We start from the raw sequence: 55,294 nt of genomic DNA, 5'->3' as shown, positions 1-55,294 counted from the left end.
GGCCGGGACAGACGTGGAAGTCTCCCTCCAGCTCGCCCAGCCGCTTGAGGGAGGCCATGATCTCCTCGTAGCTGCCCCCCCGCAGGTCGGTGCGGCCGCAGGAGCCGCAGAACAGGGTGTCGCCGGTAAAGAGCACATCCCCTACCTTCAAGGTAACAGAGCCCTTGGAGTGGCCGGGGGTGTGGAGCACCTCAATGGTAAGAGAGCCCAGGGAGAGGGTGTCCCCCTCGTCGTAGTTGTTGAGATCCTTTACCTGGGCGGCCAGGGGGAAGAGCTGGGAGCCCGCCCCGTTGGCGTCGGCCTGGTGGATGTAGACCTGCACACCGGGCAGCGCCTTTACCAGGTCGGGCACGGCGGTGGTGTGGTCGTAGTGGCCGTGGGTGAGGAGGATGTACTTCACCTCGCCCTCCGCCTTCTTTACCTGGTGGAGGATGCGCTCCCAGTCGTCGCCGGGATCAATGATGGCCATCAGGCCGCTCTCCTCATCCTGGAGAAAATAGCAGTTGGTGCCGATGGGGCCCACCTGCATGACAGATACCTTCATGGGTCGTTCCTCCTTATCCCTGTTCCGTATCGAAGAGAATGGTGACGGGGCCGTCGTTCACCGAAGCCACCTTCATATCCGCGCCAAACTCCCCGTGCTCCACCCGGAAGCCCTTCTGGCGGCACTGGTCCAGAAAGCGCTCATAGAGGGGGATAGCCACATCGGGCTTGGCGGCCCCGGTAAAGCCGGGGCGGCGGCTCTTGGTGTCGGCGTAGAGGGTAAACTGGCTGATGACCAGCAAGGACCCGCCCACCTGTTCCAGATTCAAGTTCATTTTGCCGTTTTCGTCCTCAAAGACCCGCAGATTGCAGATCTTTTCGGCCAGCTTATCGCAAACGGCCTCATTATCCTGGGGACCGACCCCCAGCAGGACCAGATAGCCCTGATCAATGGCGCCCCGCACGGTTCCGTCGATGGTGACGGAGGCGGAGGACACCCGGGTAACAACAGCTCGCATAACATTCGACTCCGTTTAACTGAATTCTATCTATTTTATCTGGTTGCCAAGATGATCAGAGAAACCATTCCGCCCAAAATCACACTCAGAGATACCGAAGCCCATACACCGGGCCACAGGGCGGGGTTTTTCTCTATGTCATCCGGCGCTTGGACTGCCTTTTTGATGGCCGAAATCAGGCTGAAAATAAATACAAACGACCAAATAGGCCAGCTCCAGACAAACAGAACGCCTAAAATCTCAAGCACCATGACCCCCTCCTAACTCATCATTTGCCAGACGCTCTGGCCACATGATACACGCCCTGGATGTTGTTGAGTTTGTTGATGACGGTGGCCAATTCCTCTTTGTCCTTGACCTCCACCACGATATTGATGCTGGCGTGGCCGTCAGGCAGAGACCGGGCGGTGAGGGCATTCACCTTCACCTTGGCCGCCGACAGGGCCATGGCCACATCCAGGGTCAGGCCGTCCCGATCCTTGGAGGAAAGCTCCAGGGCGGTCTTGTAGTTGGGCAGGCTGCTCTCCACCCAGGACACCTTCACCCAGCGGTCGGCCTCCTCGGGCTTGCGCTTTTCGGGTGCGGCATTGGGGCAGTCGGAGCGGTGGACGGACACGCCGTAACCCCGGGTGATAAAGCCGATGACCGGGTCGCCGGGGACGGGGGTACAGCACTTGGCAAACTTCACCAGGCAGTTGCCCAGTCCCTCCACGATGATGCCCGAGTCGGAGTGCTTGGGCTTGACCTGGCCGGAGGTGGGCGTCTGGGCGGTGGAACCGGGGACAATGACGCTCTCGGCGGTGGTCTTGGCGGCAGCCGCCGCCTTTTCCGCCTGGAGACGGCCCAGACGGGCCAGTTCGTCCTTGATGCGGGCCACGCTCTTCACCGCTGTGGTGCCGCCGTAGCCAATGGAGGCATACAGCTCATCCAGAGTGCCGAAGCGCACCTTGTGGAGGATGTGGGGCAGCACGTCCTCGGCGGTGATGGCCGTCATGGGGATTTTCATATGCTTGAGCTCCGCCTCAAAGAGGGCGCGGCCGGTGGCGATGTTCTCCTCCCGGCGCTCCCGCTTGAACCACTGACGGATCTTGTTGCGGGCCTCGTTGCTCTTGGCGATCTTCAGCCAGTCCCGGCTGGGGCCTTTGGCGTTCTTGGAGGTGATGACCTCCACGATGTCGCCGTTTTTCAGGGGGGTGTCGTAGGGCACCATGCGGCCGTTGACCTTGGCGCCCACCATGCCGTTGCCCACGGCGGAGTGGATGTTGTAGGCAAAGTCGATGGGGGTGGCTCCGGCGGGCAGGCTCTTCACGTCGCCGTTGGGGGTGAAGACGAACACCTCGTCGGCAAACATATCCACCTTCAGGGTGCGGACAAACTCCTCCGCGTCGGTGTCCTGCTGGCTCTCCAGCAGCTTGCGCACCCACTCAAAGTCCTGCTCAGAGCCCAGCTTCTTGTTGGCCATGCCCTGCTTATACTTCCAGTGGGCGGCGATGCCGTATTCGGCGGTCTGGTGCATCTGCCAGGTACGGATCTGCACCTCAAAGGGGATGCCCTCCCGGCCGATGACGGTGGTGTGCAGGGACTGGTACATGTTGGGCTTGGGGGTGCCGATGTAGTCCTTGAAGCGACCCAGCACCGGCTTGAACATATCGTGGATGCAGCCCAGCACGTTATAACACTCCGGGATGTCGTCCACGATGACCCGGAAGGCGTACAGATCGAAAATCTCATCCAGGGTCTTGTTCTGGGCAAACATCTTGCGGTAGATGGAGTAGGTGTGTTTCACCCGGCCGTACACCTTGCATCGGATGCCCTCCTGCTCCAGCCGCTGCTGGATGCGCAGCTGGATGGAGGCCAGAAACTCCTCGTGGGCGGCGGAGCGCTTGGCCATCTCCTCCTCGATCTCCTTGTACCCCACCGGGTCCAGGTAACGAAGAGACAGGTCCTCCAGCTCCCATTTGAGCTTCTGCATACCTAAGCGGTGGGCCAGAGGGGCGTAGATCTCCATGGTCTCCAGGCTCTTCTCCCGCTGCTTCTTGGGAGACTGGTACTCCATGGTGCGCATGTTGTGAAGGCGGTCGCAGATCTTGATGAGGATCACCCGGATGTCCTGGGCCATGGCCATGAGCATCTTGCGCAGATTCTCCATCTGCTCCTCTTCCTTGGAGACATACTGCACCCTCGTCAGCTTGGTGACGCCCTCCACCAGCGCGGCCACCGGCGCGCCGAACTTTTTGGCGATCTCGTCGTGGGTGGCGTTGGTGTCCTCGATGCAGTCGTGGAGCAGGGCCGCGATGACGCTGTCCACATCCAGCCCCAGGTCGGCCACAATGTCGGCCACGGCCAGGGGGTGGATGATATAGGGCTCGCCGCTCTTGCGCAGCTGGCCGTGGTGCTCGGCGTCGGCATAGGTAAAGGCGGCAAACAGCCGCTGAGTATCCAGATTCGGAGTATATGCGCTGACTTTATCTTCCAGCGCATGATAGCGTTCCAAAATGGGGTCCATCGAATCACCTCGACAATCGAAAGTAACAGGGGCAGGCCCCGGCTCTACTCCTGCAGAGCCGCCCGCAGACGGCGCAGGATCTCCGAAGCCTCCAGGTCCACTTTATGCTCCAGCCGGTGCAGGGTGATGTGCACTCGGCCCGACTGGACCTTCAGCGAGATCAGTCCCCGCTCCTGCATCACCTCCAGGCAGATGCGGGTGTGGTTGGGCCGCTCCCGCCGGCCGCTGGAGTGGGCCACGCTGCGGGTCATGCGGGCCAGGGTGTCCTCCAGGCAGTCGCCCGGGCCGCTCTGGTGCTCCAGATAGCGCCACAGACAGACAAACTCCGCCCGGTCGGGCAGCAGGGACTGGGCCTCGTCGGGGGAAAGCAGCTCGCCCCGGCGGTATTTATCGTAAATGCAGCGCTCCATCTGCGCCCGGGTGAGAGCAGGGTGGAGATCCACCACCTGCAGCTGCACCGAGCGCACGCCGCGAAATTCATTGATCTGGGGATAAAACGCCACGTCCACCCGGCAGCCGGGAGTCACGCCCAGCTGGGCGGCGTCGGCGGAGAAGAAGATGGCGTCCAGCACGCTCCCCCTGGCCTCCAGCCGCAGCTTCAAATGCCGGCCGCGGCCCACCTGGACGGCAGACTGGACATGGGCCCCGGTAATGACCAGCACCGGGCGGGGATTTCCGGTCCCGCAGGGCTCCAAAGCGTCCAGCGCTTCCACCGAGGCCACATCCAGCTGCTGAGGCTGGACGATGCCGTCGGTCTCCAGTACCGAGGGAGGCTCCTGCCCCGCCTGCTGCTCCAGCACCCCCTGCCGGAGCAGCTGGGCCAGAGCGGGAATGTTCTCCTCCCGCACCATAAAGCCCGCCGCCAAAGCGTGGCCGCCAAAGCTCTCCAGCAGGTCGCCGCAGGTCATGAGCAGTTCAAACAGGTTGATCCCGCCCCAGGAGCGGCAGGATCCCTTGCCCATCCCCTGGTCCAGACAGATCATAAAGGTGGGGCAGGTATACTTCTCGCTCAGGCGGGAGGCCACGATGCCCACCACCCCCTGGTGCCACTCCGGGTCGGCCAGGACAATGGCCCCCTGCTGGGGCTGGTGGTCCAGGCGCTGGATGCACTCCTGAAAAATCTCTCCCTCAATGTTCTGCCGCTCCCGGTTGAGCTGGCACAGCTCCTGGGCCAGCTCCTGAGCCCGCTGGGGGGAGTGGGTCAGCAGCAGTTCCCCGGCCAGAGCCGCCTTGCCCATGCGTCCGGCAGCGTTGATGCGGGGAGCCAGAGTATAGCCGATGGACACCGAGGTGAGAGGCCGCTCCCCCAGCCCAGCCTCCTGGATGAGTTGGGCCAGACCCAGCCGCTTGGGGTGGGCCAGAGCGGCCAATCCGGTCTGGACGATGGTGCGGTTCTCCCCTGTCATGGGCATCACGTCGGCCACCGTGCCCACGGCGGCCAGATCGGCATAGTCTTCAAATACCTGCCGCGCCCGCTCCGGCCCGGCTACCGCCATGGCCAGCTTCAATGCCACGCCCACACCGGCCAGTCCCTTGAAGGGGTAGAGACAGTCGGAACGGTGGGGGTCCACCACCGCTACGGCGGCGGGCAGCGGGTCTTTGCACTCGTGGTGGTCGGTAACCACCACGTCCACACCAAGTCCGGCGGCAAAGGCCACCTCCTCCACGGCAGTGATGCCGCAGTCCACCGTGACAATGAGGGTCACCCCCTGGTCGGCCAGGGTGTGGATGGCCTCCAGGTTGAGGCCGTACCCCTCCTCCAAACGGTCGGGGATGTAGGGGGTCACCTGTCCCCCCATGCGCCGCAGGCAGTCGGTAAGCAGGCAGGTGGAGGTAATGCCGTCCACATCGTAGTCCCCGTAGACCGCCAGGTGCTCCCCTGTCTCCAGCGCCCGGCGCACCCGCGCCGCCGCCCGGTCCATGTCCCGCAGCAGCATGGGGTCCAGCACCGGTTCCGCTCCAGGGGTGAGCAGCCGCCGGGCCTGGTCAGGCTGGGTGATGCCCCGGGCGGCCAGGATGGCCGCCAGCAGGGCAGGGATGCCCGCCGCCTCCAGATTTTGGCGCACCCTGGGGCTGCCCGAGGGCATACTCCACTCTTTGTACTTCACCGGCAGTCACCTCCTCCCAGCTTGCCGCAAGCATACTGCGGCAGTATCACTACTTATTATACCATATTTTTGTGCAAAGACACAAGTGGAAAAGCACACCCCGCCCATGGGCGCCCTGGCTCTTGTCCGGTGAAAAAAAACGTGATAAAATACGGGAGTTATTTTGGGGTTTCCCCCGCTCTGCGGAGAGAAAAGAGACGAACTTATGACCTATTACGACGCTGGACAATATGATATCGCCGTGATCGGCGCGGGCCACGCGGGCATTGAAGCGGCTTTGGCCGCCGCCCGCATGGGCCTGCGCACGGTGTGTTTTACCATTAACCTTGACGCGGTGGGCAACATGCCCTGCAACCCCGCCATCGGCGGCACAGGCAAGGGCCACCTGGTGCGGGAGCTGGACGCCCTGGGAGGCGAGATGGGTAGGGCCGCCGACAAGGCCTGCATCCAGTACCGCATCCTCAACCGGGGCAAAGGCCCGGCGGTGTGGTCCCTGCGTGCTCAGGCCGACCGGCGGGAGTACCAGAAGATCATGAAGCACACCCTGGAGCGCCAGGAGAACCTGTGGGTCAAGCAGGCCGAGGTGGTGGCCATCCGTACCGAAAACGGGGCCGTTTCCGCCGTGGTCACCCACACCGGGGCAGTGTTCGCCGTGAAGGCGGCCATTATTGCTACCGGCACCTACCTGGGCGGCCGCACCATTGTGGGCGAGGTCGTGCGGGACTCCGGCCCGGACGGCCTGGCTGCCGCCCTGCCCCTCACCCAGTCACTGCTGGAGCTGGGGGTGTCCATCCGCCGCTTCAAGACGGGCACGCCCCCCCGGGTGAATGCCCGCAGCGTGGACTTCTCCCAGATGGAGCTTCAGGAGGGGGACCCGGACGCCCAGCCCTTCTCCTTCACCACCCGGGAGCACCCCCAGAACCGGGCAGTGTGCTACCTCACCTACACCAACGAGAAGACCCACGACATCATCCGGGCCAATCTGGATCGTTCCCCCCTCTACGACGGCACCATCGAAGGGGTAGGCCCCCGGTACTGCCCCTCCATTGAGACGAAAATCGTCCGCTTCCCCGACAAGGAGCGCCACCAGCTCTTTGTTGAGCCCATGGGCCTGGACACCGAGGAGCTGTACATCCAGGGCTTCTCTTCCTCCCTGCCCGAACAGGTGCAGATTGAGATGCTCCATACCATCCCCGGCCTGGAGCAGGCCGAGATGACCCGTCCCGCCTATGCCATCGAGTACGACTGCATTGACCCCACCCAGCTGCTGGCCACTCTGGAGGTCAAGACCGTCCCCGGCCTGTACGGCGCGGGACAGTTTAACGGCTCCTCCGGCTATGAGGAGGCCGCCGTCCAGGGTTTTGTGGCGGGCGTGAACGCCGCTCGGAAAATTCAGGGCAAGGAGCCCTTTATTCTGGGCCGGGACCAGGGGTACATTGGGGTACTCATTGACGACCTGGTCACCAAGGGCACCAACGAACCCTACCGCATGATGACCTCCCGCACCGAGTACCGCCTGCTTCACCGCCAGGACAACGCCGACCAGCGGCTCACCCCCCTGGGCTATGAGCTGGGCCTGGTCCCCAAGGAGCAGCTGGAGGCGGTGCAGGCCAAATACGCCGCCGTGGACCGGGAGTGCAAGCGCCTGGAGCACACCGGCGTGGCCCCCTCCCCCGCTCTGGACGCCTTTTTGGCGGACCGGAACCAAGCCCCCGTGCAGAACGGAGCGCGGCTTGCCGACCTGCTCCGCCGTCCCCCGGTGAGCTATGAGTCCCTGGCTCCCTTTGATCCCGACCGCCCGGACCTCTCCCCGGAGATCACCCAGGCGGTGGAGATCGCCGTCAAGTATCAGGGCTACATCCAGCGCCAGCTACGCCAGGTGGAGGAAATGAAGAAGCTGGAGAGCTGGCCCCTGCCCGCCGACACGGACTATGAGGCCATCCAGGGTCTGCGTTTGGAGGCCCGGCAGAAATTGCAGCAGATCCGCCCCCGGAACCTGGGACAGGCCAGCCGGGTGTCCGGCGTGTCCCCGGCGGACGTGGCGGTGCTGATGGTCTATTTGAAACAGCGCACCGACGGGCGCGCGTGACCGTCTCAGGAGGAGACCGATATGAAACTGACCCAAGTCAAAGGCAACACCTGGGTGCTGGAGGGGTTTGAGCTCATCCCCCTCTACCGCCTGGACAACAACAAGTGCATCCTGCTGGACACCGGATTGGAGCAGGAGCGGGAGGACATCGAGAACACCCTGCTGGAGGCAGGGCTCACTCCCGCAGGCATCCTCTGCTCCCACGCCCACATCGACCACGCGGGAAATAACCGCTATTTTCAGGAGAAGTACCGCATTCCCGTGGCTCTCACCGCCCGGGAGGCGGGCATGTGCGCCAGCATTTTGTCCCTGAAGTGCTACTTTCTGCTCCTGCCCCCCGACATGGTGGAGCGGGAGTCCTCCAACCTGGTCCACACTCCCGACGTGATTATCCCTGACCAGGACGGCCCCTTCTCCTTTGCCGGAGCGGAGTTTACCATCCTCCACACCCCCGGTCACTCGGTGGGCCACGTGTGCACCGTCACCCCCGACAACGTGTGCTATGCCGGTGACGCCCTGCTCTCCCAGGAGATGCTCACCTCCAAGCTGCCCTACTGCCTGTCCCACCAGATGGGGATTGAGAGCCGGGAGAAGCTGCGGAGCTTTTCCTGGGACTACCTCATTATGGCCCACCGGGGAGTCTGCCCCGGCACAGAGCTTGACAAACTCATCGACCAGAACCAGGAGCTGGCCCAGCTTCGCTCCCGGGAGGTCTATGACCAGGTCACCCGGCCCATGACGGCCAGCGAGGTATGTCAGGCGGTGTGTCAGTATCATAAGCTGCTCACCGGAAAACCTCGCCGCGCCCTGCGCTTTGAGCGCAACATCCGCTTCTTCCTGGAGTTTCTGGTAGACCGGGGCGACCTGGTCATGGAGACGCAAAACGGCACGGTGATCTTCCGCCGGCCTTGAACCAAATGTTCCCATTTTTTAAGAAAAGGGGCGCACTTTTTAAAAAGTGTGCCCCTTTTCTTCCTTTTTTGTATATTTTGTGGATTGGCAAGCCGGTTTATACTGTTGTAAAATACAACTGTTGATACTGGCAACAAAGGAGGAATTGGGTTGCAGGACAACAAGGACGTTTTTCGACGGATTGAGCGGCAGTATTACCGGGACCGGATGGGGACGCTGGGCCTGTCCACCGTGGAGGGAATGCTTCTGCGCTGGCTGGGCAAACAGGGCCAGACCCGCCAGGAAGATCTGGTGGTACAGCTGGTTCTGGACAAGGGGGCGGTGGCCCGCGCTTTGGCCCGGCTGGAGGAGCTGGGCCTGGTGGAGCGGGCGGTGAGCGACCGCTGCCGCCGGGAAAAGCTGGTCTCCCCCACCCTGGAGGGACTGATGCTGGCGGGCGCCATCCAGCAGTCAGTGGAGGAGTGGAACGCCGTCTGTTTCCAGGGATTTTCTCCACAGGAGCGGGCTTTGTTTACTGATCTGTTTACCCGCATCACCCAGAATGCTATGGAATACAAACAAGGAGAGAAGGAGCATGGTTAAAAATCTGACGGAAGGAAAGCCGCTGCCGCTGCTGTTCTTTTTTGCCCTGCCCATGGTGGCAGGCAACCTGTTTCAGCAGCTGTACAACATGGTGGACACGGCAGTGGTGGGAAAATTTGTGGGCGAGGACGCGGTGGCGGCCGTAGGCTCCTCCTTCCCCATCGTGTTTTTGTCGGTAGCCGTGGCCTCGGGACTGTCCATGGGCTGCAACGTGGTGGTGTCCCAGCTGTTTGGCGCGGGGCGTATCCATGAGATGAAATCCACCATCTCCACCGCCATCATCTCCCTGAGCGTGCTGGGTCTCATCATTATGGGCCTTGGCACCGTGTTTGCCGGTCCTCTGCTCCATCTGCTGGGCACCGACCCGGACATTATGGCCGACTCGGAGCTGTACTTACAGATCTACTTTGGCGGAGCGGTATTCCTCTTCCTTTACAACACCCTCAACGGCATCTACAACGCCCAGGGTGACAGTAAAACCCCACTGATTTTTCTGATCATCTCCAGCCTGACCAACATTGTGCTGGATCTGCTGTTTGTCATCCAGTTTGACATGCGGGTGGCCGGCGTTGCCTGGGCCACCCTGATTGCCCAGGGCATGTGCGCGGTGGCCTCCCTCATCGTCATGTACCGGCGGATGAAGCGTCTGCCCTGCGAGGAGGGCCGGGAAAATGAGAAAGTTCCCCTGTTTCACATGACCGCCGTGCGGCGTATCGCCCAGATCGGCCTGCCCTCCATGCTCCAGCAGTCTCTGGTCTCCCTGTCTATGATGATGATGCAGGGGTTGGTCAACTCCTACGGCAAGGTGCTGGTGGCCGGCTATACCGCCGCCACCAAGATCGACACCCTGGCCATGCTGCCCAACATGAACTTCTCCAACGCCATGTCCAGCTATACCGCCCAGAACATCGGCGCGGGCAAGTACGACCGGGTGAAAGAGGGTCTGAAGGCCTGCCTGTTTATGGTGGTGGTCTTCTCCCTAGCCATTACCATCATCATCTTCCTCTTCGGCAGCCAGCTGCTCTCCCTGTTCCTGGACCCGGGAGATACCTCCGGCGCACTGGGCTACGGCCTTGCTTATATGCACACCGTGTCGGTGTTTTACATCCTCATGGGCCTGCTCTTCGTGCCCAACGGCATGCTCCGGGGCGCGGGCGATATGGGCGCCTTCACCTTCAGCTCCATGGCCAACCTGTTCTCCCGTGTGGCCATCGCCTACGGCCTGGCCTGCCTCACCCCTCTGGGTGCCAACTCCATCTGGTGGTCCATTCCCGCCGGCTGGGCCATCGGCGCTGCAGTCTCCCTGCTGCGAGTCAAGAGCGGCAAGTGGATGCGCAAAGCGGTGGCCGACCGCTGATGTTTCTAAAAAAGTCCGCCGTCCCACACGGACGGCGGACTTTTTTGCTCATTTAGGGCATTTCAAGGGTAATATGGAAGGAGAGCGTGCCCGCTCCAGGCTTTTCCTGAAGCAGGATGGAGTAGTCCCCAAAATAGGATGAAGCCTGATACCCCTGGCACTGGCTCACCTCCACGGTCACCGTTATGCCGCCGGGACCCTCAACTTGGTTTTCTGCCCCCGCCCCCTGGAAAGGGATGCTCAGCAGGGCATCACAGGCACCCCCGGCCTGGCGCTGTCTCTCCCCCTCCTGGAGCGGGTTGCGGGCCTCTCCGCTGGGGTCCGCTGCCAGAAGCAGCGGCTCCAGCACCTCATTCATCACCCACCCCACATGAACCAGTTCATCATAGGGGTCCCCCTTGGGGGAAAAATCCAGCTGCATGGCGGCCACTGTCCCATCTGCATTGGTTTCAAAACGGACGGAAGACCACTCTCCAAATTCTTCCTCCCGCAGTTCTCTCCACTCCCGGTTCTGGTAGACAGCCGGCACGGTCTCCCAGCTTCCGTCGGGGGTCAGAGCGCTGGCGTGCTGGTCAAAGTCGGAGAGCTGGCGTTCATAGAAATTGTAGTTCTCCACTACCTGGATAGGGGTCAACGGCGCGTCTGGATGGGGCGGCACCTGGCTCCACAGCAGGCTCACACCGGACAGGGCCGTCATAGCAGCCCAGCAGACCGCCCAGGCCACCCAGCGGCCCCGGCGAATGGGCTGGGCCATGCAGCGGTTCTCCTTCTCCCAGGGCAGTGGTTTCCCGTCGGTGCAGTCCACAAAGCACATCCAACTGCGCCACTCCCGGTACAGAGGGATACACAGCCCCTGTCCCCGCCACAGCACCAAAAACAGCCGCTCCACCGCCTGGTCCCAAGCGAGTTTCCGGCCGTCCAGCCGCCGCACCCGAAGGCCCAGCAGCCACTTGCCCGGGGTGTATCCCCAGGTACATAGAAGGATTGGTTCTACTAACAGTAACAGTACCCAAGACAGGCCCACGCTGACGGCTGTTTGGAGCTGGTCCCGAAACCAAAGGGTGGGCATATACCAGTGCAGCACCTGAAATTGCAGGACCTGCCACACCAGGGTCATCAACATCAGGTCCAGATACCGGGCCCAAAACCGCCGCCAGGGGTGAGGCCCCCGCAGGCCGTCCTCCCGGGCCGGATCCACCCTTCGTGTAGGGGGCAGCTCGGTCTGGGACAGCTCCTCCAGCCAGGGGCCTGGCTCCAGAGAGTCATAGTCGGCTTGAGCCTGGCTCAGCTCCCGGCACACCCGGGCATACCGCTCTAGGTCCGCCCGGTCCCCCTCCAGCACCTCCGCCTGGCGCTCCATGGCCTGGGCCAGAGAGAGGCTCCCCTCCTTCAGCGCCCGGATGGCCTCCAGGTCCAAACTCAGCTGCCGCAGCAGCTTCACTTTCTCCAGGGTCCGGGCGTCCTCCTCTGAGTAGTCGCGGTAGTTGTTCTCCCGGCGCTCCGGGGTAATGAGTCCCTGCTGTTCATAAAAGCAGATGGCTGTGCGAGGCAGCCCGCTGCGCTTCTCCAGCTCCTTGATGGTCATGCCGCCACCTCCTTCTGTCTGGAGCGTAAGCTATCCACCTGGTATACAGTCAAGAGGAAAATTCAAATTTCAAAAAGTTTTCCCCATTTTGGCGGCTAACGGTGGAAAACTTTCGGTAAAAACCGCTCCCCCACTGTGCCGCAGGTCAGTGGGGGAGGATTGGGGTTTCTAGCTTTCGGCAAGAGCCTGATGTAAAAAGGTGACCAGCTGGGCTCGGGTACAAGTGTCATAAGGCGCAAAGTCGTCCACATTCTGACTGGCGGTAACACCCTTTTCCCAGGCCCAAGCCACGGCGCTCTGGTACTCCGCCCGCTGCTGGAGATACTCCTCCAGGCACAGACCCTGTTCATGGATCACCTTGGCAGTCTCCACGCCCACATAGCGGTAGTGCCAGGGCTCGTAGATGATGCCTGTAATCTCTGATTTATCCTCCGGATAGCGCAGGATAAATCCGTACTCCCAGCAGTGCTCCATCAGCCACTTCTGGGTGGGCATGGAGGCCTGCTTCTCGTTGAGCTTGGGGTAGCCGGCGTCGATGATATCCACAGCCAAACCCGCCTGGTGCTCGCTGGTACCGGGCACGGCGGTCTCCTGAGCCGCCTCCCTCTCCGCATCCGCCCGGGACAGTCCAAACCCCATCCACTTGGCCACCGCCTTGGTAAACAGCTGCTCCTGCTTCTCCGGGGTGCGGTAGGCCGAGCAGACCACCGGCCGGTTTCCCGCCCACCAGCAGTGGGCCATCATTTGATTCATGGCATCCACACACCGCTCATCCACCGAGTAATCGCTCCCCTCGATCTGGGCCAGTGCGATAGAAAAATCCTGGGGCACAGGGTTCCAGGGGTTGACCAGAAGCAGATTCCACTCCGTTTCGCTCTGGCTTTCCTGCTGGGCAGTCGGCTTTCCCGCCAGCTTCCATAGCATGGTGACGATGGTTCCCCGGCTGCACAGCCCATCGCCGCCAAACTCGGTGCCCGACACCAGTCCCGCCTCTGCGGCCCACACCGCCGCCTTTTCATAGTAGCAGCCGGCAGGCACGTCGGAGAAGGAATTTTGGCCCACAGGCTCCGGCGACCCCACGCTTCGCCACAGCATGGTCACCACCTGGGCGGTGGTACACTGGGCATCCGGGGAGAACATTCCCTCGCCGGTGCCGCTGGCCATTCCCCGCTCCACCGCCCAACGGACCCACGGGGCGTAGTAGGCGTCCTCCGGCACATCCAAAAATAGTCCCACCGTCTCCTGTTCCGGGCCGCTCTGGCCGGGATTTTGGGTATCCGGCACCGGGGCCGCTCCGGCCTCCAGAGTCAATGCGCCTGCCAGCAGCACACCCGCCATCCATCTTCTCATCCTTTTCCCTCCCTCGCCTCCGGCGGATAGAACAGCGCCCCCGTCCCTGTTCGGGCGGGGGCACTGAATTTGGTTTTTCGTTTTACTCGGCAGAGATCATATAGTAGTACACAGGCTGTCCGCCGGGCAGCAGGCTGACCTCGGCGTTGGGGCAAGCGGCAGTGATGAGGTCGGCCGCCTTCTGGGCCTGCTCCTCGTTCACGTCCTCACCGTAGAACACGGAGATAAACTCCGCATCCTGCATCTCCTCCGACTGGGCCAGCTTGTTCAGCAGCGCGTCCAGATCCTGGTCGGTACCGAAGAGCTGGTGCTCCAGCAGAGCCAGGTAGTCTCCCTGCTGAATAGCAAAGCCGCCAAAGTCGGAATTGCGGGCGGCGTAGGTGATCTCGGCGGTACGCACCCGGCCGAAGGCCTCGGTCATGGCCTCGGTCATGGCGTCCTCGTCCATGTCCGGGTCCACCGCCAGCATGGCCGCGATGCCCTGGGGCACGGTCTTGGTGGGCAGGACCACTACCTTCTTGTCCTCACACAGCCGCTGACACTGCTGGGCGGCCATGATGATGTTCTTGTTGTTGGGCAGCACGAAGACGATCTCCGCGGGAGTCTTGTCGATCTCCTTGAGGATATCCTCGGTGGAGGGGTTCATGGTCTGACCGCCGGAGATGACGCCGTCCACGCCCAGATCCTTGAACACGGACTCCAGGCCCGCGCCGGCGCACACCGCAACATAGCCGTACTTCTTCTCGGGCGCGGCCTTCACCGGCTCACTCTGGGCACAGCCCGCCTCCAGCTCGGCCTCGATGGCCTCCAGGTCATCGGTGCTCTGGACATGCTTGCCCGCGGCCAGATCGTCGGCCTGGGTGCGCATGTTCTCGATCTTGGCCAGCTCCAGGGTGCCGTACTTCTGGGCCTCGGTGAGAGCCTCGCCGGGAATATTGGTATGGACATGGACCTTGAAGGCCTCGTCATCCTCGCCGATGACCAGGCTGTCGCCGATGCTGTTGAGGTACTTGCGGAAGGGGTCCAGGTCCACATTCTCGGTGTGCTTACGCACGATGAACACGGTATCAAAGGCAAAGGTGATGTCCTCGGCAGCCATAGCCGCAAAGTCGGCCTTGTCTGCGGGGGCGCTCTCCTCCTCCTGCTCGCTCTGGGGCATGGGCACGCCCCGGATCTCGTCCAGCATACCCTGGAGGATCACCAGGAAACCCTTGCCGCCGGCATCCACCACGCCCGCCTTTTTCAGGACGGGGTTCTGGTTGATGGTGTTGTCCAGGGCGATCTGGCCCTCTTCAATGGCGGCCTGGAGCACGCTCTCCAGGCAGTTATCCTCCCGGGCAGCGCCAGCGGCACGGGCGGCCGCCATGCGGGACACGGTGAGGATGGTGCCCTCGGCGGGCTTCATAACGGCCTTGTAGGCGGCGGCCACGCCGAAGTCCAGAGCGATGGCCAGGTCCCGGCCGTCAATGGTCTCGCACTCCTTGATGCCCTTGGCAAAGCCGCGGAACAGCAGGGACAGGATGACGCCCGAGTTGCCGCGGGCGCCCCGCAGCAGCGCGGAAGCGGCCGCCTTGGCGGCCAGGCCCACGGTGGCATACTGGTTCTTTTTCAGCTCGATGGCCGCGGCGCCGATGGTCAGGCTCATATTGGTGCCGGTATCGCCGTCGGGCACGGGGAACACGTTGAGGTCGTTGATCTGCTGCTTTTCAGCGTTGATAGAGGCGGCTGCGTGGATGACCATCTGCTGAAAGGCCGCCGCGTCAATGGTTTGTGTCATATCGGCAAAATTCCTTTCTACAAATGTCCTTAAAAGCGCATGGAGTCCACACAGACATCCACAGACTTTACTTCCACGCCGGTGGTCTTGCTGACCACATAGCGCACTTCGCTCATAATGGAGCGGCAGACCGCCATCAGATTCACTCCGTTTTCCACGATGATGTGCAGTTCGATGGAGACGGTACCGTCCTCATTATAATATACCTTTACGCCTTTAGCCATGGACTCCCGCTTGAGCAGGTGAACCAGGCCGTCGGTCTTGGAGCGCACCGCCATGCCCTTAACGCCATAGCAGTTGGTGGCGGCGCTGCCGGTGACAGCGGTGAACACCTCGCTGCTGATGCGGATCTCGCCCAGATCGTTTTGCAGTTTCATAGGTTGGATACCTTCCTTTCGCTGAGGATAGGATTTCACACTGATATAGTCTATATTGTAGTCTATTTTCCTTGGAATTACAAGTAGAATTTGCTGGCTTGCCCCGCCGGTGCGCCTCTCCCTGTTCCGACGTGATTTTTCCAGTATATGGAATATAATGGCTTCCACACACGGCCCGGCGACCGGGTCTTTTACAAAGGAGGAAAGGCTATGGCGGCCAGGGAATCGGTGAAAACCAAACTCAACAGACTGCGCTGGCACTCAAAACAGGGGGAGCCGGTGCCGGTGAACGCCTCGGCGCTGCTGCGCTGGAGCGAGGCAGGCATCCATTTTTTGCTCGCCTCGGTACTGACGGGAGCGGCAGTATTTGAAGAATACGCCCCTTGGGGGGTCGCTCTGGTGGGGGCAGCGGGCTCCGGTACCTGCGGGGCGGCCGCCCTGCTGGGAGCCTTTGGCGGGTATCTTATTCAGCTGGGCTTTGCCGACGGCCTTCGCTATGCCGCCGCGGCCATCCTCACCTTTGCGGTGAGCTTTGCGTTTTATGATGTACAGGCTCTCCGCCGCCCCTGGGCCATGCCCCTGCTGGCCGCCCTGCTCAACGGCTGCACCGGGTTTGTCTACCTCTCCCAGGAGGGCTGGCGCACGGTGGACGTCATCTACTTTGCCACGGAGCTCATCTTGTGCGCCGCGGCGGGCTGGTGTTACCGGCAGCTCCTGGCACCCATGCGTGCCGGACGCACCGACACCCTCTCCACCCCCGCCCGCACCGCCAGCCTGCTGTTTCTGTTCTGCTCGGTGCTGCTGGCCCTGGCGCCGGTCTGCCTCTACCGGGACATCTCCCTGGGCCGGTGTCTGGCGGTGACCGCGGTCTTGGCGGTGGCCTGGCAGGGAGGCTGCGCCGCCGGGACAGTGCTGGGCATCTCGGCGGGATTGGCCCTGGATCTGGCCGCCAATGGGGTGCCCATGTATGCCATGGCTCTGGGGCTGGCGGGATTGGCGGCGGGTGCCTTTTCCGGCGGGCGGAAGCTCCGCTCCGCGCTGGCTTACGTATTAGTCAACGGGGCCTCGGTCCTGTGGACCTGGGACAAAGGACTGCCCATCTCTATTTTATACGAGGCGTTTTTAGGTTCGGTGGTATTTCTCCTGCTGCCGCAGGTGCCCCTGAAAAAGCTGGGCCGGTGGCTCACCCCCGCCGTGCCCGCCGATCCGGACCAGGCCGCCCAGCAGCGCACCCGCCGCCGTCTGGAGGACACCGCCCACGCCTTCCGCACCCTCTACGAGACCATGCGCTCCTCCTTTCGGCCGCCCCGGAATGACAACGATGTGGCCACCGTCTTTGACCGGGCGGCCTGTCAGGTGTGCCGCACCTGCTCCCTGCGCAGCCAGTGCTGGGAGCGGGGCTATGTGACTACCTTCAACGCCCTCAACGACGCCACCCAGGCCATGGTGGAGCGGGGCCAGGGGGAGCCCGGGGACTTCCCTGCCCACTTTTCCAGCCGGTGCATCCACTTTCCCGAGTTTTTGGCGGCGGTCAACCGGGAGCTCACCGCTCTCCTTTACCGCCGCCAGTACAACAGCCGCATCCAGGAGAGCCGCTGGGCGGTGTGCCGGCAGTATGCCCAGCTCTCCAGCGTGCTGGAGCAGGCCGCCGCCCAGTTAGGAGAGGAATTAATTCCCGATCCGGTGACCCAGCGCAAGCTCCAGGGCCGACTGGCTCTGCTGGACGACCAGAGCCAGGGCAGCGCCTTCCGGGATGGGCGGGGACTTCTCCGCCTGGAAGTGGTAGGTCCTGCCGCCGCCCAGCTGGCCCAGCCCCAGCATTTGGGCTCTCTCATTCAGCTGCTGGGATTGCCTCTCCGGGTGGAGGAGCAGGAGGAGGAGCGTCTGGTCCTCATCCAACAGGAGCCTCTCATGGCGGTGGCCGGAGTGGCGGCCCGGAAAAAGGACGGAGAGACAGTCAGCGGCGATGGCGGCACCTACTTCAAGCGGGAGGATGGAACGTTATATGTTTTACTGTGTGATGGAATGGGCAGCGGTCTGGCTGCCAATCGGGAGAGCAGTTTGGCACTGCGGCTGTTGGAACAGTTCTTGCAGGCGGGGGTGGACACGGAGCACGCGCTTACCACACTGAATTCCGCTCTGGCCCTCCGGGGGGAGGAGACGGGGGGCTTTACCACGGTGGACCTGCTCCAGCTGGACCTGTTCACCGGCGACGGAGTCATCTTCAAGCTGGGAGCCGCGCCCACCTACGTGAAAAAGGGCGAGACGGTCCGCCGCATCACCGCCGCCTCCCTCCCGGCAGGGCTGGAGCAAGGGAGCGCCGCCGTGCCCGACCGCACCCCCATCCACCTCTCCCCGGGGGACTGCGTGCTGATGATCAGCGACGGGGTGGCAGGACCTCAGGACGACCAGTGGCTGCGGGACCGCTTCCTGCAATTCAAAGGCGACAGTCCAAAAGAGCTGGCCCGGGACCTCATTGCCAACAGTCCCCAACAGGCCACCGACGACCGCACCGCCATGGTGGTCCGCATTTCTTCTCGTCAGCTTTCTTGAAAGAAATCTCCTACTTTTTTCGAGAAAAAAGTAGGCAAAAAAGCTTCCTGCGAAGCTCCGCTTTCTTGAAAGAAAGCTTGGCAAAGAACTTTCTGCGAAACTTCGTTTCGCCTCTGTACCCATAAGAAACAGTTCCGTAGGAGTGACGCTCTGCGCCGCTCCTGCGTTTTTATTTTCCCGCTTCTTTCTGCCCGGCCTTGACTCCAACCGCTCGCTCCATTGATTTGCAGGATATCCTGCATTAGGAAAACAGATTCCACAGAAAAGTCGCATTTAGACTGTTATATGTGATGTACAGGTGAAAACGCCAAAAAACTTTCCTGTTAAATTGTTGTTAATCTTGCAAAATTATTCTTTACAACCGGGGAAACAAAGCGTTAAAATGACCGCCTGTGAAGGAAGTGATCGAGTATGAACCTGCAACAAATGATTGCGGTGGGCGTATTCCTGTTGGTGATGGCCGCCATCATCTCGGAAAAAGTACACCGCAGCGTGGCTGCGCTGGCCGGAGCGGTGGTCCTGCTGCTGACCCACGTACTTACCATTGAAACCGCCGCCGACTATGTGGATCTGAATACCATCGGCGTGCTGGTGGGCATGATGCTCTTTGTGGCCGTGGTCAAGAGTTCCGGCCTGTTTGAGTACATTGCCATCTGGTCGGCCAAGCTGACCCGGGGCCAGCCCATGGCTATCCTGGCGGTATTCGCGGTCATCACCGCGGTGCTCTCCGCCTTTTTGGATAACGTCACCACGGTGCTGCTGATCGGCCCCATGACCATTGCCATTACCCAGATCCTGGAGGTCAATCCGGTGCCTTTTCTGCTCTCTCAGATCATGGCCTCCAACATCGGCGGTACCGCTACCCTCATCGGTGACCCGCCCAACATCATGATCGGCAGCGCCGCCGGTCTGAGCTTTGCCGACTTTATTGTCAACACCGGTCCGGTGGTACTGATCATTCTGGCTGTGGTGGTAGCCATCTTTTTCCTCATGTATCGGGGGAACCTCCACGTGGAGTCGGAGAACATGGAAAAAGTTCTCACCCTGGATGAAAAACTGACCATAAAAGATGCTTCCCTTCTGCGGAAAAGTGTTATAATGATCGTACTGGTGGTGGTGGGATTCATCTTCCATGCCCAGCTGGGCATCGAGTCGGCCACCGTGGCACTCACCGCGGCAGGTGTGATGCTGCTCATCGGCGGTCAGGACGCAGAAGACGTGATTCTGGGCGTGGAGTGGTCCACCATCTTGTTCTTCATCGGCCTGTTTGTGGTGGTAGGCGGCCTGAACAGCACCGGCGTCATCGCCATGCTGGCCAACGGCATGCTGGAGCTGGTGGGCGACAATGAGGTGCTGGCCATTGTGTTGGTTTTGTGGGCCTCCGCCCTCATTTCCGCCTTCCTGGACAACATCCCCTTTGTGGCCACCCTCATCCCCATGATCCAGACCATGCAGCAGGGCGGCATGGATGTGCTGCCCCTGTGGTGGGCCCTGTCTCTGGGCGCCTGCCTGGGCGGCAACGGCAGCCTCATCGGCGCCAGCGCCAACGTGGTTCTGGCCGGAGTCAGTGCCAAGAACGGATACCCCATCACCTTTATGAGCTACCTGAAAAAGGGCTTCCCCTTGATGCTGCTGTCGGTAGCCATTTGTACCGTCTATCTGCTGATTCGATTTGCGTGATGGAAAGGGAGGAAGGGTTATGAACCAAAATACCGTAAGTGGTGATATCGTAGATTTAAAGCTCAGTCAGCTGGGCGCCACCCAGATCACCAAGCTGCGCAGCCACATGTACATCGTGGACTTTACTCTGGAAAACGGCATGGAGATCTCCTACGTCTTTAATATCACCAAGCACGACAAGTACTTCCTGCAGCGTATGCGCCCCTACGCCATGGTGCAGGGCAAGTATGCCGACACCAAGGAGATCACCAAGTTTATCAAAGAGGACCTGCGCCGTTTCCGCACCGCGGAGCACAGCAGCAACTTTGAGGAGTTTGTGGACGTCTCCCGCAAGGGTGTGGAGCTCTCCCACGAGCTGGAGAGCCTGTTCCTCCACTACAACGTGGACAAGGCCACCCTGGACGAAATGCAGGGCACCCTCACCCGTATGATGCTTCACCTGGAGCAGCTGAAAAAGCAGCTTCCCCCTGTGGAGCCCGAACCCTGCAAGAAAAAAACCTCGGAATCCTGAGCCGCACCGCCGGCTTCGTTCCCCGCGTAAGAGCCAGATGTTCCGTAAGCCGGACCGCCTGAGACAGGCGGCCCGGCTTTTCCATCTTTAAAAAACAGAAAGGAAGGAAAAGTTTTCTTAAAAAACGTCCTCCTTTCTGCGAACTATGCTATAATGACATAGAAAAGAGCGAATCCACCCCAAACCGACCCCAATATTCGCGGCATTTGCCGCCCTATGAGAAGGAATGAGGCGTATATGACCAATCAGGAACTGAACACCCATCAGATCAAGGTAATCGGCCACTGCAACCCGGATACAGACTCCATCTGTTCCGCCATTGCATACAGCCGGCTGAAAAATATGATCGACCCCGACCACCCCTGCAAACCCTGCCGGGCCGGTCTTCTCAACCGGGAGACCGAGTTTGTCCTCAATTATTTTAACGTACCCGCGCCGCAGCTCTACACCGACGTGCGCTCCCAAATCCGGGACGTGGACATCCGCCGCATGGCGGGCGTGGACGGCGAGATGAGCCTGCGCAGCGCCTGGGTCACCATGCGTGACCAGGAGATCGACACCCTGTGTGTGGTGGACGAGGAGCAAAATCTGAAAGGCGTCATCACCGTAAAAGACGTGGCCACCGCCAACATGGACGTGCTGGACACCTACATCCTGGCCGAGGCCAAAACCAGCTATCAGAACATCATTGACACCCTGGGCGCCACCGTGGTGGTAGGCGACGTGGAGGGCAAGCGGGTCGAGGGCAGCATTATTATCGGCTCGGGCAGCCCCGAACAGATGGAGAAGGCCATCTCCAAGGGTGACATCGTCATTGTGGGCAACCGCATTGAAAGCCAGCTCACCGCCCTGGAGATGGACGCAGGCTGTCTGGTGGTGTGCATGGACAGCAAGATCTCCCGCACCATCTGCATGCTGGCCGAGGAAAAGGGCTGCATCATCCTCAGCACCACCTGCAACACCTATGTGGCCGGGCAGATGATCCGCCAGGCCGCCCCCATCCGCCACTACATGGTGCAGAAAAACCTGCTCTACTTTAACCTGAACACCTCGGTGGAGGCGGCCACCAAGCGCATGGCCTCGGTACGTTTCCGCTACTTCCCCATTCTGGACGACGAGGGCAAGTATGTGGGCGTGGTCTCCCGCCGAAACATGATGAACCTGCGGAAAAAGCAGATCATTCTGGTGGACCACAACGAGAAGAGCCAGGCCGTGGACGGCATTGACCAGGCCGAGGTGCTGGAGATCATCGACCACCACCGCATCGGCTCCATGGAGACCGAGGGTCCGGTCTATTTCCGCAATGTCCCGGTGGGCTGCACCTGCACCATTATCTATCAGATGTACCTGGAAAATGCGGCGGAGATCGACCCCACCACTGCCGGACTCATGCTCTCCGCCATCCTCTCCGACACCCTGATGTTCCGCAGCCCCACCTGTACCCCCATGGACGAGCGGGCCGCCCGGGCGCTGGCCGAGATTGCCGGTGTGGATCTGGAGAAGTACGCCGACGCCATGTTTGAGGCGGGCGGCGACATCACCGGCAAGACCGCCGAGGAGGTCTTCCGGGGCGACTACAAGATTTTCACCAGCGGCGAGGTGCGCTTCGGCGTAGGCCAGGGCAGCTACATGAGCCAGAAAAACCGTCTGGCCAGCGAAAAGCTGCTGGGTCCCTACCTGCCCATCGCCCTGGAGAAGCAGGGGCTGGACTTCATCTTCTACATGTTCACCGATGTACGCTCGGCCAGCACCGACCTGCTCATGGCGGGCAAGGGCGCCCAGCGCCTGGTGGAGCACGCCTTCGGCGTGGAGGTCAAGGACGGCATGGCGGTCCTGCCCCAGGTCGTCAGCCGAAAAAAGCAGATGGTCCCCGCCCTGATTAGCGCGGTGAAGCAGGCCATGGAGGAATCCGACCAGCAGAGCGCCGCAGGCTGAATGCATCGGGATTTCCAATACAAATTGGAGTTTTATTGCCATACATAACAAAGCGGAGAGGACATAGTCCTCTCCGCTTTCTTTTCGTATGGTCAGGCCATCAGATTGCGCAGGACGCCCCAGGCCAGAAAGTAAATAAGCAGGGCCCAGAAAACCCGCTCCTCTCCCCGGCTGGGCAGCTTTTGGCCGGTACGCACATAGCGCACCGCCATGCGCGCCGCCAGCAAAAGCAGCACCGGCAGGGCCAGCAGCAGGGCCGCATTGGCCCGCCAGGCTGCCGCCACATCCAGGCGCAGCAGGGCCAGACACATCCGGGTCACCCCGCAGCCGGGACACAGAAGGCCGGTCAGCTTCCAGACCGGGCAATACAGTCCCCGGCCGATGACAAGGATCAGAGCGGTGTAGGCCACTCCCAATCCCACCAGGGCTGCGCCCCCAATGGCCAGCTTTTTCAGGCGTTCTTTCACAGGGGCTGTACAGGGGTATAGTGGTTCAGCTCACTCTGGATGATGGCGCAGGTAACGATGCTCAGACCGAAAATATTCAGCACCAGAAACAGAATGGGGAAGGAACCGGCCGGTATATTGTTGCGCATCCGCGCCCGGTCCAGCTTGTCACCCATCTTGTAGCCCCAGTAGATGCTATAAATGCCGCAGGTGACGAGGCTGAGCAGAAATGCTACGATACCGGAGGTATCATACTCCTGGGTCACTTCGTTTACCTCATCGGTGAGGCTGACGAACCAATAGATGCCGTAAATACCACATGTAATAATGGACAGTACAATACTTAAGGGAATACTGCGAGGTCGAACCATGGTTGGCCCCTCCTTCTCTGTATCGAAATGGTTTGGATCGAAACCATCATACTATATTCTATGATCCGGCGCAAGGTTAAAAAAGCGGCCGTCCTTCGGGCGGCCGCAAAGAAATATCGATTACAGACGGGACAGGCCGTAGCTGTTGGACAGGGCGTCGATTTTAAGACCCTGGGCACACATGGCGCAGTCCTTGGGGGAGTAGGTGGCATATCCGGGAATATCCTCGGGGGTAAAGAGGCTGTAAATGGGGATGTCGTCCACCGCATCCAGGGTGCTGAAGCCCGAGGCGATGCCCTGCACCTTGCCGCCGTAGTACTGCACGCACTCCACCGCCCGGCGTACGCTTTTGCCGGAGTTGACGGTGGAAATGAGGATCAGCACATCCTTGCCGGTGACCATGGGAGACAGGTTGTCACGGAAGATCAGCTGGCCGTTGGAGTCGTACTCGGGGGTGATAACATTGATGTTTTTATCACTGTTGACGGCAAAACGGTCATTCTTGGTGAGATGACGGGCCAGGAAGGCACCCAGCACCTCGCTGCCGTCCAGACAGACAATGGTGTCCACACCCTTGTCGTAGGCGTAGCGCTGAGCCAGCGTCATGGCGGCCTCCCGGGCCATGGTGTGTTCGTGCTTCATGCGGGTGATGTCGATGTAGTGGGAATTGTGAGAGTGACGGGTGGCAAAGTGGCCTGCAATCACGGATACCTCTACCTTGGGGTTCAGTTTGGACCGGATATTCATAGTGTCGCCTCCAATTCATCAAAGTCGCCAAAAAGCTGTGTACATATTATACTATTCCTTGTGCGAAAAAGCAAGCCGCAATCCCACATTTCTCCATCTCCACACCAGGCTTAGGGGTTGTAAATCCGGGGAAAACGCGGTATAATGACACATTATATTACCGTCTTGCGCCCCTTTCCGGCGCAGACGCGGAGAAATGGAGAGAACAACTATGGATCGCACCACCATTGCCGCCATTTTTGCGGATCAGGAGGCGCTGGGCGGCCAGACGGTCACCGTCTGCGGCTGGGCCCGCACCATCCGAGACATGAAGACCTTTGGCTTTATCGAGCTCAATGACGGCTCCTGCTTTAAGAATCTTCAGATCGTCATGGACGCCAACGTGCTGGACAATTATAAGGAGATCGCCGGCCAGAACGTAGGCGCCGCCCTGATCGTCACCGGCACTGTGGTGCTCACCCCCGGCGCCAAGCAGCCCCTGGAGGTAAAGGCCGACACCATCGCTGTGGAGGGTCCCTCCGCCCCCGACTATCCCCTGCAGAAGAAGCGCCACAGCGTGGAGTTCCTGCGCACCATCCAGCACCTGCGTCCCCGGACCAACCTGTTCTCCGCCGCCTTCCGGGTACGCTCCGCCACGGCCCACGCCATCCACTGCTTCTTCCAGGATCAGGGCTTTGTCTACGTCCACACCCCCATCATCACCGCCAGCGACTGCGAGGGCGCCGGTGAGATGTTCCAGGTGACCACTCTGGACCTGGAGAACGTGCCCAAGAACGAGGACGGCACCGTGGACTACTCCAAGGACTTCTTCGGCAAGCGAGCCAACCTCACCGTGTCCGGCCAGCTCAACTGTGAGAACTTCGCCATGGCCTTCGGCAACGTATACACCTTCGGCCCCACCTTCCGCGCCGAGAAGTCCAACACCCAGCGCCACGCCGCCGAGTTCTGGATGATCGAGCCCGAGATGGCCTTTGCCGACCTGAACGACTACATGGACAACGCCGAGGCCATGATCAAGTATGTCATCCGCTATGTGCTAGACAAGTGCCCCGATGAGATCAACTTCTTCAACTCCTTCGTGGATAAGGGCCTCAAGGAGCGCCTGGAGCACGTGGCCTCCTCCGATTTCGCCCGGGTGAGCTACACCGACGCGGTGAAGATTCTGGAGGAAAACAACGACAAGTTTGACTTCAAGGTCTACTGGGGCTGCGATCTGCAGACTGAGCACGAGCGTTACCTCACCGAGCAGGTGTACAAGCGCCCTGTGTTTGTCACCGACTACCCCAAGGAGATCAAGGCCTTCTATATGCGCCAGAACGACGACGGCAAGACCGTGGCCGCCGCCGACTGCCTGGTGCCCGGCATCGGCGAGCTCATCGGCGGCTCTCAGCGTGAGGAGCGCCTGGAGCTGCTGGAGAACCGTATCCAGGAGCTGGGCATGGATCCCAAGGACTACTGGTGGTACTGCGACCTGCGGCGCTACGGCTCCTGCCGCCACGCTGGCTACGGCCTGGGCTTCGAGCGTATGGTGATGTACCTCACCGGCGTGAACAACATCCGCGACGTGGAGCTGCATCCCAGAACCTGGGGCAACGCCGAATTCTAATAAAACATATCAAGGCCCCTGGCATGCTGCTGTTTCTTGCAGCTCCACGTCGGGGGCTTTTTTATGTGTATTGTATTTTGCATCATCAATAAAAATCCCGGAAATCGATCGATTTCCGGGATTTTTGGCACGCCAGAAGGGAATCGAACCCCCAGCCTCGCCCTTAGGAGGGGCGCGCTCTATCCTATTGAGCTACTGGCGCATATTCAGTTTGGCGATACAGCCCCTCTATTGTAGCCCACCGCCGGAAAACTGTCAACGGGAAAGCTGTCCCGCTCCGTTTGTCCTGTGCTGACGGCCATTCGTCCAAAATCGGTAGACGGAGAAGAAGCTCTCGTCTATACTAAAGCCAAGAAAGGGGGCGAAGGGATGCAGGTGGAAGTGAAACTGGACCCGGAGCGCAAGGAGATCGGGATCGTGGTGCTGGCGCCCGCTCCCTCGCCGGAGCTGGACGAGCTGGTGCGGCGGCTGGAGTCGGAACAGCTCTCCCCCCTGCGGGGCTGGCAGGAGGACACCATGACCCTGCTGCCCCAGAGCCAGGTAGTGCGCTGCTACGCCCAGGACAAGCGGGTATATGCCACGGTGGACGGCGGGGCGGTCTATCTGCTGCGGGAGCGGCTGTATGAGCTGGAAGAGCAGCTGGACCGGGGAAAATTTGTGCGCATCTCCAACGGAGAGATCATCAATCTGGACAAGGTAACGGCGGTGGATCTGTCCCTCACCGGCACCATCCGTATGCCCCTGGGAGAGGCAGGATACGCCTATGTATCCCGGCGATATGTGAAGAAAATCAAAGAGGCCTTACGGCTGGAGAGGAGGCGGACACGATGAAACAAGAGACACGGATGCTTCTGGTGCACATCCTTTTGGGTAGTGCACTGGGACTGTTGGTGGGGATCATCTGGATTCCCTACGTGATACACAGCCGGGAGAGCTCATTTCTGGCGGTATTGGCCTGTGTAGGACTGGGCGCCATGGCGGGACTGGCCACCCAGCCCTTTGCGGACAGCGGCCGTGCGCTGCTGCTCCATTCTATGGGCCATTTTGTATGCACCGCCGCCTTTTTTGCCCTGTTGGTAGTAGAGCTGAACATGGCCAAGGACATACGCGGCGTGCTGTTCTGGGAAAGCCTGCTGCTTTTGCTGTACCTGCTCATCTGGCTGGGCCACTGGACGGGGTGGTATTTGGAGGTAGCTCAGCTGCGGGAGCTGCTGGGCCTGGACCCTGGCCCCACTCCCCTCAAGTGGCGGGAGACGCTGCCCTATCTGCCCTTTGTCCTTTTGCTGTGCACCGCCCTTCCGCTGGGGCTGCGCGGGATCGAGCGGGCGGCGGGAGTTGACTTCCCCGCCCTCACCGGGCTCGTATATCCCTACCTCATTTTGCCAGTAGCCAGTCTGTGCGTGGGGCTGTCCCTGGGCAAGCGCCAGGGGGTATGTCCCCTGTTCCCCATTGCCTGCTTTGTGTGCTATCTGCCTATGGTATACCTGCTGTTTAACGAAAGCGCCCTGTTTCATTGCTTTATGACCGCCATTCCCGCTCTGGCAGGCAATATTCTGGGTGCGCTGTGGCGTGAAAGCCACACAAAACGCAACACTGGGAAGGAGGACCTTCCATGAAGAAGGAAGTGCGCCTGTACAACGTGCTCTTTCCCGTGTGGCTTCTCTGGCTTTTCCCCAGATCTTTTTGATCGTCGCCCCCGCCAACCTGCTGGTGGACTGCCTAGTGCTCACCCTGGCTCTGATGGGCCTGAAGCACAAAAACAAGTGGGCAGTGGTAAAAAAACTGGGGTTGAAATTCTGGTGGTGGGGCTTTGTCGCCGATTTTATTGGGATGGTACTCCTGCTGCCAGGGGTCTTACTCCCCTTCTTTTTCCCTCATGCGTCCTGGGCTGACGACATAAGCGCTTCCATTTGTGCCAACGCCTTCCTTCACCCCGTAGCGTTTCTTTGGATGCTGGCGGGTGTAGCCCTGGCCGGGGTGTGCATCTATCGTTTTGACAAGCGGGCCATGAAGGAGTGCGAGCTGCTCACCCAGCGGGAAAAGCATGTGGTAGCTCTCACCATGGCCATCGTCACCGCCCCCTGGCTGTTCTTTATCCCCCTGTACTGGTACTGAGGCAGAAGGCTTTATCCACATAGAAAAATCCGGACCTGGTTTTAAAAACCAGGTCCGGATTTTTTATTTCAGGATGGCGTCCAGCTTTTCCCGCAGACGGTGGGCCGCCTGCTCGGGGTCCTGGGCCTTGACGATGGCCCGCACCACCGCGCCGCCCTGAGCGCCGCTGCCGGTGAGGATGTCCACGTTGCTCTCATCCAGGCCGCCGATGCCCACCACGCCGATGGGCACCGCCTTGACGATATCCTTTAAGGTGTCTATGGAGGTGAGGACGGTGTTCACCTTGGTCTCGGTGGGAAACAGCGCTCCCACGCCCAGGTAGTCCGCCCCCTGCTCATAGGCCTCCAGAGCCTGGGGCACCGTCTTGGCGGTAGCACCCACGATCTTGTCCGGACCCATGAGCTGCCGGGCCGCCCAAACAGGCAGGTCGGTCTGGCCCACGTGGATGCCCGCCGCGCCGCAGGCCAGGGCTACGTCCACCCGGTCGTCGATGATGAGGGGCACCCCCGCGGGGTCGGTGATCTCCTTCACCGCCTGGGCCAGGCGCAGGTACTCCCGGCCGCCCCGGTTCTTCTCCCGCAGCTGCAGGAGGGTCACGCCGCCCCGGCAGGCCTTCTCCACCATGTCCAAAAACCGCTTCTCATCGTAGTAGCCGCTGTCCGTCACCAAGTACAGCTTCAAATCCACAGGGTTCATATGTTTCATCCTTTCTCAAAGGGGCGTACCGCCGCCTCATGGTCCAATTCTTCCGGGATGAGGGTATAGGCCGCGTCCAACAGAGCGGCGCGCAGACTTCCCGGCCCACGGGCCTCTCGGGCTGCCCGCTCTCCGCAGATGCCCAGCATGGCGGCGGCGGCCACCGCCGCTTCCTCCGGCTCCCCTACTGCCAAAAAGGCGGCGGTGAGCACGTTGAGCATGCACCCCGTCCCGGTAAGGCGGCTCATTATGCTGTGGCCGTTGCGGATCTCCCAGCGCCGCCCGTCGGGAGCAAACACCCCGTCTACCGGCCCCGAGGCCAGCAGCACCGCTCCCTGGCGGCGGCTGAACTCCCGCAGGGCGGAAAGGGTCTGCCCCTCCAGCCGGTCGCTGCCGTCCGCGTCCACCCCAGACATGCCCTGGCGGGCGCCGGAGAGGCACAACAGCTCCGACAGGTTCCCCTTGGCCACCTGAGGCTGAATCTTGGCAAGGTAGTCCTGGGCATAACGCCGGCGCAGGCTACTGCACCCCACGCCCACACAGTCCAGCACCATAGGCACCCCCGCCTCCCGGGCTGCCTGCCCGGCCAGCACCATGGACTCCATGCGCACGTCGGTGATGTTACCCAGGTTCACCGCCAGAGCGGCGGCGGTGGCGGTGATCTCAGCCACCTCCCCGGGGTGCTCGGCCATGATGGGCCGTCCCCCTGCCGCCAGGATCAGGTTGGCGCAGTCGTTGATGGAGATGGGGTTTGTGATGCAGTGGATGAGGGGCCGGCGGCTGCGCAGGGCCTCCAGCAGCGCTCCCAGGGACTGACTCATGCGTTGACGCTCTCCTTTCGGTGGGAGAAATAGTAGTAGGCGGCCACGGCCACGAACAGAGCCAGCACCACCCAGGGCATGGCCATGGCAGCGCCGGTGGCCTTCAGCACGTTCTTTACCAGCACCAGCACCGCCAGGTAGGCAATGATGCCCAGGAAGACGATGCCCATGCTGTCCCCGGCCACGGTGACCGGGCGGTCAAACACCTTGGCCCCCAGCTCCTGCTGCATTTTCAGCAGCATGCCGTTTTTGGCCAGCTTCTTGAGCAGCAGGAAGGCCACGCTGCCGCCGATGAGGGTACCGGCAATGAAGGAGGGCACATAGTACACCCAAGTGAGGCCGGTGTAGCCCCACCACAGGGTCATCACCGGGTAGGAGGCCACCGCGCCGATGATGCCGGTGCCCACCACCTCACCGATGACGGCGAAGATGAGCCGTCCGCCGCTGAGGCGGTACAAAATGCCCGACAGGGCCGCGCCAAACACCGCTCCGGTGAGGGCCAGAGGGGGAATGCCCATCAGGCTCATGCGGATGACGCCGATGGTGCAGGCGCACACGAAGGAGTACACCGGACCCAGCAGCACCGCACACACGATGTTGATAAGGTGGGCGGTGGGGCACATGCCCTCCACACGGAGGATGGGCGAGATGACCACGCCCACGGCCACCAGCATGGCCAGCACCACCAGGCGCAGAAGAGAGGGGTTGCGTTTCATAAAAAAGACTCCTTTTCCCAAAAGCTTCCGCGGAAAAGGAGTGGGATCCCACATGGACAGCCCTCCCCCACGCCGGTCTCCCAGCGCCGCGGAGCCCCCGCCCGGGCAAACTACCGGGTCGGGTCGGTCGAAGCTTACTGGCTTCCTCTCATGCCGGAACACGGCCTCCCATCGCTGTCCAGTTGTATACGAAAGCAGGACACAGGCCCAGGGCGCTCCCCCTCGGCCTGCCGCCTTTGGCAGTCCTTCCTCGCACTCCGGCCGAAAAAAACAAAAGAGGCGTGCCGCAGGCACGCCCGGACGCACAACAGCACGTCCACATCCCTACGGCGGCATGATCCGCATCAGGTTTCTGGGTCGAAGCCGAACTTCCTCTCAGCGCTCACGCGCTCCCCATTGTATTTTCCGTCCGAAGAATGTCCCGGCCTTAGCTGGGACGGGTTTATTATCCACCCCCCGCCCCTCTTTGTCAATCCCCATTTGAAGGTCGGGGAGGTGATGCTCAATATTTCCGGTCCAGGATCTCCACGATGTCGCCGATAACGCCCTCGTCGCAGTGGCACAGCAGCTTGGCGCCCCAGTCCTTGACCTCCTGAGCGCAGTTGGCCGGCGCGAAGGGGATGGCGGACAGGGCCATCATGGGGATATCGTTCTGGTTGTCCCCCACGCAGTAGAGGTTGTCCCGCTCCACCCCCAGCATATCGATGAGCCGCTGCACCATGCCGCCTTTATTGCATCCCCGGCGGGTGACCTCCAGGTAGTAGCGGTTAGAGAAAATGGCCTCGTACCGCTCCGGACAGTGCTCCTCCAGCCAGGCGCGGGCGCGCAGCAGCTGGTCGTACTCCTGCTGGACAATAACCTTGTTCCAGGGGGTGGGCATATCGGCAATGGGCGCCACCGTGTAGTCGGTGCCCACCTTGCGCATGTGGCCGTAGGTGACGTAGTTGGGGCGGTAGACATAGATGTCCTCCCCGTGGTAGGCCTCCATTCCCAGAGAGGGGATGGCGTCCATCAGGGCCTGGAAGTCCTGGGGCGCCCGGGGGTCCAGCTGGGTCTCCACCAGCATGGTATCGGTGTGGAAATCGTAGATGGCCGAGCCGTTGGACAGCACCACCGGGGCGTTGATGGGCGCTAAGTGGACGTAGGGGGCAAAGGTGGTGTAGGCTCGCCCGGTGGCCACGGTAAACCGTCCCCCCTCCCGCAGCCAGTAGTTGATGGCTGCCAGATTGCGGGGCGGCACCCGGTGATGGGAATCATATAAGGTATCATCAAAGTCGCTGACCAGCAGCAGGCCGTCAAATTTACCCATGGGGGCCTCTCTTTCTTCGCCCCCGAAGGGGTCAGTTCAGGTCCTGGCCCTGGTAATACTTCTTCAGCGGGCCGTAGGACAGCGCCGCCACCAGGGAGGTAATGATAATTTCCGGGATCATATAGCTGGCGTTGTAGGCAATGGACCAGATGGGCGCGGCCCAGCCCAGCTCATTGGGCCACAGCACCTCCCAAACCACCACGCCGGAGACATAGTGGCAGCCAAGGCGCACCAAAAAGGTGAGCACGATGCCCAGCACCAGCTCCAGACGGGGATTGCCCAGCCGGCCCTTGAACATTCCGGCCAGTCCGATGACCGAGAATGCCAGCACGTAGTCAAACAAAATGATCAGAATCGCGGTGGGCACACTGTCGGCGTACTGCACGTTCTGGATGCCCAGCACCATCTGCAGAAGGCTGTACACAAAGGCGGCAAACACGCCCCACTTGCAGCCGTACCGCCAGGACAGCACCACCAAGGGCAGCATGGAGCACACAGTGATACCGCCCCCCAGCGCCCAGGGTCCCTGGAAGGGGAACATACTCAGCACCGTGGCGATGGCCAGCATCATGGCGCTCTCTACCAGGCGGCGCAGCCGGATGGACTGGGCGCGCCGGGTCACAGCAGTGGAATTCATACTCGTTTCCTCCTAAAAAATGTTGTACCGCAACACATCCAAGCGGGTGCAGTGCGGTACGAAAGAAACGACATGAGTCCACATTCCGTTCACTTCCTACGCCGGCATTACCCGGATCAGGTTTAAGGGACCGAAGGCGGCCTATTCGCCTTTGCATCTCAGCCGGAAAAGCTTCCAGCGCCCCTGTGCTCGATTGTTATGCGGTCATCTTTATTGTACCCGCCCCGGCAGGGGCTGTCAAGGTGGAGCCTTACTTATGCTGCTCCGGCAGGGAGTCGTCCTCCCGCACCCAGTCCTCCACATGGACCACGCTGTAATCCCGGTCGGTGTTGCGGATGACCACCCGCTGGATGCCCGCGTTGATGATGAGTCGGCGGCACATGGAGCAGGAGGTGGCGTCGTGGAGGAGCTCCCCGGTCTTGGCCTCCCGGCCCGCCAGGTACAGGGTGGCGCCCAGGGTGTCCCGCCGGGCGGCCGAGATGATGGCGTTCATCTCCGCGTGGACCGAGCGGCACAGCTCATAGCGCTCGCCGCTGGGCACGTTCATGGCCTCCCGGGTGCAGTAGCCCAGGTCCATGCAGTTCTTCCGGCCACGGGGCGCGCCGTTATAGCCGGTGGAGACGATCTCGTCGTTTTTGACGATGATGGCTCCATAGCACCGCCGCATACAGGTGGACCGCTCCAACACGGTCTCGGCGATATCCAGGTAATAGTTCTCTTTGTCGATGCGCTTCATACAGCGGTCCTCCCAGTTCATTTGGGAAAAGTATACCCTATTTTGTCCCCTGGCGCAAGACAAATGCCCCGGTTTCTGTTGTTCTGCCAGGAACAATTCACACTTTGTTTACGATTGCTTCCTTGACGAGTTCATACTCTCGCGCTATCATATTTTCAAGATATTTCAAGAGAAAAAACCGCCCTCGCGCCTGTTTTCTCTACTTAGGAGGCTGCCTATGATCCGCAACGCCATCCAGCGTTTTATGTACGGCCGCTACGGGACCGACCAGCTCAATCTGGCTCTGCTGGGCTTATACCTGGTCCTGTATCTGGTTTCCGCCCTCACCCGGTGGGGGGTGCTGTACTGGCTGTCCCTGGCGGTGCTTTTCCTTCTCCTGTTTCGTACCCTCTCCCGCAACGCCGCCCGCCGCCGGGCTGAAAACGCAAAGTTTCTCCAGGTGGCCGGCCCCGTGATCCGCTGGCTGCGCTTTCAGCGCACGGCACACAGAGACAAGGAACACCGCTACTTCAAATGCCCCAACTGCGGCCAACAGCTGCGGGTCCCCCGGGGCAAGGGAAAAATCACCGTCACCTGCCGCAGCTGCGGCGCCAGCTTTGAGGAGCGAAGCTGAATTCTCCCCCGTCAGGCCGCCTTTGGGCGGCCTTTTTCGTGCCTTTTCACCGGATTTCCCATTTTGTTTTTTTGAAAAGTATGTTATACTGTATTCTGTATGAACGGGGCTTTTTGCCGCCGAAACAGAAGAAAATGTAAGGAGAACTTCCATGAATGCCATGTATGACGTAGTGATCCTGGGCTGCGGCGAGGCGGGCATCTTTGCCGCCTACGAGCTGGCCCACAGCCGTCCCGACCTGAAGGTGCTGGCCCTGGACCAGGGCCGGGATATCTACCACCGCAGCTGCCCCATTGTGGCGGGCAAGGTCCGCGAATGCATCCACTGTGCCGTATGCGACACCATGTGCGGCTTTGGCGGCGCAGGCGCTTTCTCCGACGGAAAGTTCAACTTTACCACCCAGTTCGGCGGCTGGCTCACCGACTTTATGGACCCCAAGGTGGTCATGGACCTCATCGACTACGTGGACTCCATCAACGTCGCCCACGGGGCCACCACCCAGGTTTTCTCCACCCAGAGCGACGAGGCCAAGGCTCTGGCCCGAAAGGCCCTGGGCTATGACCTGCACCTGCTTCAGGCCCGGTGCAAGCACCTGGGCACCGAGAACAACCTGCGCATCCTCCAGAATATCTATGAGGGACTCAAGGACATGCTGGAGTTCCGCTTCAACACCGCGGTGGAGCACATCTCCCAGGCCGACGGCGGCTTCTGCCTGACTCTGGCCGGTGGGGAGGAAGTCACCTGCAAGCGGCTTATCGCCGCCCCCGGCCGCTCGGGCGCCGAGTGGTTCTCCAACCAGTGCAAGCAGCTGGGGCTGGAGCTGCTCAACAACCAGGTGGACATCGGCGTGCGGGTGGAGCTGCCCGCCACCGTCTTTGAGCACATCACCGACGTGGTCTACGAGTCCAAGCTGGTCTACCGCACCAAGCAGTACGGCGACCAGGTGCGCACCTTCTGCATGAACCCCTACGGCCACGTGGTGGCTGAGAACGTGGAGGGCATCAACACCGTCAACGGCCACTCCTACTCCGATCCCAAGCTGCGCAGCGAGAACACCAACTTCGCCCTGCTGGTGTCCAACCGCTTCACCTCCCCCTTCAACGAGCCCTACCGCTACGGCAAGCACATCGCCTCCCTCAGCAACATGCTGGCCGGCGGCGTGCTGGTGCAGCGCTTCGGCGATCTGGTCAGCGGCATCCGCACCAACGAGCACCGCATGAGCAAGTCCTTCGTCCACCCCACCCTCACCGCCGCCGTGCCCGGCGACCTGTCCCTGGCCCTGCCCAAGCGGCAGCTGGACGACATCATCGAGATGATCTACGTGCTGGACAAGATCGCTCCGGGTACCGCCAACCACGACACCCTGCTCTACGGTGCCGAGGTCAAGTTCTACTCCGCCCGTCTGGCTCTCTCCCCCGAGCTGGAGACCGCCCTGCCCGGCTTCTTCGCCGCCGGCGACGGCGCGGGCGTCACCCGCGGTCTGGCCCAGGCCGGAGCCTCCGGCGTGCAGGCCGCCCGGGCGGTGCTGCGCCGCATCCAGGAGGAAGTTTAAACACTCACCTGCCGCCGCGGGTCATCCCGCGGCGGCATTCCTGCATTTTGGGCAGACGCTCCGGCGGAGTTTTCTTACCCCTTCCCCTGCACCGCCAAATCCTCTATCCAAATCCACAAATTTTTTCGACCGCCGGTTTTATCTCCCCCATTTCCTTGCGGGGCAAGGGTTTTCCACACAATCCACAAAGTTTTCCACAGGTTGTTATGTGAACAGAAACATTGGATTTTTACCGAAAATCCAGGTAAAATCCGTGTCAAGTCTTTTTTTCGCGGAAAAATCCACAAATCCGATTTTTGCAGGAACTGCCCGCCATCCCGGCGGTTTTCCACCATTCTTTGAGAAGGGAGCCTTCCCCATGAAACAAGACACCATTGCCGCTATGGCTACCCCCGCCGTCTCATCGGCCATCGGTATTCTGCGCCTGTCCGGTCCCCGGGCGGTGGAGACGGCCTCGGCCTGCTTCCGGCCCGCCGCGGGCAACCGTTTGGAGGACCACCCGGCCCACAAGCTGGTTTACGGCAGCCTGCTGGACGCCCAGGGGGAGGTCATCGACCAGGTACTGTGCACTTACAGCCGGGGACCGGGCAGCTACACCGGGGAAGACACGGCGGAGCTGCAGTGCCACGGCTCCCCCATGGTGCTCACCCTGGCTCTGGAGGCCCTGTTTGCCCAGGGAGCCCGTCAGGCAGGGCCCGGCGAGTTTACCCAGCGGGCCTTTCTCAACGGGCGGCTGGACCTGGCTCAGGCGGAGGCCGTGGCCGATCTGCTGGACGCCCGGAGCCGGGAGGGCGCCCGCCACGCCGCCGGGCGGCTGTCCGGCGCATTAAGCCGCCGGGTAGGTCAGATCTACTCCGCTCTGGTGGACGTTATGGCCCACTTCCACGCTGTGCTGGACTACCCCGATGAGGACATCGACCCCTTCACCCTCACCAAGCTGGAGGACGACCTGTCCGCCCAGAGCCGGGCTCTCCATGACCTGCTGGCCACCTACCAGCGGGGACGCCGGCTCAATCAAGGCGTCCGCTGCGTCTTGGTAGGGCGGCCCAACGCAGGAAAATCCTCCCTCCTCAATGCCCTGGTTGGCTATGACCGGGCCATCGTCACCGACATCCCCGGCACCACCCGGGACACTCTGGAGGCGGAGGTGGAGCTGGGCGGCGTGCCTTTGCGGCTCATCGACACCGCCGGTCTGCGGGACAGCAGCGACCCCATTGAGCGCTTGGGCGTGGAGCGCAGCCGTCAGGCCATGGAGGATGCGGAGCTTATCCTGGTGCTGTGGGACAGCTCCGTGACCGCCACCCAGGAGGATGGAGAGCTGCTGGAAACCGCCCTGAGTCTGGCCCCCACTATTCTAATCTCCACCAAAAAGGATCTGCCCTCCGCCCCAATACCTTTCCTCAACCTGGACTCTCTGCCCCCGGTGGTAGAGCTGAGCACCAAGACCGGGGAGGGTCTGGCCGACCTGGAGGCCGCCGTGGCCCAGCTGTTCCCCAAGGGAAGCGACTCCGCTTATGGAGAACTCCTGTCCAACGCCCGGCAGGCCCAGGCGGCCCAGCGGGCTTTGGAGGGCGTGGAACGGGCCCTGCAGGCCCTGGAGGCCGGGATGACCCCCGACGCCCTGCTCACCGATGTGGAGGAGGCCCTCCAGGCTTTGGGTGAGCTTACCGGACAAAGTGTGGGAGAGGACGTAACCGCGCGGATTTTTCAGCGGTTTTGCGTGGGGAAATAAACTTTTTTATCTTTTCTTTGGGATGGCCCTGTGGCCATCCCTTTTTATTTTGGGAACGGGTGTGCCTTTCTGAACGATCAGAAAGGCACCAAAGAATCGCCGGGGGCTGCTTCCGGTGAGCACCTTGCCTGCGGCGGTGCTCACAGTCATTGCCCCCTGGACCCCCAATTACGGGGGACGCCCTCCTGAAGCATGGGTTATAACCTCCCGGCGGCTCAAGACAAGACCGCTTGCTTCTTCTTGCCTCGGGGACACAGGCCCCTACTAGGTCTAAATTTGGAAAATCCCGCGCTGTACGAACACCGCCTACCCTTGCATAGCCGTGGCAGTTGAGCAGTCATTGGGACTTATACGATAACAGCCGCACCCAAACGGAAGGCAGGCACTAGGCGGTGTGTGTTAGGATGTATAAACAACCAAATCTTGACGGAAAAGGCCCCTGTGGGCCGAGAGTAGAACGGGAACAGATCTTGATTTTGCCCGCCGAAATATATGGCAAATTCGAAGTGGCCCGCTCCCGTAATGGGGGTCTGGGGGTGGGGCGACTGTGAACGCCCGCGTTCCGCGAGGCGTTCACCGGAGACATACCCCAGGGCATTTTTGGTTCCTTTTTGGGCAAACAAAAAGGAACCCGCCCGCAGGGCGGAACTCTCCAAGTAAAAGAGTAGGAGCGACGCAGCACGTCACTCCTACCAAAAACCTCCCTTACGGGCGCAGAGGCGAAGCGAAGCTTCGCAGAAAGTTCTTTGCCAAGCTTTCTTTCTAAGAAAGCGGGGAGACTTCCGCGCCGGTGTAGTACCAGGACAAAATCTCGTCGTAGGTGCTCCCCGCCTTGGCCATGGCGTTGGCCCCGTACTGGCTCATGCCCACCCCGTGGCCGTAACCGGTGACGGAAAAGGTAAAGTTGGTCCCATCCCAGGCCACGGTAAAGCAGGCCGAGCGCAGGTCAAACAGGGTGCGCACCTGGCTCCCCGTCAGGGTAACGCCGCCCACCAGGATGCTGGACACGGTTCCCCCCTCATTGACTGCCGGAGTCCCAAACCAGCCCGACGGATCGCCGGACAGGTCGGCGTCGGGATAGGCGGAGAGCACCGCATTTTTTACTTCCTCTCCACTTTTCACCACCTGGCTGTGGTAATTGGGCACTTCCTCCCCCTCCGGGCTCTCCACGCTCTTTAAGTAATCCACACTGTTGCCCCAGACCTCCACCGCGTCCACCGTGTACCCCGGCGCAGAGGAGAAGAACACCGCCTGGATGGGCTGCCCCTGGTAGAGAATCCCCATGCCGTCGGTCTCCGCAATGGCCTGGGCGATCTTTTGGCTATACTCCCCGGCGCTCAATCCCCACCGGGTCTCGGCCGCCTCCCGGGTGACATAGGCCTGACAGCAGCCTGTGTCCGTGCACACGTCGGCATCTGGATGGGCCTGGGTAGGATTGTTCTGCTTGCGCACGGTGTAGGTCCGGGCGGCACAGGTCTGCGCCTTCAGAGCCTCCAGCTCGAAGGAGGCGGGCATCTCCGCAGCCACCACCCCAAACAGGTAGTCCTCCATGGTCAGCTCGGTCACCGTCCCGTCCTCCTGAAGGAGCTTTACCACCTTTCCCCGGTCCTTGGCCGCCTGGGTCTCAACGCTCTCCCCCTGGGCCGCGCCGCCGCCCTCACCCTGCTGAGCCAGTCCCAGCACCGGCTCGCCCCCTACCGTGAGCAGGGGGAGAAAAAACACCACCACTGCCAGAATGAGGCCCAGCCCCGCGGTCCGTCGGGCGTTCCAGCCTGTCCCTGTCTCCCGCCGCTGCCGGTAGTCCATTCCATCCCCTCCTCACTGCTGCGTGTAAAACAGCCTATGTCCGGCAGGGCAAAAATATGTCCGCCCTTCTTCGTGGAAAAAGGCTTTGCCCTTTCCCGCTCCATCTACTATAATATGGAGCAGGACACTTTTTTCCATCCAAGGAGGAGACACAATGCTGCTGAACATTTTGGCGGTTGGCGATATTGTGGGCGAGGGCGGTCAGGATATCCTGGCCCGCCGCCTGCGGGAGCTCCAGCGGGAGCATGACATCCACTTCACCGTGGTCAACGGAGAGAACGCCTCCGGCGTGGGGCTCACTCCCCGGCAGGCCCGTGGTCTGTACGACGCCGGGGCCGATGTGATCACCCTGGGCAACCATACCTGGAACCGCATCCAAATCGCGGATTTTCTGGACAAGGACCCCTACATTCTCCGTCCGGCCAACTACGCCGGTCGAGTACCCGGCCGTGGCTTTGGGGTGTACGACGGACCTAAGGGGCTGAAGATCGGCGTCATGAACCTGATGGGACGCCTGGAGCTCAACTCCAATCTGGACAGCCCCTTCAAGGCGGCCAATCAGATCCTGCGCTCCCATGAGGCCCAGCAGTGCCAGGTGCTGCTGCTGGACTTTCACGCCGAGGCCACCAGCGAGAAGGGCGCCATGGCCTGGTATCTGGACGGACGCATCCACGCCCTGTGGGGCACCCACACCCACGTGCCCACCGCCGACACCCAGATTTTGCCCAAGGGCACCGGCTTTGTCACCGACCTGGGTATGACGGGACCGAGACACTCCGTGCTGGGCATCCGCCCCGAGCACTCCATCAACCTGTTTTTGGGCGGTCTGCCCCGGCGCTACGAGGAGGCGGAGGGGCCCTGCAAGATCAACGCCTGCCGCTTTACCATTGACACGGATAAGAATCGCTGCGTCCAGGTCCAGCGCGTGGACCTCCTGGAGTAACCTACTTTTTTCGAGAAAAAAGTAGGCAAAAAAGCTTTGTGGGAAACTTCGTTTCCCTTCTGTATGGAATAGCCCCCTGCCACGTTGTAGGGGCCTGTGCCCCCGGGGCAAGAAGGAAAGTCCGACTTGGTTTTGCCCGCCGGCTGAAATTGCCCAAGAACGCAGGAGGGCGTCCCCCGTAAAGGGGGACCGGGGGAAAGGTGACTATGAGCGCCCGCTCCGCGTAGGCGCTCATCGGAGCCGTCCCCCGGCGATCTTTGGTTCTTTCCATCGCTGGAAAGAACGCCCGTATTTTTCCGGACGCACTGCGTGCGTCCCCCCCTTATCCATAGAAAGGACTGGAACAAACCTTGCTGACCATCATCCACGGGGCTGACTTCCACCTGGACAGCCCCTTTGCCTGCCTCACCCCCCAGCGCGCTGCCCAGCGCCGGGGAGAGCAGCGGGAGCTGCTCTCCGCCCTGGCGGAGCTCTCCCGGCAGCGGCGGGCCGACCTGGTGCTTCTCTCTGGCGACCTGCTGGACAGCCACCAGACCTACCGGGAGACCGCCCAGGCCCTCTCTCAGGCCCTGGGGCAGATCCCCTGCCCGGTGTTCCTGGCCCCGGGCAACCACGACTACTACCATATAAACTCCCTCTACGCCGCCCTGGACTGGCCGGAAAACGTACATATTTTCACCTCCGGCGACCTGGAGGCGGTGGAGCTGCCCCAGCTGGGCTGCGTGGTCCACGGCCGGGCCTTTCAGGCTTCCCGTGAAGACGCCTCCCCTCTGGCAGGCTTCTCTGCCCCTCAGGACGGAACGATACACCTTATGGTGCTCCACGGCCAGGTGGATGGGGCGGGAGACTACGCCCCTATTTCCCGGGAGGATATTGCCGCCAGCGGCCTTACCTATCTGGCCCTGGGCCACGTCCACCAGTGCAGCGGCGTGCAGAGAGAGGGAAATACCTTCTGGGCCTATCCCGGCTGCCCCGAGGGCAGCGGCTTTGACGAGACGGGAGAGAAGGGCGTGCTCTGCCTCACCTTGGACGAGAACAGCTGCCAGGAGGAGCTGGTGCCACTGAGCCGTCGGCGGTACGAGAAGCTGACCGTGGACCTCACCGACTGGGAGAGCCCTCTGGAGGCGTTGCGGGCCGTTCTGCCTCCAGACACAGACAATGACGTCTACCGCATCACCTTTACCGGGGAACGCGGGGAATCCCCCCTGGACCTTACCACCCTGGAGACGGTTCTGGCTCCCCGGTTTTACGGTCTGACTCTCCGGGACCGCACCCGGGTGCGCCGGGAGGTGTGGGCGCGGCGGGAGGAGGACTCCCTTACCGGACTGTTTCTCCGCTCCATGGCCGCCCGCTGTCAGGCGGACCTGGAGGATGAGACCTTACAGCTGGCCGTGCGCTTTGGCCTGGCCGCCCTGGAACGAGGGGAGGATGTGGCTCCATGAAGATCAAAACCATGACCGCTACCTTCGGCAAGCTCCAGGGAGAGCGCCTCACTCTGGAGCCGGGACTTAACGTCATCACTGCCCCCAACGAAGGAGGAAAGTCCACCTGGTGCGCCTTTTTAAAGGCCATGTTCTACGGCATCGACACCCGGGACCGGGACCGAAAGGGCCACCTGGCCGACAAGAACCGCTACCAGCCCTGGTCCGGCGCCCCCATGGAGGGGGAGATCACCCTGGAGTGGCAGGGCCGGGACATTACCATTCGGAGGGGACCTCGTGGCAATGTGCCCTTTGGCAGCTTCTCCGCCGTGTACACCGGCACCGAGGAGCCCGTCCCCGGCCTGACCGCCGACACCTGCGGGCAGATGCTGCTGGGCGTGGGCCGGGAGGTCTATGAGCGCTCCGCCTTCATCGGTCAAAGCGGCACCCTGGCCATCCGCTCCGCTCCGGAGCTGGAGGCCCGCATCGCCGCCCTGGTATCCTCCGGCGAGGAGGATGTGTCCTACTCCCAGGTGGAGCGGCAGCTCAAGGAGTGGCTCAACCGCCGCAAGGTCAACAAGAGCGTGGGCCTCATCCCTCAGCTGGAGGAGGAGCAGGCGGAACTGGCCCGCAGTACAGGCGAGCTCTCCCAGCTCAACGACCAACTCAACCAGCTGGAGGGAGAGCGGGCCCAGGCCTCCCGGAAGCATGCCTTCTGCACCCGGCAGCTGGCCCTTCATAAGGCCATTGCCCAGCGGAAACTGGATCTTCAATATACCCAGGCCCGCACCGACGAGGCTCAGGCACAGGCTCAGCTGGACGCGCTGCTCTCTGAGCAGGCCCGGTTTGGCCCCATTCCCTCCTGTGATGCCCTGAAGCGGGCACAGGGGGAGCTGGCCTTCCTCAAGGCTCTGGAGCCGGAGATCCGGCAAGGCCAGGAGGAACTGGCCCTGGCCCAGCAAGCCCTGGAGCGCGCCCGCCAGGCGGCCCAGGACGACCACTTCCCGGGCATGACTGGAGAAGAAGCGGTGCGCAAAGGGGAACGGGATAGCGAGAGCTACCGCTCCGGTATGGCCAAGAAGGCCGCCGGCAAACGTAATTTCATCCTGCTCCAGGCTGCCGGCTTACTGGCCGGCGCGGCACTGGCTATCTTTGGTCCCTTCTGGTGGCTGGGTCCCATTGCCTATGTGCTGTGCGCCGCTGCCTCTGCCCTGGTTTTTGCAAACGGAACGAAATCCGCCCGGCAGGCTGCTAAGATTTTGGAGCGCTACGGAGTAGACGATGTGGAGGAGATCGCCGCCCTGGCGGGAAACTATCAGCAGCGGATGGCCGCCGCCGATCAAGCTGCCCAGCAGGTGCGGATGATCCAGGGCGGTCTGAAGGACCGCCAGGCCCGGCTGGAAAATAGCCGCCAGGAGCTGTTCCGGTTTGTCCACACCTTTGCCCCTGAGGTAAAGGAGCTCTTCGGTGTCTCCGCCGCCCTCTCCCGGGCGCTGAACCTGGGCGAGCGGGAGACCCTGGCCCGTTCCAAGCTGGAGGGCGCCCAGCGCCTTACCCAGGCTCTCCAGGCCCAGGGCGGCAAAGAGCTGACGGAAGAGCCCCCGCTCTCCCAGCCTACCCTCTCCCTGGAACAGGCCGCTCAGGAGACGGGGCGGCTCCAGGTGGAGCTGGAACGGCTGGATCGGGCACTGAACCAGGCCCGGGGCAAGCAGCAGGCCCTGGGTGACCCGGCCATTCTCTCTGCCCGGCTGGAGCAGGTGGAGGAGGAGCTGGAACGCCGTCGCCGGGAATACCAGGCCATCTCCATTGCCATGGAGACCCTACAGCAGGCCAATGCGCAGCTTCAGCAGCGGTTCTCGCCCCAGCTCAACCGCGCGGCGGGTGCCCTCCTCAGCCGGCTCACCGGGGGAAAATATCATGCCCTGTCCCTGGACAAGGAGCTGGAAGCCAGCGCCTCTGGAGAACGGGACGTGCTGCCTCACAGCGCGCTGTACCTGTCCAAGGGAACGGTAGATCAGATCTATCTGGCGGTACGCCTAGCGGTGTGTGACCTTTGCCTGCCGGATGCACCGTTGGTGCTGGACGAGGCCCTGGCCGCCTTTGACGACGTGCGGGCCAAGCGGGCCCTCGAGCTTCTTCAGGAATTGTCTGCGCAGCGGCAGATTTTGCTTTTCTCCTGTCATCATCGAGAAAAACTGTTTCAATCGTAGTGCACTGTGTGGGAGTGACGCTCTGCGTCGCTCCCACTTTTTAGTACGGTTCCGCCCTGCGGGGCGAGTTCCTTTTTGCTTGCCCAAAAAGGAACCAAAAATGCCCTGGGGGCCGCTTCCGGTGAGCACCTTGCCTGCGGCGGTGCTCACAGTCATTGCCCCCAGCCCCCCGGTGACGGGAACAGGTCCCTTTGGATTTTAAGTGTTTTCCGGCGGGCAAAATCAAGATCTGTTTCCCTTCTATTCCCGGCCCACTGGGGCCTACTTCCATCAAAATTTAATTATTCCTCTTCTAACGTACACCGCCTGGTGCCTGCCAACCTGTTGGGTGCGGCGGTGGTCGCCCCGGACAGCTGCCCAACTGCCACGGTTATACCAGAGTAGGCGGTGTCCGTACAACGCAGGTGCTTTCCGATTTCAGCCCCGGAAGGGGCCAGTGCCCCCGAGGCAAGAAGGAAGCAAGGTCTTGTGTTTGGAGCCGCCGAATGCACGTGCCCATCCTCCAGGAGGGCGTCCCACGTGAACGGGGGTCCAGGGAGTGTGGTGACTATGAACACCCGCCTGCGGCGAGGTGTTCGTCGGAGCCACACCCCTGGCGCATCTTTGGTTACTTTCTGTGCGAGCAGAAAGTAACGTTCCCTCTGCGCAAAAATAATGCCCCTGGTTGAATTTTTTCTGCAAACCGGGTATAATGTAACGATCTACCACTGCAACACAAGGAGGCATCCCCTATGGATCCAAAATACGATCAGCAGCCCCTGGACTCCCAGCAGGAGCCTCAGGAGGAAAAAACCGTCGAAAAATCCTCCGACGACCTGTTTTATTGGCTCAACGCGCTGACCACCGCCCTGGTGGTCCTGGTGCTTGTCTTTACCTTCTTCGGCCGCCTCACTCGGGTGGACGGCCATTCCATGGATAACACCTTACAACACAACCAGTTGCTTTTGGTCTGGTCTCTGGGCTACACCCCCCAGCAGGGCGATATTGTGGTCGTCAACAAAACCACCGTGCAGCATCTGGGCGGAAGCGCTATTGTCAAGCGGGTTATTGCCGTGGGTGGGCAAACTGTAGACATTGACTACGCTACCAGCTCTGTCTATGTGGATGGGGAACTGCTGGATGAGCCCTATATCAAAGAACCCATGTTTGACCGTCTGGGTGCCCAGGGCAGCACCCATATTGAGGTACCTGAGGGCTCTATTTTTGTGATGGGCGACAACCGCAACGACTCCGATGACAGCCGTGACAACCTCATTGGGCCCATTGATGAGGACTATGTCCTTGGTAAGGCTTTCTTTTCCATCTTCCCCTTCTCTAAATTTGGTTCCCTCTAACCCATTCGGCTGCCCGTCAGGGCAGCCTTTTTTCCGCGTTGACGGCGGACACGCCTCCGTGATACAATTTCTCTAGGCCATTGAGCCCACTATTTTATGTGAGAAAAGGAGTTTTCCGCTATGAAGCAGGTCATTCATACTGATAAGGCCCCCGCCGCCATCGGCCCCTACTCCCAGGCCATCCAGATCGGCCAGCTGCTGTTCACCTCCGGCCAGGTCCCCATTGATCCCGAGACCGGCGCGATTGTGGAGGGCGGCATCCAGGAGCAGGCCCGTCAGTCTCTGAACAACATCAAGGCCATTCTCAACGCTGCCGGCACCAACATGGGCGCGGTGGTTAAGACCACGGTCTTCCTCCAGGATATGAATGACTTTGCTGCCATGAACGAGGTCTACGCTCAGTTCTTCCAGGAACCCTACCCCGCCCGTTCCGCCGTTCAGGTAGCTCGTCTGCCCAAGGACGTCCTAGTGGAGATCGAGGCCATCGCTCAGCTGTAAGGCCCATTTTGTGCATCTGGTTTCGTTCCCGCCCAAGGGGCTGTGTTTCCCGGGAAATGGGAGAAATCCGAAGGATTTTCGATAAAACGCTTGCAATTTCTCCCACAATGTGCTATTATAAACTCTGCGTCCGGCAGCGGCCGCCGCAAGTTTGATTTTTCGCCCCCCGGGGCTTGAAAGGAACGATTACTATGACTTTGAAGCTCGCTCTTACTGTAATTCAGGTGCTGTGCGCGCTGGTTCTTATTGCGGTGGTTATGCTTCAGTCCGGCAAGAGCGCTGGTCTGTCTGGTGCCATCGCCGGCGGCGTGGATACCTTCCTGTCTAAGAACAAGGCCAAGACCTGGGACTCCAAGCTGGCCAAGATGACCAAGTGGGTGGCTATCGTCTTCGTGATTCTCACCCTGGCTCTGTCTCTGATCTGAGAAATAAACCAAACTCCCGGTGTGACAGCACACCGGGAGTTTTTTATTGGTATATACCACTTCTTTAAAATGCTACCATAAAAAAATCCCGCCCGAAAGGGCGGGATTTTTTTATCCTGTAACAGGTGGGATGATCACACGATCTCCGACATTACACCAGCTGGATGATAGCCATCTCAGCGGCGTCGCCGCGGCGGGCGCCGATGCGGACAATGCGGGTGTAGCCGCCGTTACGCTCGGCATACTTGGGGCCCAGCTCCTGGAACAGCTTCTTGGCCACATCCTCCTTGGTGATGAAGCCCAGAGCCTGACGATAAGCAGCCAGGTCGTTCTTCTTAGCCAGGGTGATCATCTTCTCGGCCACGGGAGCCACTTCCTTGGCGCGGGTGACGGTGGTCTTGATCTGGCCGTTCTCCAGCAGGTAGGTCACCATGGCACGGAGCATAGCCTTACGCTGATCGCTGGTGCGGCCCAGCTTACGGTTCTTCTGAGACATAAGAAACTCTCCTTCGACCTCGCGTGGCGAGATCCATCTAAAATTCGTTCATTGGACCCCAAATGGGATCGGGAGCCCCCGCAAAAGCGGGACGCAATGCGTGCAGGAAGAGGAACGTTACATACCTTCCTGGCGGCCCCGGGAAGCGGAGAAAAATCCTCGCGCTTCCTTGTCACGTTGCAGGCTGGGCCCATGACCAGGTCGCTTTCCCTTCGCCTCGGGACACAAACAGCGCTGCTTTGCAGCTCTTGGTTTGTATCCCTCGCTCCGGTCCAAGCTCCCCTATGGGCCTGCCTTCCACGCTTCTTTTTGTCACGCTGCGGATTGGGCGCGCGGCCGGGTCGATAACTCCGACGACTGCGCCGCCAAACAGAAGGCGCAAGCGCCTTCCTGGTTTGCCGGCATCCGCTTTGTCGTTATCTCCCCTGCGCGCCTATCCTCGCGCTTCTTGCTTACTGATTATCATCGCTGGCCAGGGACAGACCCATCATAGCCAGCTTGTTGATGACCTCTTCCAGGCTCTTGCGGCCCAGGTTACGCACCTTCATCATCTCTTCCTCGGTCTTGGAGATCAGATCCTCCACCGTGTTGATGTTAGCGCGCTTGAGGCAGTTATAGGAACGCACGGACAGGTCCATGTCGTCGATGGTCATCTCCATCACCTTGTCCCGCTGGGTCTCGGCCTTCTCCACCACGGTGGAACGGCTGCCCATGGTCTCGGACAGGTCGGTGAACAGAGCAAAGTGATCGCACAGGATCCGGGCGCCCAGGGACACCGCGTCACGGGCGTCGATGGTGCCGTCGGTCCAGACCTCCAGAGTCAGCTTGTCGTAGTCGGTGGCGTCGCCTACACGGGTGTTCTCAACGGTGTAATTCACCTTGCGCACCGGGGTGTAGATGGAGTCCACAGGGATCAGGCCGATGATGGTCTGGGCGGGCTTGTTCCGGTCGGCAGGGACATAGCCGCGGCCGTGGGACAAAGTCAGCTCCATGCTCAGGGTGGCGTCGGGACCCAGAGTGGCAATGTGCAGCTCGGGGTTGAGGATCTCCACATCGGCGTCACACTTGATGTCGCCGGCAGTGACCTCGCACTCGCCGCTGGCCTCAATGTGAACCGTCTTGTTCTCCTCGCAGTGGAGCTTGGCGATAATGCTCTTGATGTTCAGGACGATCTCGGTCACGTCCTCTTTGATGCCGGGGATGGTGGAAAACTCATGCTGGACGCCGGCGATCTTGATGGAGGTCACCGCGGTGCCAGGCAGAGAGGACAGCAGGATCCGGCGCAGGGAGTTGCCCAGGGTGGTGCCGTAACCGCGCTCCAGGGGCTCCACCACATACTTGCCGTAGGAAGCGTCACCGGGATTTTCCACACAATCAATGCGGGGCTTCTCGATTTCTACCATATGCTATGATACCCTCCTTTTCTGGGCGGCTTTCACGCCGCCTGATTCAGCTCACCAATATCTGAGGGTTGTCTAAGTCTAACTCCGTAGGGCCTCCGGCCAAGCCGAAGGCCCACGGAACAATACAATTACTTAGAGTACAGCTCGACGATGAGGTGCTCTTCCACGGGGAAGTCGATGTCGTCCCGAACGGGCAGAGCAACGACCTTACCCTGGAGGGTGTTCTTGGCGTGGTCCAGCCACTTGGGCACGTTCACCACGGGGGCGTCCTCGCCCAGCAGGCGCTTAAACTTCACGGAAGAACGGCTCTTCTCACGCACCTCGATGACGTCGCCCACCTTCACCAGGAAGGAGGGGATGTCCACGCGCTGGCCGTTGACGGTGAAGTGACCGTGGGTCACCAGCTGACGAGCCTCACGGCGGGTCATGGCGAAGCCCAGGCGATACACCACGTTGTCCAGGCGGCGCTCGATGAGAGTCAGCAGATTCTCACCGGTCTTGCCGGGCATACGGGTGGCCTTCTCGTAGTACATGTGGAACTGCTTCTCCATGATGCCGTACACGAACTTGACCTTCTGCTTCTCGGTCAGCTGCATGGCGTACTCAGACTGCTTTCTGCGCATCTGACCCTTGGGGTTGCGGTTGGTCGTCTTCTTGGCATAGCCCATGGCAGCGGGAGACAGGTTCAGAGCCTTGCACCGCTTGGCGATGGGCTGCATATTTCTAGCCATCTGTCAAAAACCTCCTTTATTCCAGATCAGACACGGCGGCGCTTCGGGGGCCGGCAGCCGTTGTGGGGAACGGGGGTCACGTCCTTGATCAGGGTGACCTCCAGGCCCACGGCCTGCAGCGCACGAATGGCGGCCTCACGGCCGGCGCCGGGACCCTTTACGTAGACCTCAACGATCTTCAGGCCATAGCCCTCCATAGCAGCCTTAGCGGCAGTCTCGGCGGCGGTCTGAGCGGCAAAGGGGGTGGACTTACGGGAACCACGGAAGCCCAGGCCGCCGGAGGAGGCCCAGGACAGGGCGTTGCCCTGCATGTCGGTGACAGTCACCATGGTGTTGTTGAAGGAGGAACGGATATGCACCTGGCCCTTCTCCACGTTCTTACGCTCGCGGCGCTTACGCACCACTTTCTTACCCTTGGTATTTGCAGCCATGTGTTATCCCTCCTTACTTCTTCTTGTTGGCCACGGTACGCTTGGGACCCTTGCGGGTACGGGCGTTGGTCTTGGACCGCTGGCCGCGCACAGGCAGGCCCTTGCGGTGACGGATACCGCGGTAGCAGCCGATCTCGGTCAGCCGCTTGATGTCCATAGCCACGTTGCGGCGCAGGTCACCCTCCACGGTGTACTCGTGGCTGATGATCTCACGCAGCTTGGCCTCATCGTCCTCGGTGAGGTCCTTCACGCGGGTGTCGGGGTTAATCCCGGCCTTGGCCAGGATCTTGTTGGCGCTGGTGCGCCCAATGCCGTAGATATAAGTGAGGCCGATCTCGACTCTCTTCTCTCTGGGCAGATCAATGCCGGCAATACGAGCCATTTATTACAGCACCTCCAATTAACCTTGTCTCTGCTTATGCTTGGGGTTTTCGCAAATAACCATGACTTTGCCCTTGCGCTTAATGACTTTGCACTTCTCGCACATGGGCTTCACGGACGGTCTGACTTTCATTGTTAAAACCTCCTGATGAATGCCTGAATGGCCCCGTCGTCGTCACAAGCTTCGCATCGCTCACATCCAGCCGGGGCTGAATGTTCGTTCGCTTCGCTGCTCCTCCTCTCCAAAGCGAACCCGCTTCGCTGGGCTTCGCTTTGGGGCGGCCTGCGGCCGCTGAGGGAACGGATTCCCCGGAGGCAAGGCTCCAGAGGAACCAGCCTGTGACAGCGCGGTCGTTAATAGTTACTTAGAACGCCAGGTAATACGGCCTCGGGTGAGGTCGTAGGGTGACATCTGTACGGTCACCTTATCTCCGGGCAGGATGCGGATGAAGTTCATGCGCAGCTTGCCGGAAATATGAGCCAGAATGATGTGCCCATTGCCGATGTCCACATGGAACGTGGTGTTGGGCAGGGATTCAGTGACGACTCCCTCTAGCTCGATCATATCATCTTTCGCCAAGCGTGTTTCCCTCCTTGAAGGCGGCCAGCGCCCTTCTCAGTTCTCGATCGGATACCGTTTGTCCTTGTTGCAGTTTTTCCACAGCAGGGTGACGGAAGTCCCCCTGGTCCAGCCACGCCACATGGCGGGGCTTTTTCCGTTTGGGAGCGGCCATGGTACGGCCCTTCCCGTTGGCCAGCAGGAGAAATTCCCCCTCCTGTCCGGTGACAAAGAACAGCTCGCCCTTGTCCCGTCCGGCCGTCGCCCGGACGATTTGGCCGCTGCTATTACACATAGGCCCCATCTTCCGTAACGGTAAGGATCTCCGGCTCTCCATCTGTAATGAGGATGGTATTTTCATAGTGCGCAGCCAGGGAGCCGTCCAATGTGACGGTGGTCCACTTGTCGGCCAGCACCTTTACCTGCCAATCCCCAGCACAGACCATGGGTTCCACCGCCAGAGTCATACCCGGCAGCAACCGGGGACCGTGGCCGGCAGGCCCGAAGTTGCGTACCTCGGGGGCCTCGTGGAGCTTGGCGCCCACACCGTGGCCCACAAAGTCCCGAACCACGGAGAAGCCGAAGCTCTCCACATAGGTCTGAACCGCATGACCGATATCGGAAACTCTCATGCCCTTCCGGGCCATCTTGATGCCCTCCCAGAAACTCTGCTGAGTCACCTGGATGAGCTTCATAGCCTCGGGGCTCACCTCCCCACAGGGGTAGGTGGCGGCGCAGTCTCCGTGGAAGCCGTCTACATAGGCTCCCACGTCCACGCTGACGATGTCGCCCTCCTTCAGCTTCAGGGGGCTGGGGATTCCGTGGATCACTACATCGTTGACCGAAATGCAGGCGGAACCGGGAAATCCTCCGTAACCAAGGAAGGAAGGCTTGGCGCCATGGCTCTCGATAAAGCGGCGCACCGCAGTATCGATTTCGTGGGTGGTGACACCCGGACGAACCATGGAGCCGGCCAGCGCCCGGGCCTGGGCGGTGAGCCGCCCGGCCTTGCGCATGGCCTCAATCTCACGGGGAGATTTCATGGAAATCATTTCGATGCTTCTCAAAGCCCCAGCGCCTCCAGAATCACCTTCGTGGTGGCTTCAATGGTGGGCTGGTTATCCACCGAACTCAGCAGGCCCTTGCTCTGGTAATAGCCCTTCAGGGGCTCGGTCTGCTCATGATAGACCGCCAGACGCTGACGCACGGTCTCGGGCTTGTCGTCATCCCGCAGGACCACGGGGCCTCCGCAGGAATCACACACACCCTCCACCTTGGTGGGCCGAGCCACAATGTGGTAGGAGGCGCCGCACTGGGCGCACACCCGCCGGCCCGACATACGCTGCTCGATCTCCTCGTCGGAGATCTCGATGGACAGAACATGGTCCAGCTTCACGCCGGCCTTGTCCAGAGCTTCGGCCTGAGGCAGGGTGCGGGGCATCCCGTCCAGGATAAAGCCGTTGGCACAGTCCTCCTGAGCCAGGCGCTCAGCCACGATGGCGATGACCACCTCATCGGGAACCAGCTGGCCGTTGTCCATGTAGGATTTGGCCTTCAGGCCGGTGGGGGTACCGTCTTTGATCGCGGCGCGGAGGATGTTGCCGGTGGATATGGTGGGGATGTTCAGCTTAGCGCTGAGCACCTCAGCCTGAGTTCCTTTGCCGGCGCCGGGAGCGCCCAGCAGGATCAGCTTCATTCCCATATCACACACTCCCTCTTACTCCAGGAAGCCCTTGTAGTGCCGCATGAGCATCTGAGCCTCCATCTGCTTCACGGTCTCCAGAGCGACGCCTACCACGATGATAACGGAAGTGCCGCCGATGGCCAGAGAATTATAGCTGACCAGGTTGCCGGTGATGATGGGGGCGATAGCCACCACGGAGAGGTACAGGGCACCGAACATGGTGATCTTGTTGAGCACCTTCATAATGAAGTCGGCGGTGGGCTTGCCGGGGCGGAAGCCGGGGATAAAGCCGCCGTTCTTCTTCAGGTTGTTTGCCACCTCAATGGGGTTGAACTGCATGGTGGCGTAGAAGTAGCTGAAGCCCACGATCAGCAGGAAATACAGGATGCTGTAGAAGGGCTTAGTAGTATCAAACAGGTTCATCAGACCTCCGCCGAAACCGCCGCTGGTGGTAGTCCAGCCGGCAAAAGCGCCGATGGTGGCAGGCAGGGAGGCGATGGACTGGGCGAAGATGATGGGCATAACGCCGCTCATGTTCACCTTGATGGGGATGTGGGTGGACTGACCGCCGTACATCTTCCGGCCCACCACCCGCTTGGCATACTGCACAGGCAGGCGGCGCTCGGCGTTGGAGATGAACACGATGAACACCACCAGAGCCAGCATACCGATGATGATCACGGGGACCATCCAGGGAGCCAGGGCAGCGTTCTCATAGGCGGCAATCTGAGTCTCGCTCATGCTGGCCTTCATCTCGTCGGTGAGGGGGTTGTTGTAGTAACCCAGGCCAGTGATGATGTCGCCCACCATACGGGGGAAACGGGAAACGATACCGGCGAACAGCAGAATGGAGATGCCGTTGCCGATGCCAAACTCGGTGATCTGCTCACCCAGCCACATCAGGAAGGCAGAGCCAGCAGTGAAGGACAGCACGATGACCAGGCCCACCCAAATGGCAGGCAGACCGTCGGTCTCCACCAGACCGTAGCTGTTGATCAGGGTGTAGTAACCAAAACCCTGCAGCAGGCCGATGGCCACGGTGGTGTACCGGGTGATGGAGGCGATCTTCTTCCGGCCCTCCTCGCCGCCCTCCTTGGCCAGCCGCTCCAGAGCGGGGATGGCCACGGTAAGCAGCTGGATGATAATGGAGCTGTTGATATAGGGCTGCACGCTCAGGGCGAACAGGGTAGCCATAGAGAAGGCAGAGCCGCTCATGGCATTCATCAGCCCCAGAATGGTACCGCTCTGGGCTGTGAGATAGGTCTCCAACTGAGCACCATTGATATAGGGGACCGGAATGGCGGCGCCCAGACGGAAGATGAGCAGCGCGAAGATGGTAAAGAGGATCTTGTTGCGCAGCTCAGGGATCTTCCAGGCGTCCCGAACGGTCTTGATCATTTAGATCACCTCGTACTTTCCGCCGGCCGCCACGATCTTCTCCTTGGCAGAGGCGGAGAAAGCGGACGCCTGGACAGTCAGCTTCTTGGTGATGGTGCCGTTGCCCAGGATCTTCACACCATACTCGCACTTGGAGAGGATGCCCTTCTCCAGCAGAGCCTGAGCGTTGACCACAGCGCCGTCCTCGAACTTCTCCAGAGCGGAGACGTTCACGGACTCCAGGGGCTTAGCGAAGATGTTATTGAAGCCGCGCTTGGGGATACGGCGGGCCAGAGGCATCTGGCCGCCCTCAAAACCCACGCGCACGCCGCCGCCGGAGCGGGCCCACTGGCCCTTATGACCACGGCCGGCAGTCTTACCGTTGCCGGAACCATGACCGCGGCCCTTGCGGAAGGACTTAGTGGTGGAACCGGCGGCGGGGGAGAGTTCATGCAGATTCATTGTCTCGCGCCTCCTACGTTAGTTTTCCTCGGTCACCTGGAGCAGGTAGCCGATGTGGGCGATCTTACCACGGGTGGCAGCGTTGTCGGGCTGCACGGTGATGTCGCCGATCTTCTTCAGGCCCAGAGCCTCGGCAGTCGCCTTGTGCTTGGCGATGCGGCCGTTCAGGCTCTTGACCAGCTTAATGTTCAGATTAGCCATTGTCAGCGCCTCCTTAACCCAGGATCTCGTCCACGCTCTTACCGCGGATGCGGGCGACCTCCTCAGGGCTGCGCAGGGACTTCAGGCCCACAAAGGCAGCGGAGACCACGTTCTGCGGATTGTTGGAGCGCAGGCACTTGGTATAGATGTCCTTGATGCCGACAGCTTCCAGCACGGCGCGGACAGCGCCGCCGGCGATAACGCCGGTACCGGGGGCAGCGGGCTTCATCAGCACGCGGCCGGCGCCGAACTCACCGATCACCTCGTGGGGGATGGTGGTGCCGGACAGGGACACAGTGATCATGTTCTTCTTGGCGTCCTCGATGCCCTTGCGGATAGCCTCGGGCACCTCGGCGGCCTTACCCAGGCCAAAGCCCACGCGGCCCTTCTCATCGCCCACCACCATCAGAGCGGCGAACTTGAAGATACGGCCGCCCTTGACGGTCTTGGATACGCGGTTCAGGGAAACGAGCTTCTCCACGAACTCGCTGGGTTCTCTCTCAAATCTAGCCATTGTCGTTTCCTCCTCCCTTAGAACTGCAGGCCGCCCTCACGGGCGCCCTCGGCCAGAGCCTTGACGCGGCCGTGGTAGACATAGCCGCCGCGGTCGAACACCACGGTGTCGATGCCCTTGGCCTTGGCACGCTCAGCCACGTTGATGCCAACCTGCTTGGCGGCGTCGGACTTGGTGCCCTCACAGGAGAAATCCTTCTCCAGGGAAGAGGCGCTCACCAGGGTCTTGCCGGTCACATCGTCGATGATCTGGGCATAGATGTTGGTGGCGCTGCGGAACACGTTCAGGCGGGGACGCTCGGGCGTGCCGGAAATCTTGGCGCGCACGCGCTTATGGCGCTTAAGCCGCTGGGAACGAGTATCGGGTCTGTTGATCATAGTGGCACACCTCCTTCTTACTTCTTGGCGCCGGTCTTACCAGCCTTGCGGCGGATGACCTCGTCGGTGTATTTGATGCCCTTGCCCTTATAAGGCTCGGGGGGACGCTTCTCTCTCACTTCGGCAGCAAACTGGCCAACCTGCTGCTTGTCGCAGCCGTTGATGATGATCTTGTTGGGGCCGGGAACCTCGATAGTGATACCGGGAACCTCCTCCATGATGACCTGATGGGAGAAGCCCAGGTTCATGACCAGCTTGTTGCCCTCCTTGGCCACACGGTAGCCCACGCCGTTGACGTCCAGCTCCTTCTTGAAGCCCTCGGTGACGCCCACGATCATGTTGTGCAGCAGGGTGCGGGTCAGGCCGTGCAGGCTGCGGTTGGCCTTCTCGTCGTTGGGACGGGTCACATGGATCACATCGCCCTCCTGGGTGATGGTCATGGCGGGATGCAGCTGCTGCGTCAGGGTACCCTTGGGGCCCTTTACGGTAACCAGGTTACCGGCTTCGATCTTCACGTCCACACCGGCGGGGATGGAGATCGGCATTCTTCCGATACGAGACATATTCTACTCTCCCTCCTTACCAGACAAACGCCAGGACCTCGCCGCCGACATGGGCCGCGCGGGCGGCCTTGTCAGTCATGACGCCCTTGGACGTGGACACAATGGCAATGCCCAGGCCATGCAGAACCCGGGGCAGCTCGTCAGCACCGGCATAGACACGCAGGCCGGGCTTGGAGACACGGCGCAGGCCGGTGATGACCTTCTCCTTGCCGGGATTGTACTTCAGGGTGACGCGGATGACGCCCTGGGTACCATCGTCGATGAGCTGGAAGTTCTTGATATAGCCCTCATCCAGCAGGATCTGCGCGATGGACTTCTTCATGTTGGACGCGGGGACGTCCACGGTGTCATGCTTGGCGTTGTTCGCGTTGCGGATGCGGGTGAGCATATCCGCAATGGGGTCCGTGATATGCATGAGATATACCTCCTTATAAGATTACCGGAAAATCCGGTACAGACGGTAAGGTATCGGGGGTAGGCGCTCCCCGACCTGTTGACCGCCTTCGCGCCTTTGGCGCTATCAAAACCGCCGTGAGGCGGGCTTGACCAAAGTCACCTTGCAAGCCAAAACCCCGTACTCACACCCCGGGATTTTCCGGTGGGGATTACGGGTTTTTTGCGCCGCCCAACGGTGTCGGGCGTGCCATTTTTAAGTCCTCTGGCGCACAAGCACTTTATTGTACCCCATAAATCTGGGAATTGCAAGGGTTTTTTGCTTCGCACACGCGAGTGCGTGGTCAGCTTTTGTCTGGAAGAGACCGGCTGCGGTGCAGCCGGTCTCTTTTTCGACTCATTTCAGGGGCAAGCCTCTTAGGGACCTGCCAGGGTCTTGGTGAAGATCGCTTTGTCAGACAAGGCGGAGCGGCGCAGGCGTACTTTGTGTACGTCAAGCCGGTCCAACGCAGTATGACTCAGCGAGATTTACCAAGAAGCCTTCTTCACGCCGGGGATCTGGCCCTTGTAAGCCAGCTCGCGGAAGCAGATACGGCAGATGCCGTAGTCACGCAGGTAGGCGTGGGGACGGCCGCAGATCTTGCAGCGGTTGTAGCGGCGGGTGG

The 55,294-nt window shown here is 61.0% G+C and carries 58 protein-coding genes, 1 tRNA gene, 1 pseudogene and 2 riboswitches (1 of these 62 cut by a window edge); of the genes and pseudogenes, 21 read left to right on the top strand and 39 right to left on the bottom strand.

All coding sequences use genetic code 11. The annotated features are described in order from the left end of the window. The 5 genes in view from ACLTXB_RS07005 to recJ are tightly spaced (at most 44 nt apart) and all read right to left on the bottom strand, a layout consistent with a single transcriptional unit that may run on beyond the window. Window positions 1-544 carry the 5' portion of an MBL fold metallo-hydrolase gene (locus ACLTXB_RS07005; protein ID WP_110442181.1) on the bottom strand. The gene continues 74 nt to the left of window position 1, outside the view, so only the first 544 of its 618 coding nucleotides appear in the window; it begins with the start codon at window positions 542-544; its stop codon lies off the left edge, out of view. Between the two features lie 13 nt (window positions 545-557). Beyond that, the gene (gene dtd / locus ACLTXB_RS07000; protein ID WP_008981196.1) at window positions 558-1,001 is read right to left on the bottom strand and encodes a D-aminoacyl-tRNA deacylase; all 444 of its coding nucleotides are present in this window, start codon (window positions 999-1,001) and stop codon (window positions 558-560) included. Between the two features lie 35 nt (window positions 1,002-1,036). Then, a complete protein-coding gene (locus ACLTXB_RS06995; protein ID WP_428226505.1) occupies window positions 1,037-1,252 on the bottom strand; it encodes a hypothetical protein in 216 nt (71 codons plus the stop codon). A 17-nt stretch (window positions 1,253-1,269) separates the two neighbouring features. After that, window positions 1,270-3,507, bottom strand: coding sequence for a RelA/SpoT family protein (locus ACLTXB_RS06990; protein WP_428226504.1), 2,238 nt, complete (start codon window positions 3,505-3,507; stop codon window positions 1,270-1,272). 44 nt (window positions 3,508-3,551) lie between these two features. Further along, window positions 3,552-5,615, bottom strand: coding sequence for a single-stranded-DNA-specific exonuclease RecJ (gene recJ / locus ACLTXB_RS06985; protein ID WP_428226503.1), 2,064 nt, complete (start codon window positions 5,613-5,615; stop codon window positions 3,552-3,554). 205 nt (window positions 5,616-5,820) lie between these two features. Here recJ and mnmG point away from each other — a divergent pair, with 205 nt between their 5' ends. The 4 genes from mnmG to ACLTXB_RS06965 all read left to right on the top strand — a co-directional run bounded on the left by mnmG (window position 5,821) and on the right by ACLTXB_RS06965 (window position 10,555). Continuing rightward, window positions 5,821-7,704, top strand: a complete 1,884-nt coding sequence (gene mnmG, locus ACLTXB_RS06980) for a tRNA uridine-5-carboxymethylaminomethyl(34) synthesis enzyme MnmG (protein ID WP_428226502.1) — start codon at window positions 5,821-5,823, stop codon at window positions 7,702-7,704. A gap of 21 nt (window positions 7,705-7,725) precedes the next feature. Then, a complete protein-coding gene (locus tag ACLTXB_RS06975; RefSeq protein WP_428226501.1) occupies window positions 7,726-8,616 on the top strand; it encodes an MBL fold metallo-hydrolase in 891 nt (296 codons plus the stop codon). Window positions 8,617-8,766: 150 nt separating this feature from the next. Next, a complete protein-coding gene (locus ACLTXB_RS06970; RefSeq protein ID WP_428226500.1) occupies window positions 8,767-9,198 on the top strand; it encodes a MarR family winged helix-turn-helix transcriptional regulator in 432 nt (143 codons plus the stop codon). Further along, a complete protein-coding gene (locus ACLTXB_RS06965) occupies window positions 9,191-10,555 on the top strand; it encodes an MATE family efflux transporter (protein WP_428226499.1) in 1,365 nt (454 codons plus the stop codon). The genes ACLTXB_RS06970 and ACLTXB_RS06965 overlap by 8 nt, the downstream gene beginning before the upstream one ends. 52 nt (window positions 10,556-10,607) lie before the next feature. Here the strand turns inward: ACLTXB_RS06965 and ACLTXB_RS06960 are convergent, their stop codons facing one another. The 4 genes from ACLTXB_RS06960 to ACLTXB_RS06945 all read right to left on the bottom strand — a co-directional run bounded on the left by ACLTXB_RS06960 (window position 10,608) and on the right by ACLTXB_RS06945 (window position 15,644). Then, the gene (locus tag ACLTXB_RS06960; protein WP_428226498.1) at window positions 10,608-12,140 is read right to left on the bottom strand and encodes a MerR family transcriptional regulator; all 1,533 of its coding nucleotides are present in this window, start codon (window positions 12,138-12,140) and stop codon (window positions 10,608-10,610) included. Window positions 12,141-12,308: 168 nt separating this feature from the next. After that, the gene (locus tag ACLTXB_RS06955; RefSeq protein WP_428226497.1) at window positions 12,309-13,490 is read right to left on the bottom strand and encodes a D-alanyl-D-alanine carboxypeptidase family protein; all 1,182 of its coding nucleotides are present in this window, start codon (window positions 13,488-13,490) and stop codon (window positions 12,309-12,311) included. A gap of 82 nt (window positions 13,491-13,572) precedes the next feature. Further along, window positions 13,573-15,267 carry a DAK2 domain-containing protein gene (locus ACLTXB_RS06950; protein ID WP_428226496.1) on the bottom strand — a complete coding sequence of 565 codons (1,695 nt, stop codon included), beginning with the start codon at window positions 15,265-15,267 and terminating at the stop codon, window positions 13,573-13,575. Between the two features lie 29 nt (window positions 15,268-15,296). After that, window positions 15,297-15,644, bottom strand: coding sequence for an Asp23/Gls24 family envelope stress response protein (locus ACLTXB_RS06945; protein WP_008981184.1), 348 nt, complete (start codon window positions 15,642-15,644; stop codon window positions 15,297-15,299). Window positions 15,645-15,854: 210 nt separating this feature from the next. Between ACLTXB_RS06945 and ACLTXB_RS06940 the strand changes: the two genes are divergently transcribed. The 4 genes from ACLTXB_RS06940 to ACLTXB_RS06925 all read left to right on the top strand — a co-directional run bounded on the left by ACLTXB_RS06940 (window position 15,855) and on the right by ACLTXB_RS06925 (window position 22,323). Further along, complete coding sequence (locus tag ACLTXB_RS06940) at window positions 15,855-18,197, top strand: SpoIIE family protein phosphatase (RefSeq protein WP_428226495.1); 2,343 nt, start codon at window positions 15,855-15,857, stop codon at window positions 18,195-18,197. A 411-nt stretch (window positions 18,198-18,608) separates the two neighbouring features. Continuing rightward, entirely contained in the window at window positions 18,609-19,877 is a 1,269-nt protein-coding gene (locus tag ACLTXB_RS06935; protein WP_110442172.1) for an SLC13 family permease, read from the top strand. A gap of 19 nt (window positions 19,878-19,896) precedes the next feature. Continuing rightward, window positions 19,897-20,388: a hypothetical protein gene (locus tag ACLTXB_RS06930; RefSeq protein ID WP_428226494.1), complete on the top strand. Its 492-nt coding sequence runs from the start codon at window positions 19,897-19,899 to the stop codon at window positions 20,386-20,388. A 237-nt stretch (window positions 20,389-20,625) separates the two neighbouring features. Beyond that, window positions 20,626-22,323: a putative manganese-dependent inorganic diphosphatase gene (locus tag ACLTXB_RS06925; protein WP_110442171.1), complete on the top strand. Its 1,698-nt coding sequence runs from the start codon at window positions 20,626-20,628 to the stop codon at window positions 22,321-22,323. Between the two features lie 92 nt (window positions 22,324-22,415). Here the strand turns inward: ACLTXB_RS06925 and ACLTXB_RS06920 are convergent, their stop codons facing one another. The 3 genes from ACLTXB_RS06920 to ACLTXB_RS06910 all read right to left on the bottom strand — a co-directional run bounded on the left by ACLTXB_RS06920 (window position 22,416) and on the right by ACLTXB_RS06910 (window position 23,887). Then, a complete protein-coding gene (locus ACLTXB_RS06920) occupies window positions 22,416-22,790 on the bottom strand; it encodes a DUF2752 domain-containing protein (RefSeq protein ID WP_428226493.1) in 375 nt (124 codons plus the stop codon). Next, complete coding sequence (locus tag ACLTXB_RS06915; protein ID WP_008981178.1) at window positions 22,787-23,140, bottom strand: DUF4234 domain-containing protein; 354 nt, start codon at window positions 23,138-23,140, stop codon at window positions 22,787-22,789. The genes ACLTXB_RS06920 and ACLTXB_RS06915 overlap by 4 nt, the downstream gene beginning before the upstream one ends. Window positions 23,141-23,260: 120 nt before the next feature. Continuing rightward, window positions 23,261-23,887 carry an orotate phosphoribosyltransferase gene (locus tag ACLTXB_RS06910; protein WP_008981177.1) on the bottom strand — a complete coding sequence of 209 codons (627 nt, stop codon included), beginning with the start codon at window positions 23,885-23,887 and terminating at the stop codon, window positions 23,261-23,263. 211 nt (window positions 23,888-24,098) lie between these two features. Here ACLTXB_RS06910 and asnS point away from each other — a divergent pair, with 211 nt between their 5' ends. After that, window positions 24,099-25,493: an asparagine--tRNA ligase gene (asnS, locus tag ACLTXB_RS06905; protein ID WP_020989797.1), complete on the top strand. Its 1,395-nt coding sequence runs from the start codon at window positions 24,099-24,101 to the stop codon at window positions 25,491-25,493. 125 nt (window positions 25,494-25,618) lie between these two features. On the opposite strand, the gene ACLTXB_RS06900 is transcribed toward asnS, so the two are convergent. After that, window positions 25,619-25,695, bottom strand: a tRNA-Arg gene (locus tag ACLTXB_RS06900). Between the two features lie 167 nt (window positions 25,696-25,862). Between ACLTXB_RS06900 and ACLTXB_RS06895 the strand changes: the two genes are divergently transcribed. From ACLTXB_RS06895 to ACLTXB_RS06885, 3 genes are read left to right on the top strand one after another with little or no spacing between them, the layout of a single operon-like run. Beyond that, window positions 25,863-26,324, top strand: a complete 462-nt coding sequence (locus ACLTXB_RS06895) for a LytTR family DNA-binding domain-containing protein (protein WP_428226492.1) — start codon at window positions 25,863-25,865, stop codon at window positions 26,322-26,324. Next, the gene (locus ACLTXB_RS06890; RefSeq protein WP_428226491.1) at window positions 26,321-27,109 is read left to right on the top strand and encodes a DUF3021 family protein; all 789 of its coding nucleotides are present in this window, start codon (window positions 26,321-26,323) and stop codon (window positions 27,107-27,109) included. Before ACLTXB_RS06895 ends, ACLTXB_RS06890 begins: the two co-directional genes overlap by 4 nt. A 37-nt stretch (window positions 27,110-27,146) precedes the next feature. Continuing rightward, window positions 27,147-27,608, top strand: a complete 462-nt coding sequence (locus ACLTXB_RS06885) for a hypothetical protein (protein WP_428226490.1) — start codon at window positions 27,147-27,149, stop codon at window positions 27,606-27,608. Between the two features lie 63 nt (window positions 27,609-27,671). On the opposite strand, the gene thiE is transcribed toward ACLTXB_RS06885, so the two are convergent. The 6 genes and pseudogenes from thiE to ACLTXB_RS06855 all read right to left on the bottom strand — a co-directional run bounded on the left by thiE (window position 27,672) and on the right by ACLTXB_RS06855 (window position 32,523). Then, window positions 27,672-28,304, bottom strand: a complete 633-nt coding sequence (gene thiE, locus ACLTXB_RS06880; RefSeq protein ID WP_428226489.1) for a thiamine phosphate synthase — start codon at window positions 28,302-28,304, stop codon at window positions 27,672-27,674. Window positions 28,305-28,309: 5 nt separating this feature from the next. Continuing rightward, complete coding sequence (gene thiM / locus ACLTXB_RS06875) at window positions 28,310-29,125, bottom strand: hydroxyethylthiazole kinase (RefSeq protein ID WP_428226488.1); 816 nt, start codon at window positions 29,123-29,125, stop codon at window positions 28,310-28,312. 194 nt (window positions 29,126-29,319) lie between these two features. Continuing rightward, a pseudogene (gene thiW / locus ACLTXB_RS06870) lies at window positions 29,320-29,841 on the bottom strand (energy coupling factor transporter S component ThiW); the annotation flags it as partial. Window positions 29,842-30,144: 303 nt separating this feature from the next. Further along, window positions 30,145-30,247: riboswitch (TPP riboswitch) on the bottom strand. Between the two features lie 96 nt (window positions 30,248-30,343). Next, the gene (locus ACLTXB_RS06865; protein ID WP_428226487.1) at window positions 30,344-31,150 is read right to left on the bottom strand and encodes an HAD-IIB family hydrolase; all 807 of its coding nucleotides are present in this window, start codon (window positions 31,148-31,150) and stop codon (window positions 30,344-30,346) included. 31 nt (window positions 31,151-31,181) lie between these two features. Next, window positions 31,182-31,787 (bottom strand): energy-coupled thiamine transporter ThiT, encoded by a 606-nt coding sequence (locus ACLTXB_RS06860; RefSeq protein ID WP_325207137.1) that lies wholly within the window; start codon window positions 31,785-31,787, stop codon window positions 31,182-31,184. 76 nt (window positions 31,788-31,863) lie between these two features. Further along, a riboswitch (TPP riboswitch) is annotated at window positions 31,864-31,982 on the bottom strand. 55 nt (window positions 31,983-32,037) lie between these two features. Next, window positions 32,038-32,523 (bottom strand): deoxycytidylate deaminase, encoded by a 486-nt coding sequence (locus tag ACLTXB_RS06855; RefSeq protein ID WP_110441730.1) that lies wholly within the window; start codon window positions 32,521-32,523, stop codon window positions 32,038-32,040. A gap of 217 nt (window positions 32,524-32,740) precedes the next feature. Between ACLTXB_RS06855 and ACLTXB_RS06850 the strand changes: the two genes are divergently transcribed. Then, entirely contained in the window at window positions 32,741-33,136 is a 396-nt protein-coding gene (locus tag ACLTXB_RS06850; protein ID WP_428226486.1) for a hypothetical protein, read from the top strand. A 151-nt stretch (window positions 33,137-33,287) separates the two neighbouring features. Then, the gene (locus ACLTXB_RS06845; RefSeq protein WP_428226485.1) at window positions 33,288-34,688 is read left to right on the top strand and encodes an NAD(P)/FAD-dependent oxidoreductase; all 1,401 of its coding nucleotides are present in this window, start codon (window positions 33,288-33,290) and stop codon (window positions 34,686-34,688) included. A gap of 74 nt (window positions 34,689-34,762) precedes the next feature. On the opposite strand, the gene ACLTXB_RS06840 is transcribed toward ACLTXB_RS06845, so the two are convergent. Further along, on the bottom strand, window positions 34,763-35,023 hold the full coding sequence (locus ACLTXB_RS06840; protein WP_428226484.1) for a hypothetical protein: 261 nt from the start codon (window positions 35,021-35,023) through the stop codon (window positions 34,763-34,765). Between the two features lie 23 nt (window positions 35,024-35,046). Between ACLTXB_RS06840 and mnmE the strand changes: the two genes are divergently transcribed. Further along, window positions 35,047-36,420, top strand: a complete 1,374-nt coding sequence (gene mnmE, locus ACLTXB_RS06835; protein ID WP_428226483.1) for a tRNA uridine-5-carboxymethylaminomethyl(34) synthesis GTPase MnmE — start codon at window positions 35,047-35,049, stop codon at window positions 36,418-36,420. Between the two features lie 762 nt (window positions 36,421-37,182). On the opposite strand, the gene spoIID is transcribed toward mnmE, so the two are convergent. Beyond that, window positions 37,183-38,226: a stage II sporulation protein D gene (gene spoIID, locus ACLTXB_RS06830; RefSeq protein ID WP_428226482.1), complete on the bottom strand. Its 1,044-nt coding sequence runs from the start codon at window positions 38,224-38,226 to the stop codon at window positions 37,183-37,185. Window positions 38,227-38,380: 154 nt separating this feature from the next. Between spoIID and ACLTXB_RS06825 the strand changes: the two genes are divergently transcribed. The 6 genes from ACLTXB_RS06825 to secG all read left to right on the top strand — a co-directional run bounded on the left by ACLTXB_RS06825 (window position 38,381) and on the right by secG (window position 45,057). Further along, the gene (locus ACLTXB_RS06825; protein WP_151076524.1) at window positions 38,381-39,169 is read left to right on the top strand and encodes a TIGR00282 family metallophosphoesterase; all 789 of its coding nucleotides are present in this window, start codon (window positions 38,381-38,383) and stop codon (window positions 39,167-39,169) included. Window positions 39,170-39,519: 350 nt separating this feature from the next. Then, window positions 39,520-40,611: a metallophosphoesterase family protein gene (locus ACLTXB_RS06820; protein WP_428226481.1), complete on the top strand. Its 1,092-nt coding sequence runs from the start codon at window positions 39,520-39,522 to the stop codon at window positions 40,609-40,611. Next, window positions 40,608-42,800 (top strand): AAA family ATPase, encoded by a 2,193-nt coding sequence (locus ACLTXB_RS06815; protein WP_428226480.1) that lies wholly within the window; start codon window positions 40,608-40,610, stop codon window positions 42,798-42,800. Before ACLTXB_RS06820 ends, ACLTXB_RS06815 begins: the two co-directional genes overlap by 4 nt. Window positions 42,801-43,531: 731 nt before the next feature. Beyond that, window positions 43,532-44,134, top strand: a complete 603-nt coding sequence (lepB, locus tag ACLTXB_RS06810; protein WP_191905361.1) for a signal peptidase I — start codon at window positions 43,532-43,534, stop codon at window positions 44,132-44,134. 120 nt (window positions 44,135-44,254) lie between these two features. Beyond that, on the top strand, window positions 44,255-44,632 hold the full coding sequence (locus ACLTXB_RS06805; protein ID WP_428226479.1) for a RidA family protein: 378 nt from the start codon (window positions 44,255-44,257) through the stop codon (window positions 44,630-44,632). Between the two features lie 191 nt (window positions 44,633-44,823). Beyond that, window positions 44,824-45,057, top strand: a complete 234-nt coding sequence (gene secG, locus ACLTXB_RS06800; RefSeq protein ID WP_020989776.1) for a preprotein translocase subunit SecG — start codon at window positions 44,824-44,826, stop codon at window positions 45,055-45,057. Between the two features lie 151 nt (window positions 45,058-45,208). On the opposite strand, the gene rplQ is transcribed toward secG, so the two are convergent. From rplQ to ACLTXB_RS06710, 18 genes are all read right to left on the bottom strand, one after another. After that, window positions 45,209-45,553 carry a 50S ribosomal protein L17 gene (gene rplQ / locus ACLTXB_RS06795; protein WP_008982604.1) on the bottom strand — a complete coding sequence of 115 codons (345 nt, stop codon included), beginning with the start codon at window positions 45,551-45,553 and terminating at the stop codon, window positions 45,209-45,211. A 452-nt stretch (window positions 45,554-46,005) separates the two neighbouring features. Next, window positions 46,006-46,956 (bottom strand): DNA-directed RNA polymerase subunit alpha, encoded by a 951-nt coding sequence (locus tag ACLTXB_RS06790; protein ID WP_008982605.1) that lies wholly within the window; start codon window positions 46,954-46,956, stop codon window positions 46,006-46,008. 128 nt (window positions 46,957-47,084) lie between these two features. Then, window positions 47,085-47,687, bottom strand: a complete 603-nt coding sequence (rpsD, locus tag ACLTXB_RS06785; protein WP_008982606.1) for a 30S ribosomal protein S4 — start codon at window positions 47,685-47,687, stop codon at window positions 47,085-47,087. Window positions 47,688-47,713: 26 nt separating this feature from the next. Next, window positions 47,714-48,118 (bottom strand): 30S ribosomal protein S11, encoded by a 405-nt coding sequence (gene rpsK / locus ACLTXB_RS06780; protein WP_008982607.1) that lies wholly within the window; start codon window positions 48,116-48,118, stop codon window positions 47,714-47,716. 13 nt (window positions 48,119-48,131) lie between these two features. Further along, on the bottom strand, window positions 48,132-48,500 hold the full coding sequence (gene rpsM, locus ACLTXB_RS06775; RefSeq protein WP_008982608.1) for a 30S ribosomal protein S13: 369 nt from the start codon (window positions 48,498-48,500) through the stop codon (window positions 48,132-48,134). Between the two features lie 18 nt (window positions 48,501-48,518). After that, window positions 48,519-48,632 carry a 50S ribosomal protein L36 gene (gene rpmJ / locus ACLTXB_RS06770; protein WP_008982609.1) on the bottom strand — a complete coding sequence of 38 codons (114 nt, stop codon included), beginning with the start codon at window positions 48,630-48,632 and terminating at the stop codon, window positions 48,519-48,521. 228 nt (window positions 48,633-48,860) lie between these two features. Then, window positions 48,861-49,079: a translation initiation factor IF-1 gene (infA, locus tag ACLTXB_RS06765; protein ID WP_020989775.1), complete on the bottom strand. Its 219-nt coding sequence runs from the start codon at window positions 49,077-49,079 to the stop codon at window positions 48,861-48,863. Then, window positions 49,066-49,353: a KOW domain-containing RNA-binding protein gene (locus ACLTXB_RS06760; RefSeq protein ID WP_008982611.1), complete on the bottom strand. Its 288-nt coding sequence runs from the start codon at window positions 49,351-49,353 to the stop codon at window positions 49,066-49,068. Before ACLTXB_RS06760 ends, infA begins: the two co-directional genes overlap by 14 nt. Next, the gene (map, locus tag ACLTXB_RS06755; protein ID WP_428226513.1) at window positions 49,346-50,110 is read right to left on the bottom strand and encodes a type I methionyl aminopeptidase; all 765 of its coding nucleotides are present in this window, start codon (window positions 50,108-50,110) and stop codon (window positions 49,346-49,348) included. The genes ACLTXB_RS06760 and map overlap by 8 nt, the downstream gene beginning before the upstream one ends. A gap of 11 nt (window positions 50,111-50,121) precedes the next feature. Next, window positions 50,122-50,754, bottom strand: coding sequence for an adenylate kinase (locus tag ACLTXB_RS06750; RefSeq protein WP_040649803.1), 633 nt, complete (start codon window positions 50,752-50,754; stop codon window positions 50,122-50,124). Between the two features lie 21 nt (window positions 50,755-50,775). Continuing rightward, on the bottom strand, window positions 50,776-52,140 hold the full coding sequence (secY, locus tag ACLTXB_RS06745) for a preprotein translocase subunit SecY (RefSeq protein WP_151076528.1): 1,365 nt from the start codon (window positions 52,138-52,140) through the stop codon (window positions 50,776-50,778). After that, a complete protein-coding gene (gene rplO / locus ACLTXB_RS06740) occupies window positions 52,141-52,581 on the bottom strand; it encodes a 50S ribosomal protein L15 (protein ID WP_008982615.1) in 441 nt (146 codons plus the stop codon). 18 nt (window positions 52,582-52,599) lie between these two features. After that, window positions 52,600-52,782, bottom strand: a complete 183-nt coding sequence (gene rpmD, locus ACLTXB_RS06735) for a 50S ribosomal protein L30 (protein ID WP_008982616.1) — start codon at window positions 52,780-52,782, stop codon at window positions 52,600-52,602. Window positions 52,783-52,795: 13 nt separating this feature from the next. After that, entirely contained in the window at window positions 52,796-53,296 is a 501-nt protein-coding gene (gene rpsE, locus ACLTXB_RS06730) for a 30S ribosomal protein S5 (protein WP_008982617.1), read from the bottom strand. A 17-nt stretch (window positions 53,297-53,313) separates the two neighbouring features. Further along, complete coding sequence (rplR, locus tag ACLTXB_RS06725) at window positions 53,314-53,673, bottom strand: 50S ribosomal protein L18 (protein WP_008982618.1); 360 nt, start codon at window positions 53,671-53,673, stop codon at window positions 53,314-53,316. Window positions 53,674-53,690: 17 nt separating this feature from the next. Next, the gene (gene rplF / locus ACLTXB_RS06720; protein WP_428226478.1) at window positions 53,691-54,236 is read right to left on the bottom strand and encodes a 50S ribosomal protein L6; all 546 of its coding nucleotides are present in this window, start codon (window positions 54,234-54,236) and stop codon (window positions 53,691-53,693) included. 16 nt (window positions 54,237-54,252) lie between these two features. Further along, window positions 54,253-54,651, bottom strand: a complete 399-nt coding sequence (rpsH, locus tag ACLTXB_RS06715; RefSeq protein ID WP_007494638.1) for a 30S ribosomal protein S8 — start codon at window positions 54,649-54,651, stop codon at window positions 54,253-54,255. A gap of 506 nt (window positions 54,652-55,157) precedes the next feature. Continuing rightward, the coding region (locus tag ACLTXB_RS06710; RefSeq protein ID WP_428226512.1) for a type Z 30S ribosomal protein S14 at window positions 55,158-55,294 on the bottom strand (137 nt) is incomplete at its 5' end.

The organism is Flintibacter sp. (assembly GCF_046973065.1).
This window is presented reverse-complemented; position numbering and strand designations above follow the sequence as displayed.

Coding starts and splice junctions, on each gene's coding strand:
- ACLTXB_RS06965 (WP_428226499.1), top strand. CDS start 9,191: ATGGTTAAAAATCTGACGGAAGGAAAGCCGCTGCCGCTGCTGTTCTTT.
- ACLTXB_RS06925 (WP_110442171.1), top strand. CDS start 20,626: ATGACCAATCAGGAACTGAACACCCATCAGATCAAGGTAATCGGCCAC.
- ACLTXB_RS06955 (WP_428226497.1), bottom strand. CDS start 13,490: ATGAGAAGATGGATGGCGGGTGTGCTGCTGGCAGGCGCATTGACTCTG.
- ACLTXB_RS06895 (WP_428226492.1), top strand. CDS start 25,863: ATGCAGGTGGAAGTGAAACTGGACCCGGAGCGCAAGGAGATCGGGATC.
- rplR (WP_008982618.1), bottom strand. CDS start 53,673: ATGATCAACAGACCCGATACTCGTTCCCAGCGGCTTAAGCGCCATAAG.
- ACLTXB_RS06915 (WP_008981178.1), bottom strand. CDS start 23,140: ATGGTTCGACCTCGCAGTATTCCCTTAAGTATTGTACTGTCCATTATT.
- rplO (WP_008982615.1), bottom strand. CDS start 52,581: ATGAATCTGCATGAACTCTCCCCCGCCGCCGGTTCCACCACTAAGTCC.
- secY (WP_151076528.1), bottom strand. CDS start 52,140: ATGATCAAGACCGTTCGGGACGCCTGGAAGATCCCTGAGCTGCGCAAC.
- ACLTXB_RS06990 (WP_428226504.1), bottom strand. CDS start 3,507: ATGGACCCCATTTTGGAACGCTATCATGCGCTGGAAGATAAAGTCAGC.
- ACLTXB_RS06945 (WP_008981184.1), bottom strand. CDS start 15,644: ATGAAACTGCAAAACGATCTGGGCGAGATCCGCATCAGCAGCGAGGTG.
- rpsK (WP_008982607.1), bottom strand. CDS start 48,118: ATGGCTGCAAATACCAAGGGTAAGAAAGTGGTGCGTAAGCGCCGCGAG.
- ACLTXB_RS06845 (WP_428226485.1), top strand. CDS start 33,288: ATGAATGCCATGTATGACGTAGTGATCCTGGGCTGCGGCGAGGCGGGC.
- ACLTXB_RS06815 (WP_428226480.1), top strand. CDS start 40,608: ATGAAGATCAAAACCATGACCGCTACCTTCGGCAAGCTCCAGGGAGAG.
- ACLTXB_RS06750 (WP_040649803.1), bottom strand. CDS start 50,754: ATGAAGCTGATCCTGCTGGGCGCTCCCGGCGCCGGCAAAGGAACTCAG.
- ACLTXB_RS06950 (WP_428226496.1), bottom strand. CDS start 15,267: ATGACACAAACCATTGACGCGGCGGCCTTTCAGCAGATGGTCATCCAC.
- thiM (WP_428226488.1), bottom strand. CDS start 29,125: ATGAGTCAGTCCCTGGGAGCGCTGCTGGAGGCCCTGCGCAGCCGCCGG.
- rpmJ (WP_008982609.1), bottom strand. CDS start 48,632: ATGAAAGTCAGACCGTCCGTGAAGCCCATGTGCGAGAAGTGCAAAGTC.
- mnmG (WP_428226502.1), top strand. CDS start 5,821: ATGACCTATTACGACGCTGGACAATATGATATCGCCGTGATCGGCGCG.
- ACLTXB_RS06850 (WP_428226486.1), top strand. CDS start 32,741: ATGATCCGCAACGCCATCCAGCGTTTTATGTACGGCCGCTACGGGACC.
- rpsH (WP_007494638.1), bottom strand. CDS start 54,651: ATGCATATCACGGACCCCATTGCGGATATGCTCACCCGCATCCGCAAC.
- ACLTXB_RS06940 (WP_428226495.1), top strand. CDS start 15,855: ATGGCGGCCAGGGAATCGGTGAAAACCAAACTCAACAGACTGCGCTGG.
- lepB (WP_191905361.1), top strand. CDS start 43,532: ATGGATCCAAAATACGATCAGCAGCCCCTGGACTCCCAGCAGGAGCCT.
- ACLTXB_RS06855 (WP_110441730.1), bottom strand. CDS start 32,523: ATGAAGCGCATCGACAAAGAGAACTATTACCTGGATATCGCCGAGACC.
- ACLTXB_RS06960 (WP_428226498.1), bottom strand. CDS start 12,140: ATGACCATCAAGGAGCTGGAGAAGCGCAGCGGGCTGCCTCGCACAGCC.
- rpmD (WP_008982616.1), bottom strand. CDS start 52,782: ATGGCTAATCTGAACATTAAGCTGGTCAAGAGCCTGAACGGCCGCATC.
- secG (WP_020989776.1), top strand. CDS start 44,824: ATGACTTTGAAGCTCGCTCTTACTGTAATTCAGGTGCTGTGCGCGCTG.
- mnmE (WP_428226483.1), top strand. CDS start 35,047: ATGAAACAAGACACCATTGCCGCTATGGCTACCCCCGCCGTCTCATCG.
- rpsM (WP_008982608.1), bottom strand. CDS start 48,500: ATGGCTCGTATTGCCGGCATTGATCTGCCCAGAGAGAAGAGAGTCGAG.
- ACLTXB_RS06865 (WP_428226487.1), bottom strand. CDS start 31,150: ATGGGTAAATTTGACGGCCTGCTGCTGGTCAGCGACTTTGATGATACC.
- ACLTXB_RS06860 (WP_325207137.1), bottom strand. CDS start 31,787: ATGAATTCCACTGCTGTGACCCGGCGCGCCCAGTCCATCCGGCTGCGC.
- ACLTXB_RS06840 (WP_428226484.1), bottom strand. CDS start 35,023: ATGGTGGAAAACCGCCGGGATGGCGGGCAGTTCCTGCAAAAATCGGAT.
- thiE (WP_428226489.1), bottom strand. CDS start 28,304: ATGAACCCTGTGGATTTGAAGCTGTACTTGGTGACGGACAGCGGCTAC.
- ACLTXB_RS06975 (WP_428226501.1), top strand. CDS start 7,726: ATGAAACTGACCCAAGTCAAAGGCAACACCTGGGTGCTGGAGGGGTTT.
- ACLTXB_RS06995 (WP_428226505.1), bottom strand. CDS start 1,252: ATGGTGCTTGAGATTTTAGGCGTTCTGTTTGTCTGGAGCTGGCCTATT.
- map (WP_428226513.1), bottom strand. CDS start 50,110: ATGATTTCCATGAAATCTCCCCGTGAGATTGAGGCCATGCGCAAGGCC.
- ACLTXB_RS06760 (WP_008982611.1), bottom strand. CDS start 49,353: ATGTGTAATAGCAGCGGCCAAATCGTCCGGGCGACGGCCGGACGGGAC.
- dtd (WP_008981196.1), bottom strand. CDS start 1,001: ATGCGAGCTGTTGTTACCCGGGTGTCCTCCGCCTCCGTCACCATCGAC.
- ACLTXB_RS06930 (WP_428226494.1), top strand. CDS start 19,897: ATGAACCAAAATACCGTAAGTGGTGATATCGTAGATTTAAAGCTCAGT.
- ACLTXB_RS06790 (WP_008982605.1), bottom strand. CDS start 46,956: ATGGTAGAAATCGAGAAGCCCCGCATTGATTGTGTGGAAAATCCCGGT.
- spoIID (WP_428226482.1), bottom strand. CDS start 38,226: ATGGACTACCGGCAGCGGCGGGAGACAGGGACAGGCTGGAACGCCCGA.
- rplF (WP_428226478.1), bottom strand. CDS start 54,236: ATGTCTCGTATCGGAAGAATGCCGATCTCCATCCCCGCCGGTGTGGAC.
- rpsD (WP_008982606.1), bottom strand. CDS start 47,687: ATGGCTAGAAATATGCAGCCCATCGCCAAGCGGTGCAAGGCTCTGAAC.
- asnS (WP_020989797.1), top strand. CDS start 24,099: ATGGATCGCACCACCATTGCCGCCATTTTTGCGGATCAGGAGGCGCTG.
- ACLTXB_RS06825 (WP_151076524.1), top strand. CDS start 38,381: ATGCTGCTGAACATTTTGGCGGTTGGCGATATTGTGGGCGAGGGCGGT.
- ACLTXB_RS06890 (WP_428226491.1), top strand. CDS start 26,321: ATGAAACAAGAGACACGGATGCTTCTGGTGCACATCCTTTTGGGTAGT.
- ACLTXB_RS06935 (WP_110442172.1), top strand. CDS start 18,609: ATGAACCTGCAACAAATGATTGCGGTGGGCGTATTCCTGTTGGTGATG.
- ACLTXB_RS06910 (WP_008981177.1), bottom strand. CDS start 23,887: ATGAATATCCGGTCCAAACTGAACCCCAAGGTAGAGGTATCCGTGATT.
- rpsE (WP_008982617.1), bottom strand. CDS start 53,296: ATGGCTAGATTTGAGAGAGAACCCAGCGAGTTCGTGGAGAAGCTCGTT.
- ACLTXB_RS06805 (WP_428226479.1), top strand. CDS start 44,255: ATGAAGCAGGTCATTCATACTGATAAGGCCCCCGCCGCCATCGGCCCC.
- rplQ (WP_008982604.1), bottom strand. CDS start 45,553: ATGTCTCAGAAGAACCGTAAGCTGGGCCGCACCAGCGATCAGCGTAAG.